General features: G+C 51.3%; 44 protein-coding genes and 5 pseudogenes (1 of these 49 running past the window's edge). 33 read left to right on the top strand and 16 right to left on the bottom strand.

All coding sequences use genetic code 11. From position 1 onward, the window contains the following. The 12 genes and pseudogenes from HV107_RS26750 to arsC form a co-directional block, all read left to right on the top strand. On the top strand, positions 1-17 hold the 3' end of the coding sequence (locus HV107_RS26750) for an ABC transporter ATP-binding protein (RefSeq protein ID WP_001325019.1). 775 nt of this gene lie to the left of the window's left edge; 17 of the gene's 792 nt are visible here — the last part of the coding sequence; its start codon lies off the left edge, out of view; it ends in the stop codon at positions 15-17. A 1-nt stretch (position 18) separates the two neighbouring features. Then, positions 19-957, top strand: a complete 939-nt coding sequence (locus HV107_RS26745; protein WP_000449980.1) for an MlaD family protein — start codon at positions 19-21, stop codon at positions 955-957. Next, positions 957-1,598, top strand: coding sequence for an ABC-type transport auxiliary lipoprotein family protein (locus tag HV107_RS26740; RefSeq protein WP_000948259.1), 642 nt, complete (start codon positions 957-959; stop codon positions 1,596-1,598). Before HV107_RS26745 ends, HV107_RS26740 begins: the two co-directional genes overlap by 1 nt. 347 nt (positions 1,599-1,945) lie before the next feature. Further along, entirely contained in the window at positions 1,946-2,857 is a 912-nt protein-coding gene (locus tag HV107_RS26735; protein ID WP_259349720.1) for an L-serine ammonia-lyase, iron-sulfur-dependent, subunit alpha, read from the top strand. Positions 2,858-2,940: 83 nt separating this feature from the next. Beyond that, positions 2,941-3,972, top strand: a complete 1,032-nt coding sequence (locus tag HV107_RS26730; RefSeq protein WP_032425611.1) for an IS630-like element ISEc33 family transposase — start codon at positions 2,941-2,943, stop codon at positions 3,970-3,972. Then, positions 3,944-4,378: pseudogene (locus HV107_RS26725) on the top strand (L-serine ammonia-lyase, iron-sulfur-dependent, subunit alpha); the annotation flags it as partial. The gene HV107_RS26730 and the pseudogene HV107_RS26725, both read left to right, overlap by 29 nt. Before the next feature lie 81 nt (positions 4,379-4,459). After that, a pseudogene (locus HV107_RS26720) lies at positions 4,460-4,837 on the top strand (PLP-dependent transferase); the annotation flags it as partial. Between the two features lie 275 nt (positions 4,838-5,112). Next, positions 5,113-5,466, top strand: coding sequence for an As(III)-sensing metalloregulatory transcriptional repressor ArsR (gene arsR, locus HV107_RS26715; RefSeq protein WP_001114073.1), 354 nt, complete (start codon positions 5,113-5,115; stop codon positions 5,464-5,466). Positions 5,467-5,513: 47 nt separating this feature from the next. Continuing rightward, the gene (gene arsD, locus HV107_RS26710; RefSeq protein ID WP_000783215.1) at positions 5,514-5,876 is read left to right on the top strand and encodes an arsenite efflux transporter metallochaperone ArsD; all 363 of its coding nucleotides are present in this window, start codon (positions 5,514-5,516) and stop codon (positions 5,874-5,876) included. 17 nt (positions 5,877-5,893) lie between these two features. Beyond that, entirely contained in the window at positions 5,894-7,645 is a 1,752-nt protein-coding gene (gene arsA / locus HV107_RS26705; protein WP_001556710.1) for an arsenite efflux transporter ATPase subunit ArsA, read from the top strand. Between the two features lie 48 nt (positions 7,646-7,693). Continuing rightward, complete coding sequence (gene arsB / locus HV107_RS26700; protein WP_000922630.1) at positions 7,694-8,983, top strand: arsenite efflux transporter membrane subunit ArsB; 1,290 nt, start codon at positions 7,694-7,696, stop codon at positions 8,981-8,983. A gap of 12 nt (positions 8,984-8,995) precedes the next feature. Next, the gene (arsC, locus tag HV107_RS26695) at positions 8,996-9,421 is read left to right on the top strand and encodes a glutaredoxin-dependent arsenate reductase (RefSeq protein WP_000065758.1); all 426 of its coding nucleotides are present in this window, start codon (positions 8,996-8,998) and stop codon (positions 9,419-9,421) included. Between the two features lie 30 nt (positions 9,422-9,451). Here arsC and HV107_RS26690 read toward each other — a convergent pair whose 3' ends face one another. Together HV107_RS26690 and HV107_RS26685 are read right to left on the bottom strand one after the other, a co-directional pair. Then, positions 9,452-9,826 (bottom strand): ArsA-related P-loop ATPase, encoded by a 375-nt coding sequence (locus HV107_RS26690; RefSeq protein WP_000110555.1) that lies wholly within the window; start codon positions 9,824-9,826, stop codon positions 9,452-9,454. 38 nt (positions 9,827-9,864) lie between these two features. After that, positions 9,865-10,437 (bottom strand): recombinase family protein, encoded by a 573-nt coding sequence (locus HV107_RS26685; protein ID WP_001556711.1) that lies wholly within the window; start codon positions 10,435-10,437, stop codon positions 9,865-9,867. A 163-nt stretch (positions 10,438-10,600) separates the two neighbouring features. Between HV107_RS26685 and HV107_RS26680 the strand changes: the two genes are divergently transcribed. The 7 genes from HV107_RS26680 to HV107_RS26650 all read left to right on the top strand — a co-directional run bounded on the left by HV107_RS26680 (position 10,601) and on the right by HV107_RS26650 (position 23,546). Beyond that, positions 10,601-13,609, top strand: a complete 3,009-nt coding sequence (locus tag HV107_RS26680) for a Tn3 family transposase (RefSeq protein ID WP_182063614.1) — start codon at positions 10,601-10,603, stop codon at positions 13,607-13,609. A 17-nt stretch (positions 13,610-13,626) separates the two neighbouring features. Beyond that, complete coding sequence (locus HV107_RS26675; protein WP_259349719.1) at positions 13,627-13,875, top strand: Tn7-like element transposition protein TnsE; 249 nt, start codon at positions 13,627-13,629, stop codon at positions 13,873-13,875. A gap of 163 nt (positions 13,876-14,038) precedes the next feature. Next, the gene (locus tag HV107_RS26670) at positions 14,039-14,947 is read left to right on the top strand and encodes a WYL domain-containing protein (RefSeq protein ID WP_032676764.1); all 909 of its coding nucleotides are present in this window, start codon (positions 14,039-14,041) and stop codon (positions 14,945-14,947) included. A gap of 14 nt (positions 14,948-14,961) precedes the next feature. After that, positions 14,962-16,692, top strand: coding sequence for a DUF262 domain-containing protein (locus tag HV107_RS26665; protein WP_032676765.1), 1,731 nt, complete (start codon positions 14,962-14,964; stop codon positions 16,690-16,692). An 11-nt stretch (positions 16,693-16,703) separates the two neighbouring features. Then, positions 16,704-19,082: a class I SAM-dependent DNA methyltransferase gene (locus HV107_RS26660; protein ID WP_032676766.1), complete on the top strand. Its 2,379-nt coding sequence runs from the start codon at positions 16,704-16,706 to the stop codon at positions 19,080-19,082. Next, entirely contained in the window at positions 19,082-20,488 is a 1,407-nt protein-coding gene (locus HV107_RS26655; RefSeq protein WP_032676767.1) for a restriction endonuclease subunit S, read from the top strand. Before HV107_RS26660 ends, HV107_RS26655 begins: the two co-directional genes overlap by 1 nt. Beyond that, positions 20,475-23,546, top strand: coding sequence for a type I restriction endonuclease subunit R (locus tag HV107_RS26650; protein WP_032676776.1), 3,072 nt, complete (start codon positions 20,475-20,477; stop codon positions 23,544-23,546). Before HV107_RS26655 ends, HV107_RS26650 begins: the two co-directional genes overlap by 14 nt. Before the next feature lie 63 nt (positions 23,547-23,609). On the opposite strand, the pseudogene HV107_RS26645 reads toward HV107_RS26650, so the two are convergent. The 5 genes and pseudogenes from HV107_RS26645 to HV107_RS26625 form a co-directional block, all read right to left on the bottom strand. Next, positions 23,610-24,098: pseudogene (locus HV107_RS26645) on the bottom strand (integrase core domain-containing protein); the annotation flags it as partial. A gap of 92 nt (positions 24,099-24,190) precedes the next feature. Then, positions 24,191-25,419 (bottom strand): IS3-like element ISEc36 family transposase gene (locus HV107_RS26640; protein ID WP_102063238.1). Its coding sequence is split into 2 segments (ribosomal slippage): positions 24,191-25,104 and positions 25,104-25,419, totalling 1,230 coding nucleotides; the frame shifts between segments, so codons are not numbered across the junction. Positions 25,420-26,098: 679 nt separating this feature from the next. Then, positions 26,099-27,327 (bottom strand): IS3-like element ISEc36 family transposase gene (locus tag HV107_RS26635; RefSeq protein ID WP_102063238.1). Its coding sequence is split into 2 segments (ribosomal slippage): positions 26,099-27,012 and positions 27,012-27,327, totalling 1,230 coding nucleotides; the frame shifts between segments, so codons are not numbered across the junction. Between the two features lie 75 nt (positions 27,328-27,402). Further along, positions 27,403-28,938: a phosphoethanolamine transferase gene (locus tag HV107_RS26630; protein ID WP_182063618.1), complete on the bottom strand. Its 1,536-nt coding sequence runs from the start codon at positions 28,936-28,938 to the stop codon at positions 27,403-27,405. Between the two features lie 366 nt (positions 28,939-29,304). Further along, positions 29,305-30,300 carry a tyrosine-type recombinase/integrase gene (locus HV107_RS26625; protein WP_182063617.1) on the bottom strand — a complete coding sequence of 332 codons (996 nt, stop codon included), beginning with the start codon at positions 30,298-30,300 and terminating at the stop codon, positions 29,305-29,307. Positions 30,301-30,493: 193 nt separating this feature from the next. Between HV107_RS26625 and HV107_RS26620 the strand changes: the two genes are divergently transcribed. The 4 genes and pseudogenes from HV107_RS26620 to HV107_RS26605 all read left to right on the top strand — a co-directional run bounded on the left by HV107_RS26620 (position 30,494) and on the right by HV107_RS26605 (position 35,545). After that, positions 30,494-31,735: an N-6 DNA methylase gene (locus HV107_RS26620; protein WP_013213998.1), complete on the top strand. Its 1,242-nt coding sequence runs from the start codon at positions 30,494-30,496 to the stop codon at positions 31,733-31,735. Positions 31,736-31,742: 7 nt separating this feature from the next. Next, positions 31,743-32,636 (top strand): hypothetical protein, encoded by an 894-nt coding sequence (locus HV107_RS26615; RefSeq protein WP_019706022.1) that lies wholly within the window; start codon positions 31,743-31,745, stop codon positions 32,634-32,636. 3 nt (positions 32,637-32,639) lie between these two features. Further along, positions 32,640-34,582 (top strand): annotated as a pseudogene (locus HV107_RS26610) (hypothetical protein). 51 nt (positions 34,583-34,633) lie between these two features. Then, complete coding sequence (locus tag HV107_RS26605; protein WP_013213995.1) at positions 34,634-35,545, top strand: hypothetical protein; 912 nt, start codon at positions 34,634-34,636, stop codon at positions 35,543-35,545. A gap of 450 nt (positions 35,546-35,995) precedes the next feature. On the opposite strand, the gene HV107_RS26600 is transcribed toward HV107_RS26605, so the two are convergent. Then, entirely contained in the window at positions 35,996-36,964 is a 969-nt protein-coding gene (locus HV107_RS26600) for an IS5-like element IS903B family transposase (protein ID WP_013815099.1), read from the bottom strand. 372 nt (positions 36,965-37,336) lie between these two features. Here HV107_RS26600 and glgB point away from each other — a divergent pair, with 372 nt between their 5' ends. The 7 genes from glgB (at position 37,337) to HV107_RS26565 (ending at position 47,991) form a co-directional block, all read left to right on the top strand. Further along, positions 37,337-39,529 (top strand): 1,4-alpha-glucan branching enzyme, encoded by a 2,193-nt coding sequence (glgB, locus tag HV107_RS26595; RefSeq protein ID WP_004099052.1) that lies wholly within the window; start codon positions 37,337-37,339, stop codon positions 39,527-39,529. A gap of 129 nt (positions 39,530-39,658) precedes the next feature. Continuing rightward, entirely contained in the window at positions 39,659-40,942 is a 1,284-nt protein-coding gene (gene glgC / locus HV107_RS26590) for a glucose-1-phosphate adenylyltransferase (protein WP_004099051.1), read from the top strand. A gap of 88 nt (positions 40,943-41,030) precedes the next feature. Further along, a complete protein-coding gene (gene glgA / locus HV107_RS26585) occupies positions 41,031-42,464 on the top strand; it encodes a glycogen synthase GlgA (RefSeq protein WP_182063616.1) in 1,434 nt (477 codons plus the stop codon). A gap of 18 nt (positions 42,465-42,482) precedes the next feature. Next, positions 42,483-44,930, top strand: a complete 2,448-nt coding sequence (glgP, locus tag HV107_RS26580) for a glycogen phosphorylase (RefSeq protein WP_182063615.1) — start codon at positions 42,483-42,485, stop codon at positions 44,928-44,930. A 113-nt stretch (positions 44,931-45,043) separates the two neighbouring features. Next, positions 45,044-46,687, top strand: a complete 1,644-nt coding sequence (gene pgm, locus HV107_RS26575) for a phosphoglucomutase (alpha-D-glucose-1,6-bisphosphate-dependent) (protein WP_004197675.1) — start codon at positions 45,044-45,046, stop codon at positions 46,685-46,687. A 124-nt stretch (positions 46,688-46,811) separates the two neighbouring features. After that, positions 46,812-47,378 carry a LuxR C-terminal-related transcriptional regulator gene (locus HV107_RS26570; RefSeq protein ID WP_004197678.1) on the top strand — a complete coding sequence of 189 codons (567 nt, stop codon included), beginning with the start codon at positions 46,812-46,814 and terminating at the stop codon, positions 47,376-47,378. A gap of 334 nt (positions 47,379-47,712) precedes the next feature. Beyond that, positions 47,713-47,991, top strand: a complete 279-nt coding sequence (locus tag HV107_RS26565; protein ID WP_004197671.1) for a hypothetical protein — start codon at positions 47,713-47,715, stop codon at positions 47,989-47,991. A 27-nt stretch (positions 47,992-48,018) separates the two neighbouring features. Here HV107_RS26565 and HV107_RS26560 read toward each other — a convergent pair. Further along, positions 48,019-48,192: pseudogene (locus HV107_RS26560) on the bottom strand (ISNCY family transposase); the annotation flags it as partial. A 38-nt stretch (positions 48,193-48,230) separates the two neighbouring features. Continuing rightward, positions 48,231-49,628, bottom strand: a complete 1,398-nt coding sequence (locus HV107_RS26555) for an ISNCY family transposase (RefSeq protein ID WP_009653207.1) — start codon at positions 49,626-49,628, stop codon at positions 48,231-48,233. A 217-nt stretch (positions 49,629-49,845) separates the two neighbouring features. Between HV107_RS26555 and HV107_RS26550 the strand changes: the two genes are divergently transcribed. Then, positions 49,846-50,478, top strand: coding sequence for a DUF6904 family protein (locus HV107_RS26550; protein WP_001567369.1), 633 nt, complete (start codon positions 49,846-49,848; stop codon positions 50,476-50,478). 28 nt (positions 50,479-50,506) lie between these two features. On the opposite strand, the gene HV107_RS26545 is transcribed toward HV107_RS26550, so the two are convergent. The 5 genes from HV107_RS26545 to HV107_RS26525 all read right to left on the bottom strand — a co-directional run bounded on the left by HV107_RS26545 (position 50,507) and on the right by HV107_RS26525 (position 53,739). Further along, the gene (locus HV107_RS26545) at positions 50,507-51,910 is read right to left on the bottom strand and encodes an ISNCY-like element ISKpn21 family transposase (protein WP_001567368.1); all 1,404 of its coding nucleotides are present in this window, start codon (positions 51,908-51,910) and stop codon (positions 50,507-50,509) included. Positions 51,911-52,110: 200 nt separating this feature from the next. Continuing rightward, positions 52,111-52,593: a GNAT family N-acetyltransferase gene (locus HV107_RS26540; RefSeq protein WP_003026803.1), complete on the bottom strand. Its 483-nt coding sequence runs from the start codon at positions 52,591-52,593 to the stop codon at positions 52,111-52,113. Next, a complete protein-coding gene (locus HV107_RS26535; RefSeq protein ID WP_003026799.1) occupies positions 52,581-52,847 on the bottom strand; it encodes a DUF1778 domain-containing protein in 267 nt (88 codons plus the stop codon). Before HV107_RS26535 ends, HV107_RS26540 begins: the two co-directional genes overlap by 13 nt. 444 nt (positions 52,848-53,291) lie before the next feature. Then, positions 53,292-53,522, bottom strand: coding sequence for a hypothetical protein (locus HV107_RS26530; RefSeq protein ID WP_023307222.1), 231 nt, complete (start codon positions 53,520-53,522; stop codon positions 53,292-53,294). A 13-nt stretch (positions 53,523-53,535) separates the two neighbouring features. Beyond that, positions 53,536-53,739, bottom strand: coding sequence for an HHA domain-containing protein (locus tag HV107_RS26525; RefSeq protein ID WP_004213596.1), 204 nt, complete (start codon positions 53,737-53,739; stop codon positions 53,536-53,538). A 151-nt stretch (positions 53,740-53,890) separates the two neighbouring features. Between HV107_RS26525 and HV107_RS26520 the strand changes: the two genes are divergently transcribed. Continuing rightward, positions 53,891-54,859, top strand: a complete 969-nt coding sequence (locus HV107_RS26520; protein ID WP_023307223.1) for an IS5-like element IS903B family transposase — start codon at positions 53,891-53,893, stop codon at positions 54,857-54,859. Positions 54,860-55,222: 363 nt separating this feature from the next. Continuing rightward, positions 55,223-55,963: a tyrosine-type recombinase/integrase gene (locus HV107_RS26515; RefSeq protein ID WP_001515717.1), complete on the top strand. Its 741-nt coding sequence runs from the start codon at positions 55,223-55,225 to the stop codon at positions 55,961-55,963. 697 nt (positions 55,964-56,660) lie between these two features. Here HV107_RS26515 and HV107_RS26510 read toward each other — a convergent pair. Then, positions 56,661-57,671 (bottom strand): RepB family plasmid replication initiator protein, encoded by a 1,011-nt coding sequence (locus tag HV107_RS26510; RefSeq protein ID WP_000200070.1) that lies wholly within the window; start codon positions 57,669-57,671, stop codon positions 56,661-56,663.

The following is a 57,671-nucleotide window of genomic DNA, read 5'->3' as shown; positions in this document are numbered from 1 at the left end:
GTGGAGAGAGGTTGTAATATGGAAACCCGTGCTCATCATGTCGTTATTGGTTTGTTCACTCTTATTGTGGTGAGTGCCGCGCTGCTGTTTTGCCTATGGCTGACAAATTCCGGTTCTGATCGCCAGTTCAGATTGTACGATATCGTTTTCAATGAGCCTGTGAGTGGCCTGTCACAGGGTAGCACCGTTCAGTACAGCGGGATTCGAGTCGGTGAGGTGACGCAATTACGCCTGGACCGAGACAATCCGAATAAGGTTTGGGCACGTATTCGCGTTTCTGCATCTACTCCGATACGCGAAGATACCCAAGCTCGTCTCACCGTCGCGGGTATTACCGGCACCTCAAATATTCAATTCAGCAGTGGCAGCCAGACCAGCCCGTTGCTGGAGGGCAAAGATGACGAGGTTCCTATCATTATTGCTACCCCTTCGCCGATGAGCCAGTTACTGGCTAACGGTGAGAATTTCATGACCAATGCGAATGAAGTGTTGGTGCGTTTGAACCAGTTGCTGGCACCGGATAACCAGCAGCGCCTAGTAACGACACTGGATAATCTCGCGCTGGTCACCCAAACTGTGGCTGATCAACGTGGTGATCTCCGTACCCTGTTGCAGCAGTTGGCGCAGGCCAGTAAACAGGCTAATGAGACACTGACTCAAACCAATCGCCTGCTGCGTAATGCTAACGGCTTAATGGATGGGCAGGGGAAACAACTGGTCAGTGATGCCGCCAAAACCATGGCATCGTTGCAAAATACCAGTACCATCCTCAATAAATTGGTGAGTGAAAATAAAACCTCACTCAATAACGGGATGCAAGGGATGAATGAGCTGGGGCCGGCAGTAGATGAGCTGCGCAGAACATTAGCGACATTACGTGCCGCCGTTTCTCGTTTGGAAGAAAACCCAGCGGCCTTGTTGCGCGGCCGTGAAAGAACACAGGAGTTTACGCCTTAATGCTCTCTTTTAATGTGATGCGCTATGCAGGCCGCCGCGTGTGGCTATTGATGATATCCGGGGGGGCGATACTGCTCTCTGCCTGCACCATTTTACCTTCGGCCCCTGTATCACAAGTTTATCTTCTGCCGGTGCCACCTGCAGTCAGTGTGCCACACGCGCAGACAGTAAACTGGTCATTACGGGTTTCACAACCGGCGACGAACCAGTTTCTTAATAGCTCACGCATAGCGGTGCAGCCTCAGGGCCAGGAGATTGCGGTTTATAAAAACTCCCGTTGGAGTGATTCGGCGCCGATTTTGGTGCGCAATCGTCTTATTCAGGCGTTCCGTAGCGATGGGCGAATCCGTGCAGTCAGTAGCGACGATGATAGCTTGCAGGCTGATGTGGAGTTGAGTGGTGATCTGTCCGCGTTCCAAGGGGTATACCATGTTGGTAGCAGCGAAGTGCTGATCCGTTTTGATGCTCGGCTGGTAAGAATTTCAGATCGTAGGATTATTGCGACTCGCCAGTTTGACATTCGCCAACCGATAAAAGGTAACGAGATGAACGAGGTGGTTCAGGCCTTTGGCCTGGCCAGTGACCAGTTAGCCACTCAAGTGCTCAACTGGACGATGCAGCAATCCCCTGCGCAGGGTTGATATCTAAACCAGCACCGGTTGGTTTTATCTGAGGCGAGTTGGCAGTAGCTAACTCGCCTTTTTTATCGTCTAGTTTAATGATTCAAGGCGAATAATTGCGTCTAAGGGGAAAATATTCTCTTTATTGTTTTGTGATTAGTATCTCATTGAGTAAGGGATTAATGGTGTTTGAGTTATCTATTTCATTATTTTTAATATGTTTTTATTTAAATTGTTCTGTGGTTATCTTTTTTGTTAAAGAGAACAATATTCTCCAAGCATTAAAAACAACAAGAAAATAGGAAAAGTATTTCTCCCCGTAAAACCCTAAGATAAAAATAATCCAAATCACTGATTAATTACTTCAAATGCAAAAAATAACACATCAACAATTACTCGATTGGTTGAAAAAGGAAGTGAAACTTTCATTAGGTTGTACTGAGCCTATTGCTATTGCGTATGCTGCCGCAGTGGCTGCTAAATATCTCAACGCACCGATATTAAAAATAACGGGGAATATATCGGAGAATCTGTATAAAAATGCGATGGGAGTCACTATTCCGGGAACAAGCTATTGCGGAGTCACTCTTGCGGCGGCAATAGGGGCTATTGGTGGTAACGCGGATGCCGATTTAGAAGTATTAAAAGATATTACTGCGACACAAATTACCGAAGCCTATATATTTAATGAATCAGGTAACGTGTGTCTAAACGCAGTAGATGCTACGGATTTTATTTTTATCGATATTACGCTATATAGTCTTAGTGATCAGTGCCGGGTAGTGATTCAAGGTAGCCATACTAATGTCACTGAAGTTTATATTAATAATATAAAGCAAATATTAGTCCGAGACCTAATTGCCGCCAATGATAGTGGGGTACTACCCGAATTTTCCCTTAACGACGCATTTAAATTTGTAACCGATGTCGCCGCTAAAGACATCATGTTTATGCTGAAAAGTGCTGAGATTAATACCGCGCTTTCTGACGAGGGGCAAAGGAAGAACTATGGTTTGAACGTGAGTGGCGCGTTGTCGCAAGCCAGAAAAAATGGCTTTATCAGCACTGACTTACTGAGTCAAATGTTGATCAACACCACTGCGGCATCAGATGCCCGTATGGGCGGCGCACCCTTACCCGCGATGTCAAATTATGGCTCTGGTAATCAGGGGATTACCGTGACAATGCCGGTAGTGACACTTGCCCGACATCTTAATACAGATGATGAAACACTGGCCCGGGCATTAGCGTTGGCCCATCTAAATAGATGCGCGGAATAGTAGATCACTGAAAGGGAACTCAGCCCGGATTGTGCGATCTGATCAATCGCCAAACCAACCAAAACCACCAACCGGACTGAGCGATGCCGATCATAGCACCAATACCCCGTGGCGAACGACGCCTGATGCAGAAAGCTATTCATAAAACGCGCGATAAAAATCATGCCCGCAGACTCACGGCCATGCTGATGCTTCATCGGGGTGAACGGGTCAGCGATGTTGCCAGAACTCTCTGTTGTGCTCGTTCATCCGTTGGTCGCTGGATTAACTGGTTTACGCACTCAGGTATTGAAGGCCTGAAATCCTTACCCGCAGGGCGCTCCCGACGCTGGCCTTTTGAACATATCTGCACCCTGTTACGTGAGCTGATAAAGCATTCTCCCGGCGATTTTGGTTATCAACGTTCACGCTGGAGCACCGAATTACTGGCATTAAAAATCAATGAGATAACCGGTTGCCAGTTACATGCAGGAACCGTTCGCCGCTGGTTGCCATCTGCGGGGCTTGTATGGCGCAGGGCCGCGCCAACTCTGCGTATCCGTGACCCACATAAAGATGAAAAGATGGCGGTAATCCACAAAGCGCTGGATGAATGCAGCGCAGAGCATCCGGTATTTTATGAAGATGAAGTGGATATCCACCTTAATCCTAAAATCGGTGCGGACTGGCAGTTGCGCGGACAGCAGAAACGGGTAGTGACGCCGGGGCAGAACGAAAAATACTATCTGGCCGGCGCACTGCACAGTGGCACGGGTAAAGTCAGCTACGTGGGCGGCAACAGCAAAAGTTCAGCGCTGTTTATCGCTCTGCTGAAGCACCTGAAAGCCACTTACCGGCGGGCGAAAACAATCACGCTGATCGTTGATAACTACATTATCCATAAAAGCCGCGAAACACAGCGCTGGTTGAAAGCAAATCCCAAGTTCAGGGTAATTTACCAGCCGGTTTACTCGCCGTGGGTGAATCATGTGGAACGGCTATGGCAGGCACTTCATGACACGATAACCCGTAATCATCAGTGCCGCTCAATGTGGCAGTTACTGAAAAAGGTCCGCCATTTTATGGAAACCGCCAGCCCATTCCCCGGAGGAAAACATGGTCAGGCAAAAGTGTAGCGGTATTAGGCGCAGCTATTTAGCCGCAATCTCAATTCATATGCGTTATACCCGATTGTCTGCATTGTGTGCGGCGTCAACGGCAGCAATGGGGGCGGCGGCAGGTATGAGTTGGTTATTGACCCAAGATTTTCAAACTATCTCCTACGCGGTCAGTAATATGATCAGTGATATTAGTGGCATTATTTGCGATGGTGCATCAAATAGTTGTGCCATGAAAGTGTCTACCGCTACCGCCTGTGCATTTAAGTCGGTGTTGATGGCGCAACAAAATAGTGTTGCAGGGGAGCGTGATGGCATTGTTTCCTGCGATGTTGAAGGTTCTATCAATAATTTATGTAAATTAGTGTTATCGCCAATGAGGCAAACAGATAAAGAAATTATCAGTATAATGACACGTAAATAAATATTACGGTTTAACCGCGTGGCCTAACGTCATTATTAATAATGATCGGCGGGCTATCGTTAAAATTTAAAGGGACAAATAATGAGCAAATCAAAATCGATCGCGACTCTGGTTATCCATGCCGGAGATCAAGTTGACCGGGGCAATAATGCTATTTTTCCACCGATTACTACCGCCAGTTCCTTCATTCAGCCAAATTTAGGCGAAGAAGGGGAGTTTTGTTATTCCCGTTGCAGTAACCCGACAAGATATGCATATGAAACCGCCTTGGCTGAGTTGGAAGGAGGTATCTATGCTACGGCAACCGCTTCCGGTATGGCAGCAACTGCACTTATATTGGAATTGCTACCTAAGGATTCCCATGTATTAGTAATGAAAGGGGTCTATGGCGGTACTTATCGGTTGTTTGAACGTCTGCGTAAACAAACTTCAGGTACGACATTCAGTTATGTCGATCTTGGGGTCTGAGGGCCAATGGAACGAAAACGTACGCTAAGGAAATAACCAATTGTTATAATTGATATTATTCATTCTTCTCTATGAACTGAAAGCCCGCACTAAGCAATGTTTTAGCCTCAAATGACTTTTTTACCTACCCAACTAACGTAACGATCGCACATCAGGTCGTTTTTCAACCGCATAGTGACACCTGCACTCACATGCGAGAAAACACATATGATTTTGACTTCTTGTTTTGGTGGAGAGACAATACCCATTCATAGCAGGAGTACATAATGCCAGAAATTGCATCCCTACAACTTTTCAAAATACTATCTGATGAAACCCGCCTGGGTATCGTGCTACTGCTCAGGGAGATGGGGGAGCTGTGCGTATGCGATCTCTGCACAGCGCTGGAACAATCACAACCCAAGACCTCCCGCCATCTGGCGATGCTTCGGGAAAGTGGCCTGTTGCTGGATCGCAAGCAGGGGAAATGGGTTCATTATCGCTTATCCCCGCATATTCCTTCCTGGGCTGCCCTGGTGATTGAGCAGGCCTGGTTAAGTCAACAGGACGACGTACAGGCCATCGCCCGTAAGCTGGCATCGGCCAACTGCTCTGGCAGCGGTAAGGCTGTTTGTATCTAAAAATTTTGCCTGTACATATATGTTTTTACGAATATGAGGTGTTAAAGATGAAAATGTTAACGGTGTTTGATCCGGCGATGTGCTGCAGTACCGGCGTTTGTGGTTCAGATGTCGATCAGGTTTTGGTCAATTTTTCTGCTGATGTGCAATGGCTGAAAGGGCGTGGGGTTCAGATCGAACGTTATAACCTGGCGCAGCAGCCTATGAGCTTCGTTGAGAACGAAAAAGCGAAAGCATTCCTTGAGGCTTCTGGAGCTGAAGGGCTTCCGCTGCTGTTGCTTGATGGTGAAACGGTGATGGCCGGGCGATACCCAAAACGCGCTGAACTGGCTCGCTGGTTTGGTATACCGCTGGAAAAGGTGGGTTTAGCTTCCACCAGTTGCTGTGGTGGTAAAACTTCCTGTTGTTGAGTATGTCAGGAGGACATATGAAATTCTTAGAGAATATCCCGTCTTACCTGTTTTTCACCGGTAAGGGAGGTGTAGGCAAAACTTCGATTTCCTGCGCAACGGCTATACGTCTGGCTGAACTGGGAAAGCGTGTTCTGCTTGTCAGTACCGACCCGGCTTCCAATGTCGGTCAGGTATTCGATCAGACTATCGGTAACACTATCCAGCCCGTGACTGCTGTGTCTGGTCTTTCGGCTCTGGAGATTGACCCGCAGGACGCCGCCCAGCAATACCGCGCCAGAATCGTTGACCCTATTAAAGGTCTTTTGCCTGATGACGTTGTTAACAGCATCAGTGAACAGCTTTCAGGAGCTTGTACGACAGAGATCGCTGCATTCGACGAGTTTACTGGCTTACTGACTGACGCTTCTCTGCTGACCCGCTTTGATCACATCATTTTTGATACTGCCCCAACTGGCCACACTATTCGCCTTCTTCAGCTTCCCGGAGCCTGGAGCAGCTTCATCGAAAGTAACCCGGATGGTGCTTCCTGTCTTGGTCCAATGGCTGGGCTGGAAAAACAACGCGAGCAATATGCTCATGCGGTTGAGGCATTATCCGATCCTGAACGAACTCGCCTTGTGCTGGTCGCGCGATTGCAAAAATCAACACTGCAGGAAGTCGCTCGTACTCATGACGAATTATCAGCTATTGGCCTTAAAAATCAGTATTTAGTCATTAACGGTGTCCTGCCTGCGAGCGAAGCAGAACGTGATGCACTGGCCGCTGCAATATGGCAACGGGAGCAAGAGGCGCTGGCAAATCTTCCTGCCGGGTTATCTGATTTGCCGACAGACAACTTATACCTGCAGCCGCTGAACATGGTTGGTGTATCCGCATTGAAAGGCCTGCTCAACGAACACGCTGAGATAACATCGCTTCCTGAACAAAGCCCACAGAACAAGCCAGAGAATATGTCGTTGTCTGTCCTGGTTGATGATATCGCCCGCAGTGAACACGGTTTGATTATGCTGATGGGCAAAGGTGGTGTGGGCAAAACCACAATGGCTGCGGCTATCGCCGTCAGTCTGGCGGATAAGGGTTTTGATGTGCATCTCACCACCTCAGATCCTGCTGCACATCTCAGTACAACGCTCAATGGCAGCCTCAAAAATCTGCAGGTCAGCCGAATCAACCCTCACGATGAAACTGAACGCTATCGTCAGCATGTTCTTGAGACGAAAGGCAGGGATCTGGATGAGGCTGGGAAACGGCTGCTCGAAGAGGATTTACGTTCTCCTTGCACAGAAGAGATTGCGGTGTTCCAGGCGTTTTCACGCGTAATTCGTGAAGCTGGCAAACGGTTTGTGGTCATGGATACGGCACCTACCGGGCATACGCTATTACTGCTTGATGCTACCGGGGCTTATCACCGTGAGATTGCCAGGAAGATGGGGGATAAAGGTCATTTTACCACTCCGATGATGCAGCTTCAGGACCAGGAACGTACCAAAGTTTTGCTGGTCACTCTGCCTGAAACCACACCTGTACTGGAAGCGGCAAACCTGCAGTCCGATCTTGAACGTGCGGGGATTCATCCCTGGGGCTGGATTATCAATAACAGCCTTTCGATTGCACAGACGCAATCGCCGCTGCTTTGCCAGCGCGCCCTACAAGAGCGTCCTCAAATCGAGGTTGTGAAAAACCAGCATGCAAGCCGCATAGCGTTAGTACCGGTAATGGCTGCAGAGCCCACTGGCATCGAGAAACTCAGAGAGCTGGTTGTTTAATTTTTTTTGTATATACAGGGCGGCAAAGCCGTCCTGTCTGGAGGATTTATGTTACTGGCAGGCGCTATTTTTGTCCTGACCATCGTTTTGGTTATCTGGCAACCGAAGGGATTAGGGATCGGCTGGAGTGCGACGCTGGGCGCGGTACTGGCGCTGATCTCTGGCGTAGTCCATTTTGGTGATATCCCTGTAGTGTGGAATATTGTCTGGAATGCGACGGCGACCTTTATTGCCGTGATTATTATCAGCCTTCTGCTCGATGAATCGGGCTTTTTCGAATGGGCGGCGCTGCACGTTTCACGTTGGGGTAACGGTCGCGGGCGTTTGCTGTTTACCTATATCGTTTTGCTCGGCGCAGCGGTGGCGGCACTGTTTGCCAACGATGGTGCGGCATTGATTCTGACGCCAATTGTTATCGCCATGCTGCTTGCATTAGGTTTCAGCAAAGGCACTACGCTGGCATTTGTCATGGCCGCCGGGTTTATTGCCGATACGGCCAGTCTGCCGCTTATCGTGTCCAACCTGGTTAACATCGTTTCTGCAGACTTCTTTGGGCTGGGTTTCACTGAGTATGCGTCGGTAATGGTGCCGGTGGATATCGCAGCCATTATCGCCACGCTGGTGATGCTGCATCTGTTCTTCCGCAAAGATATTCCGCCAACTTACGACCTGGCTCTCCTGAAAGCACCGGCAAAAGCGATTAAAGATCTGGCAACCTTCAGAACCGGCTGGATAGTGTTGATCCTTCTTCTGGTTGGCTTTTTCGTCCTTGAGCCGTTGGGTATCCCGGTCAGTGCGATTGCTGCTGTAGGGGCTGTCATTCTGTTTGCGGTGGCGAAGCGAGGCCATGCCATTAACACTGGCAAAGTGCTTCGCGGTGCGCCATGGCAGATCGTCATATTCTCTCTGGGAATGTATCTGGTGGTCTATGGTCTGCGTAATGCCGGACTAACAGAATACCTCTCCGGTGTGTTGAACGTGCTGGCAGATAAAGGACTTTGGGCCGCGACGTTTGGTACTGGCTTCCTGACGGCTTTCCTCTCTTCCATCATGAACAATATGCCTACCGTGCTGGTTGGTGCTCTCTCTATTGATGGCAGCACTGCAACAGGCGTTATCAAAGAGGCGATGATTTTTGCCAACGTGATTGGCTGCGATCTTGGACCGAAAATTACACCTATTGGTAGCCTGGCAACGTTGCTCTGGCTGCATGTCCTTTCACAGAAGAACATGACCATCACATGGGGATACTATTTCCGCACCGGGATCGTCATGACTCTGCCTGTGCTGTTTGTAACGCTGGCCGCGCTGGCGCTACGTCTCTCTTTCACTTTGTAATGAGATACTGATATGAGCAACATCACCATTTATCACAACCCAGCCTGCGGCACGTCGCGTAATACGCTGGAGATGATCCGCAACAGCGGTATCGAGCCGACCGTTATTCTTTACCTTGAGACTCCACCTTCACGCGATGAGCTGCTCAAACTCATTGCGGATATGGGCATTTCCGTCCGGGCTTTGCTGCGTAAGAACGTCGAGCCGTATGAGGAACTGGGTCTTGCAGAAGATAAATTTACTGACGACCAGCTCATCGACTTTATGCTACAGCATCCGATTCTGATCAACCGTCCGATCGTAGTGACGCCACTGGGAACTAAACTTTGCCGTCCTTCAGAGGTTGTTCTCGATATCCTTCCAGATGCCCAGAAAGCGGCTTTCACCAAGGAAGACGGTGAAAAAGTCGTTGATGATTCAGGTAAAAGACTGAAATAAAGACGAAGGGGGCATTTGCCCCCTTCATTATTACTTCGCCATTTCTTCCAGCAGGTCAATACCAACCGGCTCTTCGCTCTGTAGCGCTGTTAATGCAATACGCTTTGCATACTGCTCTTCCACATCAGAGATGAGAGGCAGCTCGCGGTTCGCCCTGATCTTCAGGAAAGGCGAAGACGGTTGAGCAGCTGCCAGGCTGTTATTAACGACCCATGCCCACGGCTCGATGCCAGCTCGGCGTAGATCCTGCTGCAGGTTAGCGGCTTCCAGTACAGGTGTCGTTTCGGCAAGCGTCACGATAATCACCTTCGTCTTCTCCGGGTCTGCTGCTTTTTCGCTATCACCTGTCTTCGATGTCAGAAAGCGAGAGAATTCGGCTTCATGCTGTCGCCAGAACACACTCATGCAATTGTTGAATGCCTTTACATCACTCATGTTCGTCCTCAAATTTTGCTCAGATTAACCCGGCTCTCATCTTCCAGAATTTTATAAACAGTGGAACGGGCAATACTGAGCCGGCGGGCAATATCTGTTGCACCAGTTCCCTGCTGATGAAGTGCCAGTACACTATTTCTGTCGATGATGCGCTTTCGGCCAAACCGGATACCTTTCAGCCTGGCCTCCTGCCGTCCTTCGTTCGTACGCTCCAGAATCCTCCTGCGTTCGGCCTGGGCTACAGCTGAAAGAATGGTCACAACCATTTTCCCCATTTCACCGTCGGTGCTGATCCCGTCGTCTATGAATCGGACCGCGACTCCCTGAGCGTCGAATTCTTTTATCAGTTGGATCATATCGGCAGTGTCGCGGCCAAGCCGGTCGAGTTTCTTCACCAGGATGACGTCACCTTCCTCCACCTTCATTCGCAGCAGATCCAGTCCTTTCCTGTCGGTAGAACTGCCGGATGCTTTGTCGGTAAATATGCGACTGGCTTTCACCCCCGCCTCTTTAAGCCCCTTGATCTGAATATCGAGGGACTGCTGGCTTGTTGATACCCGTGCGTAACCAAAAAGTCGCATAAAAATGTATCCTAAATCAAATATCGGACAGTGGGTGTCTGTTATAACAAAAAATCGATTTAATAGACACCTAGACAACACCATTTTAGTGTGTCCGAGAATTTATAACATTTCGGACGGTTGCGAAATTGTTAATATATAACCGTCAGGCAGGAAGGCCTATATGCCCGTCGATTTTCTGACCACTGAGCAGGAACTGAATTATGGTCGCTATGTTGCAGAACCCAATGACGTGCAGCTGGCGCGCTATTTTCATCTTGATGAGCGAGATCTTGCCTTCATTAACCAGCGACGGGGAAGGCATAACCGGCTGGGAATTGCGCTTCAGCTCACCACCGCCCGTTTTCTGGGCACCTTTCTGACAGATTTAACCCGGGTTCTGCCGGGTGTTCAGCAATTTGTCGCGGTGCAGCTTAATATCCGCCGTCCGGAAGTCCTTTCCCGCTACGCAGAACGGGATACCACCCTCAGAGAGCATACTGCGCTGATTAAGGAATATTACGGTTACCATGAATTTGGCGATTTCCCCTGGTCTTTCCGCCTGAAGCGCCTGCTATACACCCGTGCATGGCTCAGTAATGAGCGACCCGGCCTGATGTTTGATTTTGCCACCGCCTGGTTGCTTCAGAATAAGGTCCTGCTGCCCGGAGCAACCACACTTGTACGTCTCGTCAGTGAAATACGTGAACGGGCAAATCAGCAACTTTGGAAGAAACTGGCCGCGTTGCCGGACAGCTGGCAGACCGCCCGCGTGACTGAGCTGCTGGACATTCCTGAGGGGCAGCGAATTTCACCGCTGGAGCAACTGAAAAAGGGACCTGTCACCGTCAGCGGTCCGGCATTTACCGAAGCGCTGGAGCGGTATATCCGGCTGCGAAACCTGGAGTTTTCCCGACTGAGTTTTACCGGTCTGCCCGCTATACAACTACGTAATCTGGCCCGTTACGCAGGCATGGCGTCGGTAAAATATATCGCGCGAATGCCACAGCAGAGAAAGCTGGCCGTACTCACCGCATTCGTTAAAGCACAGGAGACTGCGGCGCTGGATGAAGCCGTTGATGTGCTCGATATGCTTATACTGGATATCACTCGTGCGGCGAAGAAAACGGGGCAGAAAAAACGGCTCAGGACGCTGAAAGATCTTGACCGTGCTGCGCTACTGCTGGCGCAGGCATGTTCATTGTTGCTAGCTGAGCAGGCTGACGATGCTGAACTGAGGGAGACCATATTCAGCAGCATACCGAAAAGTAGGCTGGCAGAATCCGTCAGCAAGGTAAATGAGCTGGCCCGGCCTCAGAACAACAATTTCCATGACGAAATGGTGGAACAGTACGGGCGGGTAAAGCGTTTTCTTCCGGCGGTATTGCGCGACCTGCATTTCCAGGCAGCGCCAGCCGGAGAACATACGCTGTCCGCCATTCATTATCTGACCGAACTGAACGGCTCGAAAAAGCGCATCCTGGACGATGCGCCTGAACATATTATTACCGGCCCCTGGAAACGCCTGGTATACGATGCGGAGGGCCGGATACAGCGTGCCGGTTACTCGCTTTGTCTGCTGGAGCGCCTTCAGGATGCACTACGCCGACGGGACATCTGGCTCGAAAACAGCGATCGCTGGGGAAATCCCCGCGAGAAGCTGTTGCAGGGGGAAGAATGGCAGGTTCAGCGGGTCCCCATCTGTCGGGCGCTGGGACATCCCACTGATGGACATAAAGGCGTGCAACAGCTGGCGCTCCAACTGGATAAAACCTGGAAAGCCGTCGCATCTCGCTTTGAAGGAAATGCGGAGGTTAATATCTGCCATGACGGTAAATATCCTTCCCTGACTATCAGCAGCCTGGAGAAACTGGAGGAGCCACCATCGTTGCATCGTCTCAACAGTCGGGTAAGGCAGCTACTCCCGCCGGTAGATTTGACGGAACTGTTGCTTGAGATAGATGCCAGAACGGGCTTTACACGTGAGTTTACGCATGTCAGTGAATCCGGGGCCCGGGCGCAGGATCTGCACATCAGCCTGTGCGCGGTCCTGATGGCTGAGGCTTGCAATATCGGGCTGGAACCGCTGATAAAGCACAATATACCGGCGCTGACGCGCCACCGGCTCAGTTGGGTGAAACAGAATTACCTCCGGGCAGAAACGCTGGTCAGCGCCAATGTCCGCCTGGTTGATTTTCAGTCCACACTGGAGCTTGCTGGCCGCTGGGGTGGCGGCGAAGTGGCTTCAGCTGACGGCATGCGCTTTGTCACGCCGGTGAAAACCGTCAATTCAGGACCTAACAGAAAATATTTTGGTTCCGGACGTGGCATCACCTGGTACAACTTCGTCTCTGATCAGTATTCTGGATTCCACGGCATCGTTGTTCCCGGCACATTACGTGATTCCATTTTTGTGCTGGAAGGCCTTCTGGAGCAGCAGACAGGGCTGAATCCGGTTGAGATCATGACAGACACAGCCGGTACCAGCGACATTATTTTTGGCCTCTTCTGGCTGCTGGGATACCAGTTTTCTCCTCGGCTTGCCGATGCCGGTGAAGCAGTATTCTGGCGGGTGGATAAATCGGCAAATTACGGTGCACTAGACGAACTGGCTCGTGGTTGTGCCGATCTGTCGAAAGCCGAGTATCAGTGGGATGAGATGATGCGAGCCGCCGGTTCGCTGAAACTGGGTACCATTCATGCTTCAGAACTCATTCGCTCTTTGCTGAAAAGCTCGCGCCCATCAGGGTTGGCACAGGCGATCATGGAAGTGGGGCGCGTCAACAAGACGCTGTACCTTCTAAATTATATTGATGATGAAGATTATCGTCGGCGGATCCTGACGCAGCTAAACCGGGGAGAAGGCCGCCATGCTGTGGCGAGGGCGATCTGCTACGGGCAGCGCGGTGAGATCAGAAAGCGCTATCGTGAAGGTCAGGAAGATCAACTGGGTGCACTGGGCCTCGTCACTAACGCAGTGGTACTGTGGAACACACTTTATATGCAGGAAGCCCTGAGCTGGATGCGCAGGAATGGAGAAGAAACCGGGGGTGAAGATATCGTCCGGTTATCCCCACTGATGCACGGGCATATCAATATGCTGGGGCATTATACGTTCACGCTACCGGAGGATATTTTGAAGGGGGAACTGAGAGAATTAAATTTTAATTTAAACAATGAATTACCTTCTTAGCGTACGTTTTCGTTCCATTGGCCCTCAAACCCCTATTACGGCTGAAGTCGCCTCTGGATTGGCCCAAGCAGCTTACGCTGTTGGCAGAAGAGTTAACCCAGAAATCACTGCACTGGCCAAATCAGCGGTTAAAAATGCTCTGCGGCAAGGATGGCTATTCCGGCATTCCTCACCCGCAGACCAAATCCGTGGATAAGGGCAAGTTGCATGAGGAGTCGATAGAGCACTGGGCGGCAAGATTTCACAGTTGGATGACATCAATCTAACGTATTGAAGAGATTTAATAAAAGACGAACTATGTCTACGTTTGAGGCTTTATATCTTGTTGTTATAGTAAAGATGGTGCATGATTGTAATCAATTTGATGATAACAATAGCGCTATATGGATCACATCACTACATTCTCCTTTCATTTCATAGCTGCGGCACATGATTAGTTCTCCCTCTAAACGGGTCGAGGATTTGAGCCTTGCCCAGCGCGAGCGGCTGGCCTACATCGACTTCCAGCTCTACTTCTTCGGTGATATTGGGCGCCCAGACCTGATTGAGCGCTTCGGTGTGGCGCCGGCAGGGGCAACTCGCGATCTGGCTCTTTACCGGGAAATCGCACCGCAGAACATTGAATTCGATGGTAGCAACAAGATCTACCGCATAGGCAAGGCGTTTGTTCCAATTTTCGAGCACTCGACGCAACGTGTTTTGTCGACACTCGCGCTTGGGTTTGGAGATGGTGTGAACGTCGACTCGCGGCCGCTGCTGCCATGCGAGTCTCCAGTGGCTTTGAGCTGCCCACGGATGGATGTGCTGGCCCCAATCTGCCGGGCTATCCACGCCAAGCGGCCAGTAGCCATCCGCTACCACTCAATGAGCAGCGGTGAGACCGAGCGGATCATTGTGCCCTTTGCGCTGGTCGATACCGGCCTGCGCTGGCACGTCCGAGCTTTTGATCGCAAGAGTGGCGAGTTCCGCGACTTCGTTGTCACCCGCATTGAAGCGCCTATCCTGCTTGATGAAGAACCCAAGGCTAACGAGCGTTCGGACAACGACATTCAGTGGACTCGGATCGTGGAGTTGGACTTAGTGCCTCATCCGCGCTTTGCGCGTCCCGAGGTCATCAAGATGGACTACGGGATGACCAACGGGTCGATCAAGATGCGCGTGCGGGCTGCTGTTGCGGGCTACATGCTGCTGCACTGGAGCGTGGACTGCTCGCCTGACCATCGCCTCAAAGAAGAACAGTATCGCCTATGGCTTAGCGATCCGCTGGTGCTGTACGGAGTCGAGAGCGCCAAGCTGGCTCCAGGATACCAAGCCCTGAGCAGTTCCAAGGGATCATAGGAAAGAGGAAAACAATGGCCAAGACACTTGAAGCCCACGACAAACTGATCCGCGAGATCTTCGAAGGCAGCTACCAGTTCGAGATTCCGGACTACCAGCGTCCCTATGCCTGGACAACCGAGCAGGCCACAGAGCTGTTCGATGATCTGCACTCGGCGATGCTGGATGCGCGTGTCTCCGGTGCAACCAGCCAATACTTCCTCGGCAGTATCGTTCTGATCAAGAACGACCGAGAGCCCAAATCGTCGGTGGTCGATGGCCAGCAGCGCCTGTCGACGCTGACGATGCTGTTTGCAGTGCTGCGCGAGGCCATGCCGCACGCAGCCGACGACATCACCGATTTCCTCTACAAGAAGGGCAAGGTCAGCCTCGGCGAGAAAAATGAATACCGCCTGACCGCCCGCGAGGAGGATGTCGACTTCTTTCGCACCAACATTCAAGAGCCGGGCGGCATCGCACAGTTGGTCACTAGCACCGACAAGCTGGAAGACAGCCGACTTCGATACCGCGAAAACGCCATGCTGCTGCTTGCCAAAGCCAAGGCGCTACCGCCCGCCGATCTGATCGCACTGTGGCAGTTCCTGGCCAACAACTGCTCGCTGGTTGTTATCTCCACGCCCGATCTTGAAGCTGCCTACCGCATCTTTTCCGTGCTCAATAATCGGGGGCTTGACCTCGCGCCTATCGACATCATCAAGGCGCAGGTTCTGGGCCTAATCCGCACCACGGCAGGCGACATTAAGAGTCGGGTCTATGCCAAGGAGTGGAGTCGCATCGAAACCTCACTGGGCCGTGACGCCTTTGGTGATCTGTTCGGTCACATCCGTAGCATCTATGCGAAGAAGAAGCAGAAGTACATTTTGGTCAAGGAATTCCAAGAGCACGTCACCGAGTACAATAACCCTATCGCCCTGATCGACTCCGTCATCAAACCTTATGCAGAAGTATGGGACTTCGTGCGCGACGCTGACTTTGAGGCGACCGAGCACGCCGAGACGATCAACGAGCACCTGTTCTGGCTCAACCGCGTGGACTTTAAGGACTGGGTACCCCCGGCACTGGTGTATTTCAAGCGATTCCGGCAAAAACCAAAATTGCTCGCAGAATTCTTCGAATCACTAGAACGCCTTACCTATTTCATGTTGGTCACAAAGGTGGGTATCAACGAACGCATCGAAACCTACGCTGCGCTCATTAAAGACATCGAGTCCACAGCCTTCGACGGCGCTCTAGTCACCTTGGGCACTCTGGCACTTACAGACAAACAGAAGCGAGATTTCGTGGCTGCTCTCGACGGAGATATCTACCGCAACCTGCCCAAAGCCCGCATGGCACTGGTTTTACGTCTCGAATCTCTGGTTCGAGCCCCTGGAGTGCAGCTGCAAAACGCCGTGTCGCTGGAGCATGTGCTGCCGCAAAACCCGCCTGACGGTTCGGACTGGATCAAGTGGTTCCCGGATGAAGACGAGCGAGATTGCTGGACGCACCGTTTGGCCAATCTAGTTCCGCTGGATAGGAACAAGAACTCATCTGCCAGCAACTACGACTTTTCCAAGAAGAAGGATGCCTACTTCAGGGGTAAGGGCAAGGCGTCTCCCTTCGTGCTAACGCAGGAAGTTAGGTCAGAAAACGAGTGGACACCCAACCTTCTGGCTGAGCGTCAGAAACGCCTGATGGGAGAACTCAAAAATCATTGGAAACTCGCCGTCACCACAGACAATGCCAGCGCCTCAGCGGCGAATTAAGGTAAGTATCGATGCATAAGAAGCAACAACAAGACCAAAGCCAGATCAAGTGGATTTCCGATTTCATCTGGAACATTGCCGATGACCGCTTGCGCGACGTCTATGTACGCGGCAAGTACCGCGACGTGATCCTGCCCTTCACCGTACTGCGACGGCTTGATGCCGTGCTAGAGACGACGAAGGATGCTGTGCTAGAGCGCAAGAAGCTCCTTGATGCCCATAAAGTGGTCGAGCAGGACGGCGCTCTGCGTATGGCAGCAGGCCAAGCCTTCTACAACGTATCGGAATTTACTCTGGCCAAGCTCAAGGCCAGTGCCGCAGGCCAGCGGCTGCGTGATGATTTTATTGCGTATCTGGATGGATTTTCGCCCAACGTCCAGGAAATCCTCACCAAGTTCAGTTTTCACAACCAGATCCAGAAGTTGGTGGATTCGCACGTTCTGGGCTATTTGATAGAAGATTTCCTCGACCCGGAGGTCAATCTCTCGCCGTTGCCGGTTAAGGATGCCGACGGCCGCATCAAGCTGCCGCCGCTGGACAACCATGGCATGGGCACGGTGTTCGAAGAGCTGATCCGCCGCTTTAACGAAGACAACAACGAAGAGGCTGGTGAGCACTTCACACCGCGCGATGTGGTGAAGCTCATGGCCAAGCTACTGTTCCTGCCTGTGGCCGAGCGCATCGAGTCTAGCACCTATTCGCTCTACGATGGCTCCTGTGGCACAGGTGGCATGCTCACAGTGGCCGAGGAATCGCTATATGAGCTGGCCGAACAGCACGGTAAAGAGGTATCAATCCACCTGTTCGGGCAAGAAATCAGCGACGAAACCTACGCTATCTGCAAGGCAGATCTGCTCTTGAAGGGCGAAGGTGAGGGGGCCGAGAACATCGTCGGTGGCGCTGATAAATCCACTCTGTCTGCCGACCAGTTCCGTTCGCGCGAATTTGATTTCATGATCTCCAACCCGCCCTACGGCAAGAGTTGGAAGACCGATCTGGAGCGCATGGGGGGCAAGAAGGAATTCAATGACCCGCGCTTCATTGTCAGCCACGGGGGCAATGCCGAATTCAAGCTCCTGACTCGCTCCAGTGACGGACAGCTCATGTTCCAGGTGAACAAGCTGCAAAAGATGAAACACCACACGCCGTTGGGCAGCCGCATCGCGTTGGTTCATAACGGCTCCGCATTGTTCACCGGCGATGCAGGCCAGGGCGAGAGTAACATCCGCCGTTGGGTACTGGAGAACGACTGGCTGGAGGCCATCATCGCCCTGCCGCTCAACATTTTCTACAACACCGGCATCGCCACCTACATCTGGGTGTTGGCCAACAAGAAAGCCGAAGCGCGTCGTGACAAAGTGCAGTTGATCGATGCAAGTGGCTGGTTCCAGCCACTGCGCCGCAATCTCGGCAAGAAGAACTGTGAACTCTCGGATGGAGACATCCAACGAATTATCGACCTCTACCTCGGCGAGGCGCAGGAAACCGCCGAGTCGAAATGGTTTGACACTCAGGACTTCGGTTACTGGAAGATCACCGTCGAGCGCCCGCTGCGCCTGAAAAGCCAGCTCTCCGACGAGCGAATCGAACCTCTGCGTTTTGCCACCGGCGACGAGGCGATACGCACCGAGATCTACGCCACCCACGGCGAGGCGCTCTATACCGATTTCGCCAAGCTCAAGCCGACCATCGAGGCATGGCTGAAAGGCGAGGACGAGAACGAAGAGGACGAGAACGAAGACAGCGGCGATGACAGCGAGACTCCCGCCGCGCGTAAGGCCGTGCCCGCCAAGCGCCGCAAGAAGCTGCTCGACGCATCGACGTGGCTGCGCGACAAGGCGCTGATGGTGGTTGCGCAACGGGTGCAAAAAGCTCTAGGTAGCACCGTGTTCGATGACCACAATGAATTCCGTACCCGCTTCGATACTGCCCTGAAGGCACAGGGTGACAAGCTCGGAGCGCCGGAGAAGAAAGCCATCTACAAAGCTGTGAGCTGGCGTGACGAAACGGCCCCGCCAGTCATTGCCAAACGCAGCAAACTCAAGACGAGCGACTTCTTTGAACCCGGCTTCGATGGCGCGTACCTGGAGACCGTGGGCAAGGATCGGTTCATGGTCGAGTACGAACCCGACAGCGAGCTGCGCGATACTGAGCAGGTCCCGCTGAAGGAGCTGGGTGGTATCGATGCGTTTTTCGAGCGTGAAGTGCTGCCGCATGCGCCGGACGCCTGGATCGCTACCGACAAGACCCAGATCGGTTATGAGATATCGTTTGCCCGCTACTTCTACAAGCCAGCACCACTGCGCACGCTGGAAGATATTCGAGCCGACATCCTCGCGCTGGAGCAGCAGAGCGAAGGGTTGCTGCACAAGATCGTGGGGGGCGCGTAATGACAGTGGCGAGTGTGTACCCGAACTACCGACGGCCGAAAATGCGCTGGTTGCCTGCTGTGCCGGAACACTGGAACGAGCAACGTGCCAAGACATTCTTCCGCGAGGTGGATGAGCGCTCGAAGACCGGACAGGAGGAACTGCTGTCGGTGTCTCACCTCACCGGCGTTACCCCGCGCAGCCAAAAGAAGGTCACGATGTTCAAGGCTGCGAGCTACGTTGGCTCCAAGCTGTGCCGCCCTGGCGACATCGTCATCAACACGCTGTGGGCGTGGATGGCGGCGCTTGGTGCGAGCAAGCACGAGGGCATCGTCAGTCCCGCCTATGGTGTGTATCGCCCGCATCACGCCGATAGCTTCAATCCGGCGTATCTCGACTACCTGTTGCGCACCCGCGCCTACGTGGCCGAATACATCGGACGCTCGACCGGCATCCGATCCTCGCGCCTGCGCCTGTACCCGAATCAGTTCCTCGACATTGCGCTGATCCAGCCCCCGCGCCCTGAGCAGGACCAAATCGTCGCTTACCTGCGCGCTCAGGATGCGCACATGGCCCGCTTCATCAAGACCAAGCGCGATCTGATCAAGCTGCTCACCGAACAGAAGCTGCGAATTATCGACCACGCTGTCACGCGCGGCCTTGATTCATCGGTGGCTCTGAAGCCGTCCGGCATCGAATGGCTGGGTGAGGTACCGGAGCACTGGGAAGTGCAAAGGCTGAAGAACGTGGCCAACGTGGTCTTGGGCAAGATGCTGACCACGGAAGCCAAGGCTGGCGATGGGGATTTCAAGCCCTACCTGCGCTCCACGAATGTGCAGTGGATTAAGCCCGATGTGCGCGACGTAAAGGAAATGTGGGTAGCCAAAGCTGAGATGGCGCAGCTCCGCGTCCGCAAGGGTGACTTGCTGGTCAGCGAAGGCGGAGAAGTTGGTCGGGCCTGCATGTGGAACGATGAACTGCCGGAGTGCTACATCCAGAACTCTGTGCATCGGGTTGCGGCCAAGCCGATGATGCTGCCGGAATTCCTGTTTCACCAGTTTTTCACCTATGGCAAGCGTGGCCGTTTCAATGCCATCGTGAACCGCGTCAGCATCGCGCACCTGACGCGCGAAAAGCTCGTGACGATTCCGTTCACCGTCCCTCCCATCGAAGAACAAAAAGCCATCTGCCGGTGGATCAGCGACGAATGCCAGCCGCTGGACGACGCCATCGCCCGTACCGAAGAAGAAATCAAGCTGATCCGCGAATACCGCGACCGCCTGATTGCCGATGTGGTCACAGGCCAAGTGGACGTGCGGGGCTGGCAGCCCGGCCCGGACGACGTGGTGGACGACACGGCGCTGGCTGCGCTCGGCGATGACCCAGATGATGTGACCGAGGAGGAGGATGGCGATGGCGAAAACTGACACCAGTGAGCGCTGGTTCGAGGCGCGCGTGGTACGCAGCTTGACCGGTGTGCCGCAGCCCGAGTACAGCCATGAGCTGGCTCCCACGGACTTCGCCGCCACCCACAACGGCTACGTGCAGGGCAAGCCCACTGACTACAACCGCGACGTGGCGCTGGATGTGACACAGCTGCTCGCCTTCTTGCAATCCACCCAGCCCAAGGCAGTAGACACGCTGGAACTGGCGGCGGACGGCATCAAGCGCACTCAGTTCCTGCACCGGTTGCAAGGTGAGATCACCAAGCGCGGTGTGGTGGATGTGCTTCGCAAGGGGGTTAGCCACGGCCCCGTACACGTCGATCTCTACAAGCTGCTACCCACGCCGGGCAACGCAGCAGCAGCAGACGCCTTCGGCAAGAACATCTTCAGCGTTACCCGACAGGTACGCTACAGCAACGAATCCGGCAACGAGTTAGACTTGGCCATCTTCATCAACGGTCTGCCGGTGCTGACTTTCGAGTTGAAGAACTCGCTGACCAAGCAGACCCTGGCCGACGCCATCGTCCAGTACCAGACCACGCGCAGCCCGCAGGAGCTGCTGTTCCAGTTGGGGCGTTGTGTGGCGCACATTGCAGTGGATGATGTGGAGGCTGCGTTCTGTACCGAGCTGAAGGGCAAGGCCTCGTGGTTCCTGCCATTTAACCAGGGCTGGAACAGCGGCGCTGGCAACCCACCCAATCCGGATGGTCTGAAGACTGATTACCTATGGAAGCAGGTGCTGACTCGCGAGTCGCTGGCCAACATCATCGAGAGCTACGCGCAGGTGGTAGAAGAGGAAGAAGTGGACGCTGGCGGCAAGAAACGCAAGAAGCGCAAGCAGATCTTCCCACGCTTCCATCAGTTGCGCACGGTGCGAGCCCTTCTGCGCCGCGCCCATGCGGATGGGGTGGGTAATCGTTACCTAATCCAGCATTCGGCAGGAAGCGGCAAGAGCAACACCATTGCCTGGCTGGCGCACCAGTTGGTGGAGCTGCGCCGCAAGGACGATCCGCTGACGGTGCAGTTCGACTCCATCATCGTCATCACCGACCGGCGTGCGTTGGACACACAGATCGCCCGCACCATCAAGGGTTATGACCATGTGGCGGCGATCTTCGGCCACTCCGACAACGCGCAGGAGCTGCGCGAGTATCTGCGCCGGGGCAAGAAGATCATCGTCACCACGGTGCAGAAATTCCCGTTCATCCTCGATGAGCTGGGCGACCTCTCAGGCAAGAGCTTCGCGCTGTTGATCGACGAGGCGCATTCCAGCCAAGGCGGCAAGACCACGGCGCGGATGCACGAAGCCCTCGGCGGCAAGGTTGCTGCGGAGGAGTTCGAGGAGGACAGCACGCAGGATGCAGTCAACGCGGAAATCGAGAAGCGTATTGCCTCGCGCAAACTGTTGGCCAACGCCAGCTACTTCGCGTTCACTGCCACACCTAAGAACAAGACGTTGGAGTTGTTCGGCGAGAAGACCCTGGTCGGTGACAAGGTGCAGTCCCGCTCGCCCGAAGAACTGACCTACACCACCAAGCAGGCGATCCAGGAGAAGTTCATCCTCGACGTGGTGGAGAACTACACCACCTACGACAGCTTCTATCAAGTGGCTAAGACAGTGGCGGACGATCCGGAGTTCGATAAGGTGAAGGCGCTGAAGAAGATCCGCCACTACGTCGAGTCGCACGACAAGGCCATCCGCCGCAAGGCCGAGATCATGGTCGATCACTTCATCGCACAGGTTGTGGGTAAGCAGAAAATTGGCGGCAAAGCGCGGGCCATGATCGTGTGCAACGGCGTTGAGCGGGCCATCGACTACTGGCGCGAGGTGTCGGATTACCTCACACAGATCAAGAGCCCGTACAAAGCTATCGTGGCATATTCGGGTGATTTCGAGATTGGTGGTCAGAAGAAGACCGAGGCCGATCTCAATGGGTTTCCAAGTAAGGACATTCCGGCAAATCTCAAGCAAGACCCGTATCGCTTCCTCATCGTTGCTAACAAGTTTGTCACCGGCTTCGATGAGCCCTTGCTGCACACTATGTATGTGGACAAGCCACTGGCGGGCGTTCTGGCGGTGCAGACCCTGTCACGTCTGAACCGGGCTCATCCGCAAAAGCACGACACTTTCGTGCTCGACTTTGCTGACAACGCCGAGGCGGTGAAGGCAGCGTTCCAGGACTATTATCGCGCTACCATCCAGACTGGAGAAACCGACGCCAACAAACTGCACGACCTAAAGGCTGAACTCGACGGGCAGCAGGTGTATAGCTGGCAACAGGTGGAAGAATTGGTGACCTTGTACTTGAGTGGCGAAGACAGGGACAAACTCGACCCCATCCTCGATGTGTGCGTGGCCGAATACACCGACAAGCTCGGCGAGGACGATCAGGTCAAGTTTAAGGGTAAAGCCAAGGCCTTCGTGCGCAGCTACGGCTTTCTTGCTGCGATTCTGAGCTACGGCCACCCGACGTGGGAGAAGCTCTCGATCTTCCTGAATTTCCTCATCCCCAAGCTGCCAGCACCCAAAGAGGAAGATCTCTCCAGAGGGGTGCTGGAGACTATCGACATGGACAGCTACAGGGTGGAGGCCAAAGCGGCGCTGAAGATGGCAATGGCCGACGCCGACGCCACGGTCGAGCCAGTGCCGCCGGGCGGCGGTGGCGGCAAGGGCGAGGCAGACATCGACAAACTTTCCGCGATCATCAAGACCTTCAACGACCTGTTCGGCAACATCGAGTGGAAGGACGAGGACAAAATCCGCAAGGTCCTCACCGAGGAAATCCCTGCGCGAGTAGCGCAGGACAAGGCTTACCAGAATGCGCAGGCGAACTCCGACAAGCAGAACGCCAAGTTGGAGCACGACAAGGCGCTCAACCGCGTGGTGCTTGAGCTGCTTTCCGACCACACCGAGTTGTTCAAGCAGTTCAGCGACAACTCCAACTTCAAGCGCTGGCTGACGGACACAGTGTTCGATGCGACCTACCAGCGGGGCGCGGTGCCGCCGAAAGCACCGCCGCAGACTGGGGCGTCGGCATGAGAAGGTGCTGGTGCGGGAGGGTGCGATGATCTTGCCCCTCCATTTCCGGACAGCTTTTGTATCTTAAGTTAACGATGCCCGCTGCCGCCGGTATTCCCTCGGAGAGTGGTATCCCAGCGCACTATGCGGGTGGTTTTCATTATAGTGATTGAACGCCGCTGCAAGGCTCTGTAGCGCTGTTCTCACATCCGGTTTGGGCATGAACGCGATGTAATCTTCCTTCATCGTTTTCACGAACCGTTCAGCCATACCATTGCTCTGTGGGCTGCTCACCGCTGTTGTGCAGGGCTCCAGATTCAGCTCTACGGCGAACCTCCGCGTTTCATACGCCGTATACGCTGAACCGTTGTCCGTCAGCCACTGCACCGGTGTGTCCGGTAACCTGTCACCGAAGCGCTTTTCCACCGACCTCAGCATCACATCCTGCACCGTCGAACTGTCGTAGCCTCCCGTGCTCGCTGCCCAGTCTATGGCCTCTCTGTCACAGCAGTCCAGCAAGAACGTGACCCGCAGTTTTTCACCGTTGTCGCAGTTGAACTCGAAGCCGTCTGAACGGGGTCAGTTTGGATATAGAGAATTATTGTACGGTAAGCCTGTTTTTTGAACAGACTTACCTATAGCAATAGGGTGTACTGGATTGGCCCCTATATTTCCATACACTTTTTATCACTTAACCCATTACTGGTTCGCCGCCGCAGATATTCCCGTGGCGAACGATACCCCAGTGCACTATGCGGATGCCATTCGTTGTAATGTTCGAAGGCCTCCGCAAGGTTCTTTACCGCTGTTAACCCGTCGGGTTTCGGCATGATGCTGATGTAATCGCGCTTCATCGTTTTCACGAAGCTCTCTGCCATCCCGTTGCTTTCCGGGCTACGTACCGCCGTATGTTTAGGCTCCAGTCCTACCATTCTGGCGAACTGACGCGTCTGATAAGAACGGTAGGCTGAACCGTTGTCTGTCAGCCACTCAACTGGGGATGTCGGCAGGCTGTTACCGAAGCGACGCTCCACGGCACCCAGCATGACGTCCTGCACGGTTTCACTGTCATATCCACCGTTACTGGCCGCCCAGTAAAGTGCCTCGCGATCGCAACAGTCCAGAGCGAACGTGACCCGCAGTTTTTCACCGTTATCACAGCTGAACTCGAAGCCGTCAGAGCACCACCGCTGGTTACTTTCTCCAACGGCCACTTTCCCTGTATGCGCCCGCTTCGATGGCGGTATTTCCGGTTTACGCTCAAGCAGCAGCGCATTCTGACGCATGATGCGGTATACGCGTTTGGCATTGATCACCGCCATGTCGTCAGTTTCTGATTGTCTGCGCAACAGTGCCCATACCCGACGATAACCATAGGTGGGCAGATCGCCGATAACGGTATGGATACGGGCCAGCGCGTCAGTATCATCAGGCTTGCGCTTGCACCGACGATCCTGCCAGTCCTTCGACTGACGGGCTATGGCATGCAGTTGCGCACGTGAGACCCGGAGGCAACGACTGACAAGGCTTATTCGCCATCCTCCGGTAACAAGGGCACGTGCGCTATCCACTTTTTTTGTCGGCCATATTCAACGGCTTCTTTTAGCAGCTCGTTTTCCATGGTTTTCTTGCCCAACAGGCGCTGCAGCTCTTTAATTTGCTTCATCGCAGATGCCAGCTCCGACGCGGGCACAACCTGTTCTCCTGCGGCAACGGCTGTAAGGCTGCCTTCCTGATACTGCTTACGCCACAGGAACAGCTGACTGGCAGCAACGCCATGCTGACGGGCGACCAGCGACACGGTCATTCCGGGCTCAAAACTCTGCTGAACAATGGCGATTTTTTCCTGAACACTTCGCCGTCTGCGCTTCTCTGGACCTAAAACATCAATCATTCGGACTCCAACGACTAGTCTAAAAACTAGTATTAAGACTATCACTAACTTAAGTGATACCAACTGTCTGGAGATTCATGGGGCCAGTCTACTGAGCTGACACAATGTATCAGAAAAGAGATCCCCCGATCGGCCAGTAAGCACAACGGGATAATCAGAGTCACATTTTGTCTTCATCGTAAATGCGATGACACCCGTCCGTACTGAACCCGGCAGGTTTATGATGGACGGCTCCATCCGTCAGGATAATGCAGACGGCAGGCATCCGGTATGACGCCAGGTACAGAGATACTACGGGCCCGCGCGCTGGCCGAGAGGCAACCGGTCATTCTGCCGCCCGAAGGTACCAGAAACGGGGATCCGTTTTGTAAGGTTTATCCACAGGAACCGGGGATAAGGGTGTGGGTAAGCGCGGCGATGTATGTCAGACAGGTCGACTCAGGTAAAAAAATGCCTGCTTCGGGAGCAGGCAAACAGGCGCTGACGGCATGCACGCCGTCAGCAAAATTTTATAATTTCCGGCAGCAGGCTGTTTGTTTCCGGAAATCGACCGAGTATGTAGGCTATCCACGACATTCGCGGAACAGGTCGCTTTCCGGAAGATAGGCCCCGGTGGTGATGTCCCAGAGCCCCAGTACGGACGCGAAAAGGTTATCGTGGGAATATGTTGGATTGGCCCCTATATTTCCATACACTTTTTATCACTTAACCCATTACTGGTTCGCCGCCGCAGATATTCCCGTGGCGAACGATACCCCAGTGCACTATGCGGATGCCATTCGTTGTAATGTTCGAAGGCCTCCGCAAGGTTCTTTACCGCTGTTAACCCGTCGGGTTTCGGCATGATGCTGATGTAATCGCGCTTCATCGTTTTCACGAAGCTCTCTGCCATCCCGTTGCTTTCCGGGCTACGTACCGCCGTATGTTTAGGCTCCAGTCCTACCATTCTGGCGAACTGACGCGTCTGATAAGAACGGTAGGCTGAACCGTTGTCTGTCAGCCACTCAACTGGGGATGTCGGCAGGCTGTTACCGAAGCGACGCTCCACGGCACCCAGCATGACGTCCTGCACGGTTTCACTGTCATATCCACCGTTACTGGCCGCCCAGTAAAGTGCCTCGCGATCGCAACAGTCCAGAGCGAACGTGACCCGCAGTTTTTCACCGTTATCACAGCTGAACTCGAAGCCGTCAGAGCACCACCGCTGGTTACTTTCTCCAACGGCCACTTTCCCTGTATGCGCCCGCTTCGATGGCGGTATTTCCGGTTTACGCTCAAGCAGCAGCGCATTCTGACGCATGATGCGGTATACGCGTTTGGCATTGATCACCGCCATGTCGTCAGTTTCTGATTGTCTGCGCAACAGTGCCCATACCCGACGATAACCATAGGTGGGCAGATCGCCGATAACGGTATGGATACGGGCCAGCGCGTCAGTATCATCAGGCTTGCGCTTGCACCGACGATCCTGCCAGTCCTTCGACTGACGGGCTATGGCATGCAGTTGCGCACGTGAGACCCGGAGGCAACGACTGACAAGGCTTATTCGCCATCCTCCGGTAACAAGGGCACGTGCGCTATCCACTTTTTTTGTCGGCCATATTCAACGGCTTCTTTTAGCAGCTCGTTTTCCATGGTTTTCTTGCCCAACAGGCGCTGCAGCTCTTTAATTTGCTTCATCGCAGATGCCAGCTCCGACGCGGGCACAACCTGTTCTCCTGCGGCAACGGCTGTAAGGCTGCCTTCCTGATACTGCTTACGCCACAGGAACAGCTGACTGGCAGCAACGCCATGCTGACGGGCGACCAGCGACACGGTCATTCCGGGCTCAAAACTCTGCTGAACAATGGCGATTTTTTCCTGAACACTTCGCCGTCTGCGCTTCTCTGGACCTAAAACATCAATCATTCGGACTCCAACGACTAGTCTAAAAACTAGTATTAAGACTATCACTAACTTAAGTGATACCAACTGTCTGGAGATTCATGGGGCCAGTCTATATGTCCTGTTAACGGCATTATGCTGCAGACACGCGGCGTTAATATTTTTAGCAGCAATGAAGCCTGGCGACATCCAGAGCTGCATCGGGATGTGCGTCTGCTGATCCGGTGCCAGTTTGTAGGGGGTACCGTGCAGATACAGTCCGCTCTCTCCCAGAGATTCGCCGTGATCGGACACATACAGCAGTACGGTGTTGTACTGTTCGCTGTATTGCTTAAGCTTTTCAATCATCTGCGCTAACACATAGTCGGTGTGGCGAATGGTATTGTCGTAGGTATTAACCAGCTGTTCCTGCGTGCAGTTTTCGATATCGCTGCGCGCACATTCCGGCATGAAGTGACGATGCTCTGCCGGATAACGCTGGTAATAGGTCGGTCCATGGCTGCCAATCATATGGAAGGCGATCAGCTTGTCTCCGGCCATTTTGCCGATTTCGGTATCCAGGTTTTCCAGCATAACATCGTCATAGCAGGTTTTACCGTCACACAGTTTTTTACTGATACCGGGATTAATTTCGACAGTCGGGATACGGCTGCATACGCCTTTACACCCGCCATCGTTTTCTTTCCACAACAGCGAAACCCCCGTTTTCTGCACGATGTCGAGGACATTTTCACTGCCGGCAGCCTTTTTACCATCGTAATCCGTCCGGTTCATATCCGAGAACATACAGGGCACCGAGACTGCGGTCGCCGTGCCACAGGAACGCATATTCCTGAACGAAATAACGCCATCGATTTTGCTGGTAAAGGCATTTGTGTCACGCGGGTAGCCGTTCATGGAGAAATTCTGGCTCCGTGCCGTTTCGCCAATTACCAGGAACATCAGCGTGGGTTTACCATTCCGGGTAACGCGCCTTGCATCATCCCCCAGCGTCCGGAAAGGCATTTTCGTCGTAAAATAGGTATCCTTCACGTAATGGAAAGTGCTGTACGCATAGTTTGCCGGGATAATTTCTTTGTTCAGCGTCGGGTTATTGCGCCCGACAGAAGCATAATCCTGGTAATACAGAGCGGCAACACCTGCAATCAGGATCAGCGAAGCGAGCATGGAAAGCAGCCGGTGGGCAACCCCTTTGTACCATTTGTCTGCATATTCAATTTTAATCAAAAACAACAGGATAGCCGGAAGAATGCCCATGAAGACCAGCCACAGCACCAGTGAGCCATTCAGGTAGGCATGCGCTTCCTGTGGGTTTGTTTCCAGTATATTTTCGATCATGGACTGATCAAACATCACTTTATATTTCAGTGTGGCGTAACTCACCACCGAACCGGTGACCAGCAACAGGGCAAAGAAGGGTTTGAGCAGGTAGCGAACCGAGAAGGGCATAAACACAAAGTTAAGCGCTGCAACCAGCACAAACGGAATGGAGATGACGAACCCCGCCCTCACATGTTCAAGACGGCTCAGGATATCGTAGAAATGCAGCAACACCGGCCAGTTAAGTAAGAATGCAAAAACGAGTGCCAGAAGTAAAACCAAGGGGATTACCCTCATCCTGAAAAGTACGGGCATTACGATCTCCATCAATAATATGTCCCCGCCCGGGGTCACAGGTTGCACCAGAAAAAGGGCAACAGGTTATCAGACCCGGCGGTTCCTAAGCGAAACTATTTTTTAATGACTAGTACCCAATCAGTGAGTTATCTCTGGTATCCGGCCTGAGTCGCCGGTAGCGGTATTGGGATACAAAGCGGAGCAGCCAGCTGGCCGTTTACCGAAGGGAAAAGATGAAGACGTCCTTCAGACTGCGCAACAGGGGAAGCAGCGTAGTCCGGAGTTCCGCCTCCTCTGTTCAGACAGTACCGGATATGACAGCAGCACGGCTGCCACCGGCATTACTGTTACGGTTTCTTGTTAAGTTATTAACTTAATATGATATTAAATGTCAGTCAGATTCAGGCGATCGCGGGCCGTGCGCAGGCGCGCTTCGCCGCGGCGATCGTACTGCTGGGTGGTGGTGACGCTGGCATGCCCCATCGCGTCCTTTACCGTGATGAGATCCTCGCCATTATCGAGCATGGCGGTGGCAAAAGTTCGCCTTAAATCGTGCGGGGCACATTTTGTAACCCCCGCCTGGCGCTGGCGGACCTGCAGGACGTGATACACCGCCTGGTCGGTCAGCCGGTCGTTCGTCAGGGTGTCAAAGCGGCGGATACGGGTGAACAACGGCCCGTCTTTTTCTCCCCGCACGTCATCGATCCACGTCCTTAGCCGCTGCCAGGTGCCCGCCGGCATATAGGCCAGCCGCTCCTTGTTTCCCTTACCCAGCACCCGGAGCGCCCGCTCATCTGTGACAACGTCACGCAAATCCAGCCCTACCGCCTCTGACCGGCGCAGGCCGCAGCCGAGAATGACGGCCAGCATTGCCGCATCGCGTACCCCGATGCTGGAGTCATCGGCCTCGCAGGCACCAAACAGCGCCCGTATCTCCTCCGGCGGCAGGGCCCGGCCGCGCGGCAGGCGGCTGCCCCTAAGGTTACGCACCGCCCGGATGTGCTGGAAGCTCTCGACGTCCATGAGTTTCAGCATCCAGGCTTCCTTCGCCACCCCCTTGAGTGCCGAAAGATAGGTGTTGACGGTCGCCGTGGCCCGGCCGGTGTCGCGCAGGAGCTCGGTCACGGCCATAACGTGATGACGGCGCAGGCTGCCCCAGCTGCAGGACTCCAGGGACGCGGCGCCGAGCATGCCGGCAACAATACCGAGGAACGAGGCCATGGTCTGCCGGCTGCGGGGGGAATTGAGGGAAAGCAGGTAGGCCCGGGCGGGACCGACCTGGCTTTCAGTACCAACCAGCGCCGGCAGGAAATCCCCATCAGGTGGAATGACCGCCGGTGGCGGGAGCTGCTCGGGTTCATCGTCAGGCATCAGTGTCATCCGGGGCTCCGTCCGGGCCGGAAAGCGTCCGGCGCGCTGCGTGAAAAATCGGGGAAAAGTATACGCCAGAGCGTACCGCATAGAGTCTACTTTCTCAAACGTACATTTTAATAAGTAGAAAAGTTATTGAGTCCAGTCTCTGTTGCCTATATCTTTAACAAAGATAAAACATTTGAATTATCTGTTAAATGATATGGCTATCAGACATGATGATCTGAGGGCGGTAGCATTCCAAAAACAAGAGCAGAAGAGGCGGAAGTTCAAGTTGAGCATGGGCAAAACGATTTCAAGAAAAAAACGTCTATCTCAGTACTATACAAACCGGGATGTGGCAGAGTTGCTTATCTCATCATTACCATCAGACGAAGCAAGTACAATCATTGACTTAAGTGCTGGTGAAGGCTCGTTGTTGATGACAGCTGCGCTCAAATACGACAACGCAAAGCTCTACGGAATTGATATTGATGATGAAAACTGCAGAAAGTTAGACCTATTACAAAACACGACGAGTATATGTTTAGATGCAACCCATTCAGCCAGTTTTGATAAAATAAAGGCACAAAACAGTACATATGGCATAGTCATTGGCAATCCTCCTTTTTATACAGCTGAACATACTGCCTATACAAGGTTCTTATTTAAGGAGTGGGCACTAAATCATAAAACAAAATATTACAGAGCTGAGGTTTTGTTCTTAATGTTATCGCTTAAGTTGCTTGATCGAGACAGTTGTTGTGGAATTGTTGTACCTGATACGATATTTTCAAGCGAGAAATATAAACCACTCAGAGAAAAAATAACCTCATTATTTAAATATATAGATGTTATAGAATTAGATAATAAGGCATTTTTGGGAACTGAAGCAAGGACTCATATTCTCACTGTCAGTAACAAAAAATCAATAAGCCCATCAATAACAACAAGAAGTTCAAAAAAAAATAAAGCGATAAGGCTTAAAAAAGAAGAGTTTATTGAAAGGGCCGACCATCAATATAACTCTTTTAAATATAACAATAACGAAAAAACGATTGAAACTTCAGGTATAAAAGTTATGAGAGGGAATATCAGCAAAACGAAAAAAACTCAACTGCATGATGCGATAATCCATTCATCTTCTTTTTATAATGATTTTTCTTTATTTGAAAATAACAATGACAGTGCAGAAAATGGTTCAGCCGTACAGGCGGTGAAAGGAGATGTTGTTGTACCCCGTGTAGGAACAAGATGTTTGGGGAAAGTTGGGATCATACGAAACGGTTCTTTTTCCATTACAGATTGTGTTTTTGTTATCAAAGCTTCTGAGTACGAATGTGGTGAAATGGTTGCCGCGGCATTAAAATCGAAATTTGGAGTCGACTGGATTAAAAGTATTTCGAAAGGCATTGGAGCGCAGTACATAACATTAAATGACATAAAAAAACTACCCCTGCGATAATAACATCATGAAAATAGATCATATTACAGCAAGAGATACTGAAGCGATTATTGAACAATCCAAAAAATTAATCAAGATTGGTTACTGGGATAATGTAAAAGTATCAGTACTGCAACGCTGGTTAGATAATTTCAAGGATGAAAAGGAAAAATATCTTGCAGCCTCTGTGTTAAGCGAGTTGATATATCGTAACAGAGAAACTGTTACATCTATGGGCTATAATATATTCTCAATTATTCTCCCACAGATCTTAGAGGAGTTAGATATTTACCATATTGAGGATATTGAAAAATGGATGAATGACATCAACTCGCCAAAACATGCAAGGAATCTTCCGTTTCGAACGTCCGTAATAAATAATGTGGATAGTAAAGTCACTAAAAGTGGTGATGTAATACACACATTCCTACAAAGAGATTTTTTCGATAAAAACTTAGGGGTAAAAGTTGAAAATATAGAAAAATTGCCACCAAGAATCAAAGCGATAGTTTTTTTTGATGATATGCTTGGTTCTGGCACTCAAATTGACACTTTCATGAAAGAAACAAATCTTGATGAACTTGGAAAGAAAATAATATTCATTCCATTTGCGGCTCTACGCGATTCAACAATAAGGATACAATCTAAATATAAAAACCTAATTATTAGGCCTGTTGAGTACTTGGATGAAAATCATAGTTTCTTTAGAGCATCCAACAGGAGAATAAATAGAGAATATTTCTATACACATAATGATTTCTTAAGATTGTACATTGATATATGTAATAAGAACTCAATAAGCAATCCATTAGGGTTCGGTAATTTGGGGCTTAGTTATGTCTTGGCAAACTCAACTCCAAATAATAATCTTTCATTCCTCTGGTTTGAAAATGAAGGATGGAATAGGTTATTCAAAAGGTAAAATATGAAATTTAACGAGATTTTTTCGAAAAACCGTGCCGAAGAATTACCTGATGATCTCTATGGTAAATATGTTCTTCCCTTAGGGTACGAAGATGTAAATCTAAAAAAAACGACAAAAGCAAGTATAGTTATTGGGGGGAGAGGATATGGAAAAACGATGTTCTTAAAGTATCATTGCCACCAGACAGCTCTAAGTGTGAATAAAGATACGATTGGTATTGAGGATCTTTCCAATCTGGGTATATATTGGCGCCCGGATACATCCTTTAGCCAGTTATTAACCGAAGCTTGGCTCGGAAAATTTTGGTCAACAGCTTTCAAAACGTACATGAGTCTATCGCTGATTATTGAGTTTGTTAAACTAACCAATAATTTATTGTCCGAAAAATCTCCTGTTTTTTCGTTGAAAGAGAAGATTAATAATCTGAAATTGCCAGATACAATTTCTGAAGGTTTGGGCATTGATAAAAATGCGAAACTTGTTGATGTTAGCGATCTTTTACATGAAAGACTGTTTACTCTTTGCAATTGGATAAATGCCCCAGTTACTGAAACACCACCGTTTTCTCTTGATACAAAATTTTCATTACAGAATATCATTAGCAAACTACATGCAATAACTGGATGCATTATAAAGCCTAATTTTCAAGTTTACATTGACGAGTTCGAGAACTTGACATCAGACCAGCAGGCAATAATCAATACTTTAATGAAGCACGGATCCATGCCGTTACTGTTCAGTGTTGCCTATAAGAAAAATGCTAATATTTCACATAAAACGTTAGGCAACGAAAGCATTGTTGAGCAGCATGATTTCAGATATATAGACTTAGAAGAACTGTATCTCAATGACTTTGATACATTTGCTGGTGAGATATTAGCCCTGCGCTTTTCAGATTATATAGAAAACACTGATCATGAAAAACTCCGTTCCATATTTACGTCAGAACATCAAATCCCGCACAGACAAACGAAGGAGTATCAGGATTCAATTAAAAATCTGGCCAGTAAGTTTCTTCCTGAAAAATCGACAAAAGAGATATCACATGAAATATTCAGTGATGACGCATTAACTAAAAAATTACATTCAATGATTGAAACCGGTTTGTCTAAATCAAAGTCAAAATTGCAAGTTCAATATTTTATAGATGATAAATTTCCTGAGGCAAGCCTGATAAATGGTGCATTGCTGAATAGGAAAAGTATTAGCCCAGACGAGGTGTTAGAACAATATTTGCAATATAAAGCAGGACATACAACAAAATATAAATCATGGATACCTAACAATCTCGTCGGTGTAATTCTCTATCTTTATAATAAATTACCAACCAGAATCTGCCCACTGTACGCTGGCTATAAACAGTTTGTATATTTATCAAGAGGGAACATCAGACATTTTCTGGAGTTATGTCACCAGTCGGTAACAAAAACAAATATCACGTCTCCACTGCCGCCAAAAACGATACCATCCATGACAATCGAAGCTCAATTAGAGGCCACCCTGAAGACGAGTGAACTCGAAATTGAAAAAATAGGAGATTTTGGTGCTCATGGAATGCATCTAAAAAGAGTGGCTAAAAGACTTGGTGCGATTTTCAACTATTGCCAATCTCGACGTTCTCAGAGCGAATCAGAAGTAAACCATTTCACTTTAGATTTAACTGATATAAATCTTCTTGCTTATAATGTTAAGGAAATCCTAAATGAATCATTGGTGTGGTCCGTGCTGATTGAACAGAAAGGAACGAAGAGTAAATCAACTGACAACCTGGAACTCAATGATTACGTCTTACATCCAGTTCTTGCACCATATTTTGGAATAAGCCACAGAAAAAAGAAAAAAATAAAATTTAGCAAAGGTGAGGTTGAAACCATTTTTGTAGGTAGTGATGAAGATTTTTCATCCTTGTTAAAGAAATATGGAGCCCGGTGGGATATCGATGACTCATCTTTTGATGTTTCTAGTTCAGTCACATCATACCAGTTGGGCCTGTTATGATAAAATTCAAACGTATCAGAACTCACAACAACTTAGATTTTACTAATCGCCATCATGACATTTTTTTCTATGGTGAAGAGTTAGATGAGAGAACTGGCCTGGCGATAAAAAAAGTAAACGCAAGCAATGCATTTCAGGTTAAATATGTAAAAGATGAATATGCATTAAAACTCAATGGTAATAAATACAAATTGTTAGCATTGAAGGATGCATTAATCTCTATGTCGCCTAAAAAAGTAATAATAGACTCTACTTCTCTTGATTTCCCTGAAATATTGTATCTTTTTTACTCCATTAATATGATTGAAGGTATAGAATCATTTACTGTTCTCTACATTGAACCGAAAGAATACAGTAAGTCGCCTTCGACTGAGGGCGGGGATGAGGAGTATCAATTAAGCGATGGCCGACAGCCATTTTCTTCTCTTCCCGTATTTTCACTGAATACAATCACATCTGGCTTACAAAAAACCAGCCTGGTTTCATTCTTAGGATTTGAAAACTCTCGTCTAGGCCAGATTTTAAGTAATGATGATGGGGCAAGCTTCAATAAATTACTGGCTTGTATATCAGTCCCAGCTTATATCCCAGGCTGGGAGAACAAATCACTCAGAAAGCATTTATTACATTTCGACAGCATGGAGACAGATCTAAGAACCTGTCCTGGTGCAAACCCTTACGCCGTATATCAGACCTTATTAGATATATATGCAGAAAACCCAAGACTGGTGCTGACATCCTTAGGTACAAAGCCTACGGCTATCGGTATCTGCGTTTTCTTAATTAACAATCATCCAAATAATAGCGTTGAAAAACAATTGGGAGCAATATATGACTATCCTATAAAATCCATCAACCGTACAATTGGAATTGGTGAGATTTACTCCTACGAACTATCAATAAGCTAACGTCCCGCCTACGTTCATACGTTTGAAGTGTTCGGTACCACCGGCTCTGTGACAGTTCAAGCTCATCATCAAAATCTTCGGCTACAGGCCTAGTTTTATTGTGGAGAGTAATTACGGTGATTGAATAAGTCGTGAAAATTGGCAACCTCCATTCGGCTTGTTCCAACTGATGCAGAGCCGGGCTATTGATCCACTCAAAGAGATGGCTCATGCATCAGTTGTATTGTTGTAAAGCCACACCGTCATATTGTATTTGAAAAGAAAACGCTTTAGTCAATCCCAGCCTTAATAACTGTTTGATGTTCAATATAACGTTCTATACTTGAAAAGACTATTTAGATGATTAAAACTGTTATAAATACTGGTATGTATAACACGAAGTCGAATGAGTAAGGGCTTTGTTGAATAAATCAGATTTCGGGTAAGTCTCCCCCGTAGCGGGTTGTGTTTTCAGGCAATACGCACGCTTTCAGGCATACCTGCTTTCGTCATTTTGTTCAGCGCTCGTACCAGGGCCATAGCCTCCGCAACCTGACCATCGTAGTCACGCAGCGTCAGTGAACCCCCGAACAGCTGTTTTACCCGGTACATCGCCGTTTCCGCTATCGAGCGACGGTTGTAATCTGTTGTCCATTTCCACCGCGCATTACTCCCGGTCATTCGCTGATTAGCCACTGCACGGTTACGGTCTGCATATTCACCGGGCCAGTAACCCGCACCTTTTCGGGGTGGGATAAGCGCGCTGATTTTCTTACGCCGCAGTTCATCGTGACAGAGCCGGGTGTCGTAAGCGCCGTCTGCCGATGCTGCCCTGATTTTTCTGTGAGTCTGCCGGATAAGACCCGGGAAGGCTTCTGAGTCCGTCACATTGTTCAGCGACAGGTCAGCGCAGATGATTTCATGTGTTTTACTGTCAACGGCGAGATGCAGCTTACGCCAGATACGGCGGCGTTCCTGGCCATGCTTTTTGACTTTCCACTCGCCTTCACCGAAGACCTTCAGCCCGGTGGAATCAATTACCAGGTGTGCGATTTCACCCCGGGTGGGCGTTTTGAAACTGACATTAACCGACTTTGCCCGCCTGCTGACACAGCTGTAATCCGGGCAGCGTAGCGGAACGTTCATCAGAGAAAAAATGGAATCAATAAAGCCCTGCGCAGCGCGCAGGGTCAGCCTGAATACGCGTTTAATGACCAGCACAGTCGTGATGGCAAGGTCAGAATAGCGCTGAGGTCTGCCTCGTGAAGAAGGTGTTGCTGACTCATACCAGGCCTGAATAGCTTCATCATCCAGCCAGAAAGTTATGGAGCCACGGTTGATGAGGGCTTTATTGTAGGTGGGCCAGTTGGTGATTTTGAACTTTTGCTTTGCCACGGAACGGTCTGCGTTGTCGGGAAGATACGTGATCTGATCCTTCAACTCAGCAAAAGTTCGATTTATTCAACAAAGCCTTTTTTTATATACGATCTGACGAATTCAGCAGAAGGAAACTCATCATTCGTGACGAAATAAAAATTAGTTTCCCCATTAATATAGAAATGAGTGTTTACTCACAGAAAGAAAATCAGGAGTAATTATTCTGAAGACAGATAATACAGAAGTCGTACAGCGCATTTAACTCACTTCTCAGGAGGTTAATCACTCTCTATTTGTGGACAACCGACATGTCTTAAGGCTCTGGAATAACGTGTTGATATTTCGATGCGTAGCATGCAGCGGAATATTACCGGATCAATAAAGCAGGAAGAGGCGTTTTAATTCTTTCCGCAGGATGATAGTAGGGTGACTGCCATGTCTGATTATAATGAAAAAAGTGCGATCTCCGCACTTCTCGCAGGTCATTGTTCCGATCCATTTTCCGTGCTTGGCATGCACTCAACCGATGCGGGTCTGGAAGTGCGCGCATTATTACCCGATGCCACCGATGTATGGGTGATTGAACCGAAAACCGGGCGCAAAGTCGGTAAACTCGAATGCCTCGACACACGCGGGTTCTTTAGCGGCGTTCTGCCGCGCCGGAAAAATCCTTTTCGTTACCAGCTGGCCGTCACCTGGCACGGTCAGCAAAACCTGATTGACGACCCCTATCGCTTTGGCCCGCTGCTGCAGGAGCTTGATGCCTGGCTGCTCGCTGAAGGGACTCATCTGCGGCCCTACGAGACGCTGGGAGCCCATGCCGACACCATGGACGGCGTCACCGGGACGCGTTTTTCCGTCTGGGCGCCGAACGCCCGTCGTGTGTCGGTGGTCGGACAGTTCAACTACTGGGACGGCCGCCGCCACCCGATGCGTCTGCGCAAAGAGTCCGGCATCTGGGAGCTGTTTGTCCCCGGCGCGCATAACGGCCAGCTGTATAAGTTCGAGCTGATTGACGCCCACGGCCACCTGCGGGTGAAATCCGACCCGTATGCCTTTGAGGCACAGATGCGCCCGGAAAGCGCGTCGCTTATCTGCGGCATGCCGGAAAAGGTCGAACAGCCACAGTCCCGTCAGCAGGCCAACCAGTTTGATGCACCGATTTCGATTTATGAAGTGCACCTTGGCTCGTGGCGCCGCCACGCCGATAACCATTTCTGGCTCAGCTACCGCGAGCTGGCGGACCAGCTGGTGCCTTACGCGAAGTGGATGGGCTTCACCCATCTGGAGCTGCTGCCGGTAAACGAACATCCGTTCGACGGCAGCTGGGGCTATCAGCCCACCGGGCTGTACGCGCCGACCCGCCGTTTTGGTACCCGTGAAGACTTCCGCTACTTCCTGAATGCTGCCCATGCCGCGGGTCTGAACGTGATCCTCGACTGGGTGCCGGGCCACTTCCCGTCGGATGACTTTGCGCTGGCATCGTTCGACGGCACCGCGTTGTATGAACACAGCGACCCGCGAGAAGGTTATCACCAGGACTGGAATACGCTGATCTACAACTACGGTCGCCGTGAAGTCAGCAACTTTCTGGTCGGGAACGCGCTGTACTGGATTGAACGCTTCGGGATCGACGCCCTGCGCGTGGATGCGGTTGCGTCAATGATCTACCGCGACTACAGCCGCAAAGAGGGGGAGTGGGTGCCCAATGAGTACGGCGGCCGGGAAAACCTCGAAGCGATTGAATTTCTGCGCAATACCAACCGTGTGCTCGGTGAGCAGACGCCGGGAGCGGTCACGATGGCGGAGGAGTCCACCGACTTCGCCGGGGTTACACGACCGTCTTCGACGGGCGGTCTTGGCTTCTGGTTCAAATGGAACCTCGGCTGGATGCATGACACCCTCGACTATATGCAGCTCGATCCCATCTATCGTCGTTATCATCACGACAAGATGACCTTCGGGATGCTCTACAACTACACCGAAAACTTCGTGTTGCCGCTGTCACACGATGAAGTGGTTCACGGCAAAAAATCGATTCTTGACCGGATGCCTGGCGATGCCTGGCAGAAGTTCGCCAACCTGCGCGCCTACTACGGCTGGCTGTTTGCCTTCCCCGGTAAAAAGCTGCTGTTTATGGGCAACGAGTTTGCCCAGGGGCGGGAGTGGAACCACGACGCCAGCCTCGACTGGCATCTGCTGGAAGGGGGCGACAACTGGCATCACGGGGTGCAGCGTCTGGTGCGCGATCTGAACCATACCTATCGCCACCATAAGGCACTGCACGAACTGGATTTTGACCCCTACGGCTTTGAATGGCTTGTTGTGGATGACCATGAACGGTCGGTGTTTATCTTTGTCCGTCGCGATAAAGCCGGGAACGAGATAATCGTGGCGAGCAACTTCACGCCAGTACCGCGTCACGGCTATCGCTTCGGGATTAACCAGCCGGGGCGCTGGCGTGAAGAGCTGAACACCGACTCGATGCACTACCACGGGAGCAACACCGGCAACGGCGGCTGCGTGGCAAGCGAGGCGATCGCCAGCCACGGTCGGGAGCATTCGCTGTCGGTGACTCTGCCGCCGCTGGCGACAATCTGGCTGGTACGGGAATCTGCAGGGCAATAAAACGCGCAGCTGATTTATTGCAGCTGACTTATTACCGGAGGTGATCACTTCTGAATTATTTTGCAGAAGAGTGAGGCTTTTTCTTCATTATTTTCTTTTATGGCTTTTATTTAATAGCAGGACATTATTATGAGTAAACTTGAATATACTGACAACTTAATGCTGTCGCGCCAGTTACCGCTTAAATCCGTGGCCCTGATCCTCGCCGGCGGACGTGGCACACGATTAAAAGACCTGACCACTATTCGCGCAAAACCTGCGGTGCATTTCGGCGGTAAATTCAGAATTATTGATTTTGCTTTATCGAATTGTATTAACTCCGGAATAAGACGTATCGGGGTCATTACACAATATCAGTCCCATTCACTGGTGCAGCATATTCAACGCGGCTGGGCATTCTTTAACGAAGAAATGAATGAGTTCGTGGATTTATTACCGGCGCAGCAGCGGGTGCATGGTGAGAACTGGTATCGGGGGACGGCGGATGCCGTGACCCAGAATCTGGATATTATCCGCCGCTATGATGCGGAATATGTCGTTATTCTGGCCGGGGACCATATCTATAAACAAGATTATTCGCGGATGCTGCTCGATCACGTTGAAAAAGGGGCGCGCTGTACCGTGGCCTGCCTGCCGGTCCCGGTTGAAGAGGCAAGCGCTTTTGGCGTCATGGCCGTGGATGAGAATGACAAAATCATTGAATTTGTTGAAAAACCGGCTAATCCGCCCACCATTCCTGGCGATGAAACCCGCTCGCTTGCCAGTATGGGCATTTATGTGTTTGATGCGGAATATCTCTACCAGCTGCTGGAAGACGACGATCGGGATGAACACTCCACCCATGATTTTGGCAAAGATATTATTCCCAGGATAACGGCGGCAGGTGAAGCGTATGCGCATCCGTTCCCGCGCTCCTGCGTTCAGTCGGATAATAATGCCGAGCCATACTGGCGCGATGTCGGAACCCTGGAGGCGTACTGGAAAGCGAATCTGGATTTAGCCTCAGTAGTGCCAGAGCTGGACGTTTATGACCGTAACTGGCCTATCCGTACCTATGTCGAATCGCTGCCCAGCGCCAAATTTGTTCAGGACCGTTCCGGCAGTCATGGCATGACCATGAATTCTCTGGTCTCCGGCGGCTGTATTATTTCTGGCTCGGTGGTGGTGCAGTCGGTTCTATTTTCCAGAGTTCGGATTAACTCGTTCTGTAATATTGATTCGTCGGTTTTATTACCGGGCGTCTGGGTCGGTCGCTCCTGCAGGATAAGACGCTGCGTGATCGACCGGGGATGCGTTATTCCGGAGGGGACGGTGATTGGCGAAAATGCCGTTGAGGATGCGCGACGCTTTTATCGTTCGGAAGAAGGCATCGTTCTGGTTACCAAAGAAATGCTGGACAAACTTGAGGTATGAGCCCATTTGCGGAAAAAGCGTGTCCGGCGGCAGAGAAAATATTGCCCTGTCGCGGGTCGTCTCTGTGGCTGAATAATAAGGAGCATACATGCAAGTTTTACATGTAGGAGCAGAGATGTTCCCGCTGTTAAAAACGGGCGGACTGGCCGACGTCACCGGCGCGCTCCCGGCGGCGCAAATTGCCGAGGGGCTGGATACCCGCGTGCTGCTGCCTGGGTTTCCGGCGATCCGCAACGGGGTTCAGGATCCGCAGGTGGTGGCCAGCAGGGAGACATTCGCCGGGCGGATGACGCTGCTGTTTGGCCATTTTAACGGTGTGGGCATCTATCTGATTGATGCCCCGCATCTCTATGACCGGACGGGTAATCCTTATCATAACCCGCAGATGCAGGATTATCCTGATAACGTCCTGCGTTTCGCGTTGCTGAGCTGGGTCGGGGCCGAGCTTGCCGGTGGTCTTGACCCGTTCTGGCGTCCTGAAATCGTCCACGCCCATGACTGGCACGCGGGTCTCACCCCGGCTTATCTGGCCACCCGCGGCAACCCGGCCAAATCGGTGTTTACGGTGCACAACATTGCCTATCAGGGGTTGTTTCAGGCCCGGCATATGGCGGAGATCGCGTTACCGTGGTCGTTCTTCCAGATGCACGGGGTGGAGTTTAATGGGCAAATCTCCTTCCTTAAGGCGGGTCTCTATTTCGCTGACCATATCACCACCGTCAGCCCGACATATGCCCGTGAAATTACCGAACCACAGTACGCGTTTGGTCTGGAAGAGCTGCTGCGGCAACGTCAGCGGGAAGGGCGACTGTCGGGGATCCTGAACGGGGTTGACAAAAATATCTGGGATCCGCGCCGCGATCCGCTGCTGGCAGCGCCTTACGACCAGAATTCACTGGCGGAGAAAGCGAAGAACAAGCAGCAGCTGCAGACGTCGCTGGGGCTGAAGGCGGACGATCGGGCGCTGCTGTTCACCGTTGTGAGCCGGCTGACCAGCCAGAAGGGGCTGGATCTTCTGTTTGGCGCGCTGCCGGGAATTATATCTAAGGGAGGGCAGCTGGCGCTGCTGGGATCCGGGGACCCGGATTTGCAGGCCCGTTTTCTGACCGCCGAGGCGCAATACCCCGGGCAGGTGAGTATCCGGATCGGCTACGACGAGGCGCTGTCGCATCAGATGATTGGCGGCGCCGACGTCATCCTGGTGCCCAGCCGTTTTGAACCCTGCGGTCTGACCCAGCTTTATGGTCTGCGCTACGGCACATTACCGCTGGTTCGCCGTACCGGCGGACTGGCGGATACCGTCGCCGACTGTTCGCTCGAAAACCTTGTTGACGGGCTCGCGACCGGATTTGTGTTTACCGACAGCGAGACGGAATCGTTATTACATGCTATCCACCGGGCCAGTGTCCTGTGGTCGCGTCCCTCGCTGTGGCGTTACGTGCAGCGGCAGGCGATGAGCATGGATTTTAGCTGGCAAAGTGCCGCAAAGTCTTTCCACCTGTTGTATCAGCGTATTATTTAATTGCTACGGATAAGAAAAATGGAACCACGCATAAGTTATATTTCACCCAGGCTGAATGAAGAAGCGCTGCAGCATGCTATCGCTTATAACCTCATGTTTATTCTCGGTAAAGACCCTTCACTTGCCAATAAGCATGAATGGCTCAATGCTACGCTGTTCGCCGTGCGCGATCGGCTGGTTGAGCGCTGGTTGCGGGCGCATCGGGCGCGGATCTCGCAGCAGGCGCGCCAGGTATATTATCTGTCGATGGAGTTTCTCATCGGCCGTACCCTCTCGAATGCCTTACTGTCGCTGGGCATCTATGAGGATGTGAAAACAGCGCTGGCCGGGATGGGTCTGGATCTGGAAGAGCTGATTGACGAAGAGAATGACCCGGGCCTGGGCAACGGCGGTCTCGGTCGTCTGGCAGCCTGTTTTCTCGACTCCCTGGCCACGCTGGGGCTGCCAGGACGCGGTTACGGCATCCGCTACGACTACGGCATGTTCAAGCAAAACATCATCGACGGCCGGCAGATGGAGTCACCGGACTACTGGCTGGAGTACGGTAACCCCTGGGAATTCGAGCGCCATAAAACCCGCTATACCGTGCGCTTTGGCGGGCGCATTCAGCATGAGGGGAAAAACTCGCGCTGGCTGGAAACCGAAGAGATCATCGCGGTGGCCTACGATCAGATTATCCCGGGTTATGAAACCGATGCCACCAACACCCTGCGCTTGTGGAGCGCCCAGGCCAGCAGCGAGATTAACCTCGGTAAATTTAATCAGGGAGATTACTTCGCGGCGGTAGAAGATAAAAACCATTCCGAAAACGTCTCCCGGGTACTGTATCCGGACGACTCGACCTACTCCGGGCGCGAGCTGCGCCTGCGTCAGGAATATTTCCTCGTTTCGGCGACGGTGCAGGATATTCTTTTTCGCCATTACCAGTTGTATCAAACCTATGACAACCTGGCAGATAAAATTGCTATCCACCTCAACGACACCCATCCGGTGCTGTCGATCCCGGAGCTGATGCGTCTGCTGATTGACGAACACCGCTTCAGCTGGGATGACGCTTTCGGGGTGACCTGTCAGGTCTTCTCCTACACCAACCATACCCTGATGAGCGAGGCGCTGGAGACCTGGCCGGTCGAGATGCTGGGGAAAATCCTGCCGCGCCATTTGCAGATTATTTTCGAGATTAATGACTATTTTCTGAAAACCATGCAGGAGCACTATCCCGATGATATTGCGTTGCTGAGCCGGACCTCGATTATCGATGAATCCAACGACCGTCGCGTACGGATGGCCTGGCTGGCGGTGGTGGTCAGTTACAAGGTGAACGGCGTGTCGGAACTGCACTCCCGGCTGATGGTGGAGTCGCTGTTTGCCGATTTCGCCAGAATCTTTCCGCGCCGCTTCACCAACGTGACTAACGCCGTCACGCCGCGCCGCTGGCTGGCTGCCGCTAACCCGTCCCTTGCTGCGGTTCTGGACCGCCATATCGGCCAGACCTGGCGAACGGATTTAAGCCAGCTGAGCGAAATGGGGGAATATCAGGATTATCCGCTGGTTAACCAGGCCGTCAGCGCCGCCAAACTGGCGAATAAACAGCGTCTGGCCGATTATATCGCCCGTCAGCTGGGCGTGGTGGTGAACCCGAACGCGCTGTTTGATGTGCAAATTAAACGGATCCACGAATATAAACGCCAGCTGATGAATGTGCTGCATGTGATCACCCGCTACAACCGTATCAAGGCGGACCCGCAGGCCGAATGGGTGCCGCGAGTGGTGATTTTCGCCGGCAAAGCCGCGTCCGCTTACCACACGGCAAAACAGATCATCCATCTGATAAACGACGTCGCCAAAGTCATCAACAGCGATCCGCAGATTGGCGACAGACTAAAGGTGGTGTTCATTCCCAACTACAGCGTCAGTCTGGCGCAGATGATCATTCCGGCCGCGGACCTTTCTGAGCAGATTTCGCTGGCAGGGACTGAAGCCTCCGGGACCAGTAATATGAAGTTCGCCCTCAACGGTGCGCTGACCATTGGCACGCTGGACGGCGCCAACGTTGAGATGTTGGAGCACGTGGGTGAGGACAATATCTTTATCTTCGGTAATACCGCTGCAGAGGTCGAGGCGCTGCGCAGCAACGGTTATCAGCCGCGTGATTACTACGACCAGGATCAAGAGCTGCGCCAGGCGCTGACCCAGATGGGGACCGGGGTGTTCAGCCCACAGGAGCCGGGCCGCTATCGCGGTCTGCTGGATTCGCTGATCAACTTTGGCGACCACTATCAGGTGCTGGCCGATTACCGCAGCTATGTTGACTGTCAGGACAAGGTGGATGCGCTCTACCGAACCCCGGAAGAGTGGACCGCCAAAGCGATGCTCAACATAACCCACATGGGCTATTTTTCATCGGACCGTACGGTGCGGGAGTATGCGCAAAAGATCTGGTATATCGACAAAACGCAACTCTGAGCGCGTACTGACAACCAGGAAACGCCGGGGCGGGTGGCAGGAGACCGGCCCCGTCGATGAGCGACCCGGCAGCAACACATAAATAAGCCTGACGGATATGACAGGAGAGAAAAATGACGGACAGTAAACGCGCAGGGGAGCCTGCACAACAGAGTGATTTGATTAACGTCGCTCAGCTGACCGCGCAGTACTACGTACTGAGGCCGGAAGCGGGCAACGCGGAGCATGCGGTGAAGTTTGGTACCTCTGGCCATCGTGGCAGTGCAGGGCGCCATAACTTCAATGAGCAGCATATTCTGGCGATCGCGCAGGCGATTGCGGAAGACCGCGCCAGGAACGGGATTACCGGTCCCTGCTACGTGGGTAAAGATACCCACGCGCTCTCCGAACCGGCCTTTATTTCCGTACTGGAAGTGCTGGCGGCCAACGGCGTTGATGTTATCGTGCAGGAACACAACGGTTTCACCCCGACGCCGGCCATTTCCAATGCCATCCTGGTGCACAACAAAAAAGGTGGTCCGCTGGCAGACGGCATCGTGATCACGCCGTCTCATAACCCGCCGGAAGATGGCGGTATTAAGTACAACCCGCCGAACGGCGGCCCGGCGGATACCAACGTCACCAAAGTGGTAGAGAATCGCGCTAACGAACTGCTGGCCTCGGGTCTGCAGGGCGTCAGGCGCATCTCCCTCGATGCGGCACTGGCATCCGGTCATGTTAAAAAGCAGGATCTGGTACAGCCGTTTATCGAAGGGCTGGCGGATATCGTCGACATGGCGGCAATTCAGAAAGCCGGCCTCAAGCTCGGGATCGATCCGCTGGGCGGGTCCGGTATCGAATACTGGAAACGTATTGCCGGGCACTACAAGCTCGACCTGACTATCGTCAACGATCACGTCGATCAAACCTTCCGCTTTATGCATCTGGATAAAGACGGCGCCATTCGCATGGACTGCTCATCTGAGTGCGCAATGGCGGGCCTGCTGGCGCTGCGCGATAAGTTTGACCTGGCTTTTGCTAACGATCCAGATTATGACCGTCACGGCATCGTCACGCCGGCAGGGCTGATGAACCCGAACCACTATCTGGCGGTGGCGATTAACTACCTGTTCCAGCATCGCCCGCAGTGGGGCCAGGATGTGGCGGTGGGCAAGACGCTGGTCTCTTCCGCGATGATCGACCGTGTGGTGAACGACCTCGGCCGCAGGCTGGTTGAAGTGCCGGTGGGCTTTAAATGGTTTGTTGACGGCCTGTTCGACGGCAGCTTCGGCTTCGGCGGAGAAGAGAGCGCGGGCGCCTCGTTCCTGCGTTTTGACGGAACGCCGTGGTCGACCGACAAAGACGGGATCATCATGTGCCTGCTGGCGGCGGAAATCACCGCCGTCACCGGTAAAAACCCGCAGGAGCACTACGACGAACTGGCCGCCCGCTTCGGCGCGCCGAGCTATAACCGGCTGCAGGCTTCGGCCACTTCCGCACAGAAAGCGGTGCTGTCGAAGCTGTCGCCGGAAATGGTCAGGGCCAGTCAGCTGGCGGGTGACCCGATCACTGCGCGTCTGACCGCCGCGCCGGGCAACGGCGCATCGATTGGTGGCCTGAAAGTGATGACCGACAACGGCTGGTTCGCCGCCCGACCGTCAGGTACGGAAGACGCTTACAAGATCTACTGCGAGAGCTTCCTCGGGGAAGCACATCGCAAGCAGATCGAGAAAGAAGCGGTGGAAATCGTGAATAGCGTGCTAGCGGCGCACCAGTAGAGCAGTTGACGTACTCCGCTGAGCCGGAGTACGTCATAGTTACCCGGCGACACCAATACAGGCACCACTTTGTCAGAACATAAGGAACGGGACGCTTCGCAAAAGGTATTGCTGCGGGGACTATATGAATATCTATGTTATTACCAATAATAATTTCATGCTTGTAGGTCTGAAATGTATGTTCAGCGACAACAGCCTCTCCGTCAACAGGGTTGTGTTTTCACGGGTCAGCGATATTGCCTTCAGCAACAGCGATGTGGTGATTGTGGAGTCAGAGCTGAACACCGGCGATGCCGAACGTCTCAAGTACCTACACATTTCACCGGTCAATCTTATCTTTTTATTAAAACCGGCGTCAGGAATGAGCGGGACAGGGCGTGAAGCGGTATGCATTGACACTGAATTAAGCGGTAATGAATATCTCATGATGAGGCAGGCGTTTAAAAAAATGGGGATCAATCTGAAGAGGGACAAGTTGTCATTTACCAAAAGAGAAACACATGTTATCAATATGATTTTAAATGGTTATTCGATAGATGAAATTTCCCGTAGCCTGCTGATCTCCAAAAAAACGGTTCAGTCTTTTGTCGGTATTGTTTTGCATAAACTGAATACCACCAAAATAAGTGGAATATACCGCAAAAAAAATCTCATCATCGACAGTTTTGCCAGGAGGAGCCTGCATCGTTAGGATGCCCTATAAACTAATGATCTGCTTATGGAAAGTCACTATTTCATATATTAAGTTTCAACTAAATTTGTTATAAATTATTTTATGTTGTTATGTTGAACGGGGTTTGATTATTGGTATGCTTCAGAAAAAATAAACATACATCATGGGTGCTAACATGATGAAAATATATGAAACCATAGTCATCAAATGATTTAAGCATACAATAAATAATATAGGATTATATCCTCTATCTGTGAATGGTGGGCGGCAGAGGAAAAACGGGATATATATTTATGCATTTCATCTTTTTATTATAAAAAACTGTTATGTAAATTCTGTAGCGGGAGGGGGTATGTTTAGTGAAGACGCACACTATGAATTTCTAAAAAGATATTACAGAGCGGAGTTTTTTGAAGGAAGAAATGGTTCCATTTGGGGAATAAATTATTCTTACAATTTGGCAAGGGTGGGTATGAATATGCTTGAAAGATATGGCTATGGGATAATATTAAAGCATGAATCTATCACTGGTGAAACCATTTACTATGATCGTAGTCTGACGATACTATTTGGTGACAGAATTACACAGGCCCTGGGAGGTCAGTATTGCAACAGAGAAATGAGAGAATAATGATTTAATATATTTTTTAATCGCTCGTTAAACATTGGAACTTTTCTCAGAACGTGACTGCAATGTCTTCAACGCATCTAACATGTCGTCGCCGTTCAGTGAGCGCTGCGATTATTTCTCTGTTGGTTTTCTGCGCCGCCGCAAAGAGCCATCACCGGCAGGGATCGCCTGTGAACGGTTGTTATCGCGTTTATCCTGAACATCAATCTAAATTGAAATGTCCGCATGTAGGTTATGTTTCAGCCTTTGCCGAAGATGTCTTTACTCCGGGTCTGAAGTTGCTGCAGGGCTTCCAGCATGTCGTTATGGTCCAGACTTCGTTGTGATTTCTTGCCGGGTTGTTTCTTTCTGCGTGAGGTCTGGCCGTCCAGTGATGGCAGGGCCTGTGAGCGGGTGTTGTCCCGTTTGTCCTGAACCAGCTTTATCATTTCCAGGGCACGTCCCAGACGCTTGTTGTCGATGATGGCGCCCTGGTCCAGTTCTCCCAGTCGGTCGTAAGTGGTAAAGGGCAGGGAAGTGCCGCTGGCCCGGAGCTCAATGTCACCATCCGGGTATTGCCATACCTCGATGTACTTCCCCTGAAAACGCCGGTTTTCTTCATTATCTTCAAGCAGATAAAGCTTTTTATCATACTGTAATGTCAGGTTTTTCGAGACCTTACGCTGCTCGCGCCAGGTGAATGTCGCCTGCAGGTTTTCGCCATTATCCAGCTGGCGATGTACGTCAAAATCGTGACGTGGCGGCTTTGCAAACCGACGGTTGTAATCTTCCATGAACTCATCAGCAAAGGCGTTTGCAGCCTCAGGTGTGCTGATACCGCGGAGCCGCAGTTCCTTGACCAGGCGGTCCTGTAATGTCAGATGAGCCCGTTCAACACGCCCCTTGGCTGAACTGGTGTTGGCACAGATACCAGTGATATTCAGCTCGTTCATGGCACGACCAAACTGAGTCTGGCCATCTCCGCCGGTGGCCTGCTTGTTGTTGATCCTGAAGACGCTGGCTTTGTCGCTGTAGAATGCCAGAGGCTTACCGTAGCGCTCCAGATATCCCCGGGTGGCTTCAAAATAGGTGAACGTGGACTCCGAACTGACGAACAGAAGCTGCATCAACCGACTTGTTGCATCATCAACGTAAACGAGCAGCGTGCAGGCCGGACCACGGTCCTCGAACCAGCGATGTTCACTGCCATCAATCTGGATGAGTTCGCCGGTGCAGGCCCGACGTGGGCGTGGCTGATGCACACGAGGTGGCCGTAACTTACGAGGGATCCATAAACCATCCCGGGTCATAAGCTTACGTACAGTCTCTTTAGCAAGATAAAGGTCATGAATCTCAGCAAGCTTCTCGCAGGCCAATGTCGGGCCAAAGTCGGCGTAACGTTCGCGAATGATGCGCAGCGCACGCTCAGCGAGGCCAGGCATCAACTGTCGGTTACTAGGCTGACCACGTCGGCGGTTAACCCGCGATAGCGGTCCGTGTTCACGATAGCGCTCGAGTAGCCGGCGGCAGTGCCTGTCAGAGATCTCAAGTCGGGTTGCTGCAAGACGCGTGGTAAGACGCCGGTCGATAACGTCCTGCAGGATCCTGAGTCGGTTTACATCGTTCATCGAGAAAAACTCCGTTCCGTATGCCGTCATGAGTCTCATCCTTTGAAAGCAGCGATCGCGGTGGCGAGACTGTAGCGCGGACATGTCTATTTGGTCAGAGACGGACATCTCAATTTAGCTGTTACAATCTTTGTCAAGGCTCAATTGAAATGTCCGTTATCCAGCTCAATTAAAATGACCACTTTGATCTCTCATTCTCTTTACTGATAGACTTTCCTCCGACTGAAACAACAGGATGATTGAGCCCATGCTTCGATACGAGTTAACGCCGAACAATGCAGGTTTTATACTGTGGGGAGATTCAGAAGCCCTGAATGAATTACATGAACTCATTCATTACATCGTGGATGAAAGCCCACTGATTAAAGTTAAAGACGGATTTATGTTATCCCTTGCCTATGATATTCGTAAAGCACGGGAAGGTAATCGTCGTGTTGAGCAACATCAGTATGATCAACATGATACATATAAGCTTTATGGTGTTGAGCTTTTATGGCCTCTGGTCCTGGTACAGTCCTCAATACTCAGAAACTCAATGGGTTATATTCAGACAGACAAAAACCAGCTGTCTGTCATGTATGCCTTTGAATACCTGATAGAATCAGCATTAACAGAGTCTGAGAGAACAACGTCGAATGATATTATGCTAACAGTAAAATATGCATCAGACTCTGATTTTAATTTCATTGAGGATAATATTGACAGCAGGTGCTGCTATTTTATCAGCCTATCTCCGGAGCAAAGAAAAAAGCAGTTAATCAGTATTGTTCGTTCTTTTCATTCATTATGGGGTAAGTATGCCCGTGAAAAGCAGGACATAAAGATGCTGAACGAAATGAATAATACATCATGGGTCTGGCCGGACAATATCAACTGGTGAGCAACCACTGTCCGGCCAGTGAGTACCATCAGCGGGCTCTTTTACCAAAAATGTCCTCTGAACGTGACTGAAGCTGTTTGAGTGCTTCGAGCATGTCATCATTATCCAGTGAGCGCTGGGATTTCTTCCCTTCCTGCTTTGGCCGTCGTCGGGAAGGGCCATCTCCAGCGGGAATTGACTGAGAGCGCGTGTTATCCCGCTTGCTCTGCACCAGACTGATAAACTCCAGGGTTCGGCCAAGACGCTTGTTATCGACAATCGCGCCCTGGTCGATTTCTGACAGTCGGTCGTAGGTAGAGTAGGGAAGTAGCGTACCGTTCAGGCGCAGCTCTTTTCTGCCATCAGGATAGTGATACACATCGATATATTTACCTATTGCACGGCGACTCAGTTCGCTGTCTTCAATCAGGTACAACATTTTATCATATTGTATCGTCAACGATTTTGAGACTTTACGTTTTTCACGAACAGTGAAAATAAGCCCCAGGTCCTCATCATGTTCTACAGCACGGTGTACGTCAAAATCATGTCGCGGTACTTTGCCAAAACGGCGGTTATAGTCAGCCATATAGGCCTCAGCGAAGTCATTTGCAGCCTCCATTGAACAAATGCCCTGTAACCGCAGCTCTTTGACCAGACGATCCTGTAAAGTGAGGTGAGCTCGTTCTACACGCCCTTTGGCGGGACTGGTTTCTGCACAGATAGTCTGGATGTTCAGTTCATGCATGGCTCGCCCAAACTGAGTATGCCCGTCTCCGCCTGTGGCGTGTTTATTGTTAACACGAAAAACACCGGCTTTATCGCTGTACAGTGCCAGCGGTTTACCATGCTTATCGATATAGCGCCGCGTGGCTTCGAAGTAAGAAAACGTGGACTCCGATTTAACAAACAACAGTTCCATCAGTTTGCTGGTTGCATCATCAACATAGACCAGCGCGGTGCAGGCCGGGCCACGGCCTTCAAACCAGTCGTGATCACAGCCATCTATTTGTATCAGCTCACCAGTACACGGACGCCGGTACCGTGGTTGAGGGATCCTTGCGGCACGTTGTTTACGGGGAACCCATAAGCCAGCCCGCACCATGATGCGCCGGACAGTTTCTTTGCCAAGAAACAGTCCGTGGAGTTCTTCGAGCTTTTCACGCGCCAGAGTCGGACCGAAATCAGCATAACGCGTCTTGATCAGTTCCAGAGCCTGATCTGCGAGCCCGGGTGGCAACTGGCGGTTACCACGCATGCCACATCGTCTGCTGGCCATACCAAGCGGTCCGCCTTCACGGTAACGGGCAAGAAGTCTGCGGCATTGCCTGTCGCTGATACCGAGGTGCTCGGCCGCACGGCGCGTTGTGATGCGACGTTCAATGACGTCCTGTATAATCTTGATCCGGTTGATCTCTTTCAAAGTAAACACTCCTGAGCTTTCTGCGCTCATGATATGCCTCCCGGTAGTTTAAACGGACCAGTGAAGCTTACCATAGCGCGGACATCTGAATTGAGCCACAGGCGGACATTACTATTGAGCCATTACAATCTTGGTGCGCATAACAAAGATTATGTTAAATATTAAAACAAATAACATAAAAATCAATATGTTAAGAAGGTAACCAGCTACTTTCCCATTCCAGCAACCAGTCATGGAAGCTTTAGAAACAGAGTCCTCTCATGAGTTTGTGATGCCTTAAATCCATGGTGAGCATAGAAACCTTTGGCTTCTTCAGTAAGCGCATGAACCATTATCGCACGAACCCCAATGTTCTCAGCTACGCGATAACACCGTAGCACTGCATCGTGGAGTAAATCGGCGCCAACCCCTTTTCCGTGCAATGAGACATCTACCGCCAGGCGAGCGAGTATAATCACCGGTATAGGATCTGGCATGTTACGCCGAAGACTACCTGTCGCTTCCGTATGGTTAACGCTACCGGTGGCCAAAGAGTAAAAACCAGCTACTTGCTTCGTACCCGTCTTGCAAACAACGAACGTTCGGGCAGCGCCAAGAGCTTGATTTTTTAAACCTCTCTGTTTTAGCCATTCATCGAGGACTGTCTCTCCACTGACGAACTCAGCCAGCTGATGAGAGCTGGATAACGGCTCGGGCGTGGTTATACGTCCCACTGAGGTTTCCTTGCCAGTAGTTTATTAATGGCGGGCTCATCCTCGACTGGTGCATCGAGCATATCGATGAACTCTGCATACTGTTCGTCGTTAAAATTGAAAACACGGCGATCAAGGATCACATTCTCCGCAGCCTTGCAGGCCATCTCCAGGATAAAGTCGGTTCGCGATTTATGAAGGATCTCTGCAGCAGCATCGATGAGTGCTCTCTGAGACTCTTTAGCTCTTAGGTTGAGTTGAACATCTGATTTCATACACACCTCTCTTGTATAGCAATTGATATACAAGAATAACACAACACGAACGTATAGCAAATGCTATACACTTCAAAGTACCGATAATGCGTTTTATGTTAAATATCAGTTACTTGAATAGATTTCGTAACATAAGTTGATGTGTTTGTCGTGTCATGACAGCACAATCAGGGATGTCATCCCCTAACGAGGCAAGGACTAAGTTAATGAACAGAACAGATTAAGAAGTACAGACTCGCTGGCTTGAGAGCCGGCAGCCTGAAGATCGTACCTGTAATGAAGCGGAACAATTTTCGGATGAATGCTGGAAGAACGGTCTGCGGCTGGATAAAAGCCCGTCTGTGCACTATCAACTTCTGATGGAAACCATCCGCAGGACGCTGATCCCGCGGCCAAAGTGAAGCCCTCCGTCGGTCTCCACTATTATCGCTACCGGGTTAGCCGTCAGGCATGGCCCGGTTTAAAAAGATATGCTGACAGTTCTGCTGCAGTTATATCAAACTCGAGTTGCTGGATTAATTCTGCCAGTTTTTTCTCTGCAGTATCACGATCAAACTGATTTTGTACTATCTGGAGAGCAACCTGTTTTAGCTCCGGAGGGAGGTGTTCCAGATTGATATGATTATAACCCGAAATGTCATCATCCGAATTTTCGAAGAGCCAGCCGTAACTCATAAGGTCACCTGTTCTATTTCACAAATTTCCAGACACCTGGCGGTACCCGGTCATACAACTTTCCCATCGTCATCTCCGCCAGCCGGTGATCAACCGCGGCATTGAAATGCTCAAGCTCATCATCTGACAGAGAATATTTATTTTTTTCTATTACCCTTTCCAGGGTTTCCTTCGATGTACAGCGCCGTAGTCGTAAAATCCATTCCTGTTTCGTCATTAGTTTTTTATATCCTGAGGCGTCCCTAGTATTTAATTTTACAAATAACGCAAATTTCTTTCAGGCGTTATGGCCCGTGCCGTTCTGCTTAAGATAATCACTGATGCTCAGGCCGGACAGGCTTTGTTGAATAAATCGAACTTTTGCTGAGTTGAAGGATCAGATCACGTATCTTCCCGACAACGCAGACCGTTCCGTGGCAAAGCAAAAGTTCAAAATCACCAACTGGCCCACCTACAATAAAGCCCTCATCAACCGTGGCTCCATAACTTTCTGGCTGGATGATGAAGCTATTCAGGCCTGGTATGAGTCAGCAACACCTTCTTCACGAGGCAGACCTCAGCGCTATTCTGACCTTGCCATCACTACTGTGCTGGTCATTAAACGCGTATTCAGGCTGACCCTGCGCGCTGCGCAGGGCTTTATTGATTCCATTTTTTCTCTGATGAACGTTCCGCTACGCTGCCCGGATTACAGCTGTGTCAGCAGGCGGGCAAAGTCGGTTAATGTCAGTTTCAAAACGCCCACCCGGGGTGAAACCGCACACCTGGTAATTGATTCCACCGGGCTGAAGGTCTTCGGTGAAGGCGAGTGGAAAGTCAAAAAGCATGGCCAGGAACGCCGCCGTATCTGGCGTAAGCTGCATCTCGCCGTTGACAGTAAAACACATGAAATCATCTGCGCTGACCTGTCGCTGAACAATGTGACGGACTCAGAGGCCTTCCCCGGGTTAATCCGGCAAACCCACCGGAAAATCAGGTCAGCCGCCGCCGATGGCGCTTACGATACCCGGCTATGTCACGATGAACTGCGGCGTAAGAAAATCAGCGCGCTTATCCCTCCCCGAAAAGGTGCGGGTTACTGGCCCGGTGAATATGCAGACCGTAACCGTGCAGTGGCTAATCAGCGAATGACCGGGAGTAATGCGCGGTGGAAATGGACAACAGATTACAACCGTCGCTCGATAGCGGAAACGGCGATGTACCGGGTAAAACAGCTGTTCGGGGGTTCACTGACGCTGCGTGACTACGATGGTCAGGTTGCGGAGGCTATGGCCCTGGTACGAGCGCTGAACAAAATGACGAAAGCAGGTATGCCTGAAAGCGTGCGTATTGCCTGAAAACACAACCCGCTACGGGGGAGACTTACCCGAAATCTGATTTATTCAACAAAGCCGGGTGTACCAGGCCGGAAATCGCGTAGCGCTCTCTTCTCTTCTTTTTCCTGCCTAACATGTACATCCTGGCATTACTCCAATTCTCCCAAAAACCGTAAAACAGCCATCAACCCGCGTCATTACTGGCTTCATGGAGGATCTGAGCAGAAAAAGGATCCTTTACGTATTTGGTTTTACCCGCAATAATGCGGGATAAGACAACAAAAGGATCCGCGCGCTGCGATTTATTGTCATGGCAGGATCGGCCCGTCAGGTGCAAAATACCTGTATCCATAAACAGTGCGTGCGCTACGTGAAAAATAACTCATGAACAGCATCATTCCCTTGCAGAATTCACCAGAACGCGTCTCCCTGCTGCCGATCGCCCCGGGCGTTGATTTTGCGACCGCGGTGGCACTCCGGCGGATGGCCACCTCAACAGGTGCCACGCCGGCTTACCTCCTGGCGCCGGAAGTGAGCGCCCTCCTCTGGTATATGCCTGACCAGCGTCACCACATGTTGTTCGCCACCATGTGGAATACCGGGATCCGTATCGGTGAAGCCCGGACGCTCACCCCGGAATCGTTCGACCTGGATGGTCTGCGCCCTTTTGTTCGGGTGCTGTCGGAAAAAGTGCGGGCACGTCGTGGCCGGCCGCCAAAAGATGAAGTGCGTCTGGTACCGCTGACGGATGCCAGTTTTGTGCGTCAGATGGAAAGCTGGATGGTCACCACCCGCCCCCGCCGGCGTGAGCCGTTATGGCCGGTCACGGATGAGACAATGCGCAACTGGCTGAAACAGGCGGTGAAGCGGGCTGAAGCTGACGGCGTGCATTTTTCGATCCCCGTGACGCCGCATACTTTCCGTCACAGCTATATTATGCACATGCTTTATCACCGGCAGCCCAGGAAGGTCATCCAGGCACTGGCCGGGCATAAGGATCCGCGCTCGATGGAAGTCTATACCCGGGTATTTGCGCTGGACATGGCTGCCACCCTGGCCGTTCCCTTTACCGGTGATGGGCGAGATGCCGCGGAGATCCTTCGCTCCCTGCCCCCGGCCGGCTGAGATTGACGGCCCTGGCATGACGTCCTGTATTCCGCTAATACGAAATACAGGAGCAGAGCGCATTCAGTGCCCCTCCCTGCTCCAGCACACCAGGACATCATTCGGATGACTGAACAGCCGTGGTCTTGCACGGTGACCTGCAAGCCTGCAGGCATCGACATACCGCAGACAAGACAGGACACAGGCCGTACATCCCACAGTGTATTGTTTCCTGAAAGCTCAGTGAATCATCCCGTTAATTGCGAAAGTCATTCACCCCTGTGGCTCACTCCCTTCTGCCATCGGTCTCCTGTTCGCATTTAGCAGTGTGAAGCTGGCGCCGGGTTATACAGACAGCTGCAGTCTCATCCTGCCGGGCTAAACCTGCAATACACAGGGGAACGGATACCGTCAGGTAACATGACCGTCTCAGCATCCGATTGAGATTTTCGTAAGGGGTATAGAGCTTTACTGAAAAATTGACTGTGGCATGTTAACACGTGTGGAGCAGTGCACAGACCTGGGAATATCGCCGTTAAACCCGCATACCGTAGTCAATATCTGCGTATCACGGCCTGAAATCACATATGACAGTCAATATTGTTCGATCATGGCAGACATGATGGAGAACACATATTGACTGCGGTATGCGTGATGCATATCACAGTCAATGGAATGTCCTTAGCGGCATCCGGCAGTCATGTTATGCATATCGCAGTCAATTTTCTGGCTTCATCGCTGAGAGAGCTTCGGCCAGTTTAAGGGGATCGATGCCAGCAGCCTTCAGCGCCTTAATGACTTCGTCATAATTTTGCTCTGGCGCCTTCTCTTCTTCCTCTTTGCGCGGAACCTTCACAGGACCACTGATGAGTTTGGGGTTGCGATAATGCACGCTGAAATAGGTGGCTCGGCCACGTTTAAACTCAGTGTAATCCAGATAACCAATATCCCGCAGCTGCTCCATCGCCTTACGTACCGTGTGGTTCTGCGTATAGACATTTGAGGTGAGATTCAGCCGGTCACGCATCCGTTTCATGGAAATAGGTGCAGGATTCTGGGGAAGACTTTCGATGTAGGTATAAAGCGCCTGGGCTGATTCCTTGCGCTGCAGGGCGTCAATGGCTTTCAGCCGCAGCAGTACCCTTCTGTCCATGTGGTAAAGCTCAAACAGCTTAGGTTCAGCCTTGATCTCAACGATATCCTCGTTGATGTCATAATAGGCTGACTGCACCAGATGTGTGGTCCATCCTTTGGTCTCGCTCTGGAACTTCAGCGTAACCGAGGCGAGTTTAAACAGGGAATTACTGATGCGATCGCGCATTTTTTTGTTTGAACGACGGGAGTCAAATCCGCACATCTTAACGAATTCGACGAACGACAGTTCCAGGGTGTCACTTTTTACCCCATACTCCGACATGGAGCGAATTATCCCCAGCCAGACTTTAAAATCCGTGTCCATATCAAGACGCGAACCGGTGATCTTAACGTCAGTGTATCCTTCGCTTTTGGCAATGGACAGCTGTACAAGCTCCTCAGTCGCGTCTGTAACGTTTTTCCGGTTCGCCTTGCTCTTCCCTGTTGATTTCAGAGTTGGGACGAAGAGACCGAGTCTCATGAGCGCTACTGGCTGCACGGTACTGGTGCTGTTGACATCCAGCTTAACAACTTCACCGGTTGTCTTATCAACCTCCTGAAGGTTCAGAAGTAAGCTGTTATTTTCGCTCGTCAT

Source organism: Enterobacter sp. RHBSTW-00175 (genome assembly GCF_013927005.1).
GTDB lineage: Bacteria > Pseudomonadota > Gammaproteobacteria > Enterobacterales > Enterobacteriaceae > Enterobacter.
Note: the sequence above shows the minus strand (reverse complement) of the source record. Positions and strands in the feature narration are given on the sequence as shown.

Excerpts from the sequence above, each read along its gene's own strand:
- HV107_RS26745 (WP_000449980.1), top strand. The coding sequence starts at position 19 with ATGGAAACCCGTGCTCATCATGTCGTTATTGGTTTGTTCACTCTTATT.
- HV107_RS26740 (WP_000948259.1), top strand. The coding sequence starts at position 957 with ATGCTCTCTTTTAATGTGATGCGCTATGCAGGCCGCCGCGTGTGGCTA.
- HV107_RS26735 (WP_259349720.1), top strand. The coding sequence starts at position 1,946 with ATGCAAAAAATAACACATCAACAATTACTCGATTGGTTGAAAAAGGAA.
- HV107_RS26730 (WP_032425611.1), top strand. The coding sequence starts at position 2,941 with ATGCCGATCATAGCACCAATACCCCGTGGCGAACGACGCCTGATGCAG.
- arsR (WP_001114073.1), top strand. The coding sequence starts at position 5,113 with ATGCCAGAAATTGCATCCCTACAACTTTTCAAAATACTATCTGATGAA.
- arsD (WP_000783215.1), top strand. The coding sequence starts at position 5,514 with ATGAAAATGTTAACGGTGTTTGATCCGGCGATGTGCTGCAGTACCGGC.
- arsA (WP_001556710.1), top strand. The coding sequence starts at position 5,894 with ATGAAATTCTTAGAGAATATCCCGTCTTACCTGTTTTTCACCGGTAAG.
- arsB (WP_000922630.1), top strand. The coding sequence starts at position 7,694 with ATGTTACTGGCAGGCGCTATTTTTGTCCTGACCATCGTTTTGGTTATC.
- arsC (WP_000065758.1), top strand. The coding sequence starts at position 8,996 with ATGAGCAACATCACCATTTATCACAACCCAGCCTGCGGCACGTCGCGT.
- HV107_RS26690 (WP_000110555.1), bottom strand. The coding sequence starts at position 9,826 with ATGAGTGTGTTCTGGCGACAGCATGAAGCCGAATTCTCTCGCTTTCTG.
- HV107_RS26685 (WP_001556711.1), bottom strand. The coding sequence starts at position 10,437 with ATGCGACTTTTTGGTTACGCACGGGTATCAACAAGCCAGCAGTCCCTC.
- HV107_RS26680 (WP_182063614.1), top strand. The coding sequence starts at position 10,601 with ATGCCCGTCGATTTTCTGACCACTGAGCAGGAACTGAATTATGGTCGC.
- HV107_RS26670 (WP_032676764.1), top strand. The coding sequence starts at position 14,039 with ATGATTAGTTCTCCCTCTAAACGGGTCGAGGATTTGAGCCTTGCCCAG.
- HV107_RS26665 (WP_032676765.1), top strand. The coding sequence starts at position 14,962 with ATGGCCAAGACACTTGAAGCCCACGACAAACTGATCCGCGAGATCTTC.
- HV107_RS26660 (WP_032676766.1), top strand. The coding sequence starts at position 16,704 with ATGCATAAGAAGCAACAACAAGACCAAAGCCAGATCAAGTGGATTTCC.
- HV107_RS26655 (WP_032676767.1), top strand. The coding sequence starts at position 19,082 with ATGACAGTGGCGAGTGTGTACCCGAACTACCGACGGCCGAAAATGCGC.
- HV107_RS26650 (WP_032676776.1), top strand. The coding sequence starts at position 20,475 with ATGGCGAAAACTGACACCAGTGAGCGCTGGTTCGAGGCGCGCGTGGTA.
- HV107_RS26630 (WP_182063618.1), bottom strand. The coding sequence starts at position 28,938 with ATGCCCGTACTTTTCAGGATGAGGGTAATCCCCTTGGTTTTACTTCTG.
- HV107_RS26625 (WP_182063617.1), bottom strand. The coding sequence starts at position 30,300 with ATGACACTGATGCCTGACGATGAACCCGAGCAGCTCCCGCCACCGGCG.
- HV107_RS26620 (WP_013213998.1), top strand. The coding sequence starts at position 30,494 with ATGGCTATCAGACATGATGATCTGAGGGCGGTAGCATTCCAAAAACAA.
- HV107_RS26615 (WP_019706022.1), top strand. The coding sequence starts at position 31,743 with ATGAAAATAGATCATATTACAGCAAGAGATACTGAAGCGATTATTGAA.
- HV107_RS26605 (WP_013213995.1), top strand. The coding sequence starts at position 34,634 with ATGATAAAATTCAAACGTATCAGAACTCACAACAACTTAGATTTTACT.
- glgB (WP_004099052.1), top strand. The coding sequence starts at position 37,337 with ATGTCTGATTATAATGAAAAAAGTGCGATCTCCGCACTTCTCGCAGGT.
- glgC (WP_004099051.1), top strand. The coding sequence starts at position 39,659 with ATGAGTAAACTTGAATATACTGACAACTTAATGCTGTCGCGCCAGTTA.
- glgA (WP_182063616.1), top strand. The coding sequence starts at position 41,031 with ATGCAAGTTTTACATGTAGGAGCAGAGATGTTCCCGCTGTTAAAAACG.
- glgP (WP_182063615.1), top strand. The coding sequence starts at position 42,483 with ATGGAACCACGCATAAGTTATATTTCACCCAGGCTGAATGAAGAAGCG.
- pgm (WP_004197675.1), top strand. The coding sequence starts at position 45,044 with ATGACGGACAGTAAACGCGCAGGGGAGCCTGCACAACAGAGTGATTTG.
- HV107_RS26570 (WP_004197678.1), top strand. The coding sequence starts at position 46,812 with ATGAATATCTATGTTATTACCAATAATAATTTCATGCTTGTAGGTCTG.
- HV107_RS26565 (WP_004197671.1), top strand. The coding sequence starts at position 47,713 with ATGTTTAGTGAAGACGCACACTATGAATTTCTAAAAAGATATTACAGA.
- HV107_RS26555 (WP_009653207.1), bottom strand. The coding sequence starts at position 49,628 with ATGACGGCATACGGAACGGAGTTTTTCTCGATGAACGATGTAAACCGA.
- HV107_RS26550 (WP_001567369.1), top strand. The coding sequence starts at position 49,846 with ATGCTTCGATACGAGTTAACGCCGAACAATGCAGGTTTTATACTGTGG.
- HV107_RS26545 (WP_001567368.1), bottom strand. The coding sequence starts at position 51,910 with ATGAGCGCAGAAAGCTCAGGAGTGTTTACTTTGAAAGAGATCAACCGG.
- HV107_RS26535 (WP_003026799.1), bottom strand. The coding sequence starts at position 52,847 with ATGAAATCAGATGTTCAACTCAACCTAAGAGCTAAAGAGTCTCAGAGA.
- HV107_RS26530 (WP_023307222.1), bottom strand. The coding sequence starts at position 53,522 with ATGAGTTACGGCTGGCTCTTCGAAAATTCGGATGATGACATTTCGGGT.
- HV107_RS26525 (WP_004213596.1), bottom strand. The coding sequence starts at position 53,739 with ATGACGAAACAGGAATGGATTTTACGACTACGGCGCTGTACATCGAAG.
- HV107_RS26515 (WP_001515717.1), top strand. The coding sequence starts at position 55,223 with ATGAACAGCATCATTCCCTTGCAGAATTCACCAGAACGCGTCTCCCTG.
- HV107_RS26510 (WP_000200070.1), bottom strand. The coding sequence starts at position 57,671 with ATGACGAGCGAAAATAACAGCTTACTTCTGAACCTTCAGGAGGTTGAT.